Here is a 45,605-nt window from a genome sequence, read left to right as displayed (position 1 = left end):
CGCCTCCAGTACCGGCCAGGCACCCTCGACGGTTTCATAGTGGGCACCGGCCTGGCTCTCGACGAACCGGCGTCACCCTGACAAGCCGAAGTCAGGTAGTGTCCATGGAGGCGATCAGGAGCAGGTGACGGCCCTTGGACCACAGGCCACGCCGGCGCGTGAACGACCGCTCCCCTTCGCATCGCCGGGATTGATGAAAGTCCTCAAGGAAGTGCATAGAGCCGAGAAAGTGGCTGCGGGTAGTGGGAGTTCTCTGGGACTTTCGGCTGCATCAACAGATACGGGCCTGCTGACCGCCCACTGACCCTGTCGGCCCGGCTCGCCGACGTGCAGTCGGCTGCTGCCGTGCTCACGGAAAAGAAGTCGACGCGGATCGTCGATCCGCTCGGTGAGAAGGCTGGGGTCGGTTCGGCCGATCTCTGTGCGCCCTTGGAGGACTGTGAACTGCGGCGGTGCGGTGAACACGGCGGTGAGGTTCATGAAGTGCCGATGTCCGAAGCGCCGCTCGGCCTGCATCCGCCCCCTGAACGGCCGCAACCCCGGCCAGGTCATTGGGCCAGTGCCGGGGCCTGTAGGGCGCTCGAAGGTTCACGCGCGGTGAAAGACGTCGAGTGCGCCGTAAGCAGTCGGCTTGCTGTCGGCCAGCTCAGGGTGGTTGCCCACGCGATGCCGGAGGATGCCGACGGTGTCGGGCCACACGGTGAAGTGCGCTCCGTCACCGATGAGGATGCGGTCCCAGTCCTCGGAAGCCGAAACGCCGGCTCGGTCGATGACGAACCCGCGGCAGTCGGCCGCATCCTGATCGAGCGTGCGCACCAGTGCCGCGACCGCCTCCTCACGGTCGGACACGGGAATGCCGGTGAGGCGCAGCGTGATGCTCTGCGTCGTCTCGTCCGTGCGTCGCACGATGCCGGTCAGGGACTGGTCGTAGCCCTTCCAGCAGGTGAACTCGATCTTCGAGTATCGATCGTCGGCCAAGGCGGCGGCCAGGGCTGCGCCATCACCCGTCAGCGGCTCACGGTTTCCGACCGGCGTCTCACGGAACCCGAAGGAAGCATGGGTCAGCGGGTGCACGGCGGAGAGCCCGGCATCCTCCAGATGCGTGAGGAGTTGATGGGCACGCGCCCTGTCCAGTTTCGGCACGTACCAAGTGAAGAAGCCCGCAGCCTTGGACGGGGCCGCAGCGGGGGCGTGGTCCGGGAACTCCTCCCGGAAAATGCGCCTGGCCCGTTCGTCGGGCACGACAGGGACCGTGTAGTTGTTGGCCCGGATGTGGTCCAGGAACTCCTGCGGCAGAGCGGCGTGGTGACGGCGCACGTAGTGCGTGAGATCGACGGGCCAGAGCCAGGTGCCATCCGTCATCAGGGATCCGGAGCCGACGATCCACTCTTCGCCGGTGAGGACGTCGCGCTCGGCGCCCATCGTGGTGTAGATCTCCAGGGCCGATCCCAGGTAGGCGAGGATACGGTCCTCGTCCCAGGGCCCACTGTCCTGTACGGCGTCTCGCAGCGACGGCGCATCGTCTGCCGCGATGCCCTGGCCGCCGATCTCCCGGTAGAAGCCCGCTCGCTTGATCATTTCCACTCCTGTGAGCCTGCCGCTAGTGGGCCATGGGCAGGTAGGTGCGCCAGTAGCCATTGTTGCCGATGGTGGGGGTCTGGTTGAGTCCGAGTTGGGGGGAGGTTCCCACCTTGCTCGTGGGCGCCGCCACGGGCACGCCGAGCTCGTTGGCTACGGACTGCGCGAGGGGCAGTTCGGGCGGTCTCGCGTCTGCGCCGGAGTGGCAGGAGATGAGGCGCACCGGTTCACCGTGGTAGTTGGGATTGCTGCGGATGGCGTCCGCGATGTGATTGGGGTGCACTTCGAAGTCCATAAGGGTCTTTCCCGCAGCGTTGACGCGGCCGGGCACGAACACCCCCTCGTCCGTGCCATGGACGACCACGTCGTGTACGCCGGGGACACGGGCGACCCGTTGCAGGTTGTTCAGGGTGCGTTCGTCGTAGCCCACCGTGGTGGTGTTCTTGCCGAAGTAGACCGGGTCGCCCGAGACCAGTTCGTAGTCGCCGGCCCGTGCCGGTGCGACGGGGATCTTCGAGTCGGGAGACTGGATCAGCTTCCACGTACGGGACTTGCCCATCTCGTCGAGGGCCGCGCTGTTCAGCCGGAAGCCGTTGAACAGGCTCTCCATGCCGCCGTTCTCGGCGACGATTCGAGCTGTGCCCCCACCTGCCCCGAAGGCGCCACCGAACGCCATGCCGTAGAGGGCGGAATCACTCACCTCGTCGAGGCTGAGGCCCTTGCTCTCGCCGGTGGCCATGGCGACGGGCTGGGTCACGGCGAGGTCGACCGTGATCGATTCGAGTCCCCCGATGGCGGCCGTGGCGAGGGTGGTGCCGGCGATGGTGGCGATCTCGGTGGACACGGTCACGCCGAGCGTGGCGGACAGCTCCAGGATCGAGGCGGTGGCGGCTGCCGCGGCGCCCTCGGAGATGCCGAGCGTGAAGACCGCCAGGGCGGTGCCGGCGACGATGGTGGCGCCGGCGATCTCCAACTCGTGTTCCAGACGCTTGACGGCCTCGTGGACGACATCGGCGTACTGGTCAAGGGCCTTGGCCATGTCTCGGGCGCCATCGATCATGTCCCGGAGCCAGCCGTGGCCGTCGTAGTAGTAGCGTCGCCAGAACGGGTCGTCGAAGGCGGATATCGCCTCGCCCTTGTTGTGCTCGATGATGGCGCGCGCCGATTTGTTCGCCGCGACCGTCACGTCTTCCAGGTCGTCGGCGAAGTCCCGCCAGGCTTTGGCCGCGTCGCGCAGACCCCCTTCGTCGGCATCCGGCCACCACATGCCGGTCAAATCCTGGACGATCTCTTTGGCCTTGTCCGCCGCGCTCACTGCGCGTTCCCCTTGCCGTCGTGCGGGGCGAGCTGGATCTTGCTGAACATCGAGCGGACCAGTAGTTCGTTGTCGATGTGACCGTCGGCCATGTCGGTCATGGCCGCTTCGATGCTGGCCAGGCCGAGCGCGAGAATCCCGGCGGCGGTCTCCATCCTCCTGACGTGCGGGCCGTAGTGCTCGTGGAACTTTTTCCCCTGCTCGTCGTCACCCCACGGCGAACCGGCCGCTGCCAGAGCCGTCTTGAGCTTGGTCAGCGCCTTGGCGAGGTCGGAGCTGTGCGTGTGGAAATGCGGGGCGGTCGCCTTCAGATCAGCGATCTTGATGTCGAGTATCCTGCCGTCGCTGTGGTCGCCCATGGCGTCTTCTGCTCCCCCTGAGTCGGCTGACCGGCACGAAGACGGTAGATCACCGAGCCGATTTGCTCTCGCGATCCTGGTCAAGTAGTGGCAAAGCCCCAGTCGAGGCGCGCAAAGAGGGAGGGGTCTGCTGCCCGCCAAGTGATCACCGAGGACTGGCACGCCCCGGCGAGAACCGGAGAATCATTCCGCCTGCCTTGCCCCGCCCCAGCATCCCGAGGCTCGGGCGCGGCTTCCCGGTACTCGGCGCGTACCGGCGCTCATGCACCTGTGCGGGCGCGCCAACTGGTGGCTGCCCCGCTCACCGGACCGGGCGCTTTCGAGAGGGTGAGCATGCCGAGCAGGGCGACCACGACGGTCAGACCGGCGAGCCCACCGCCGCCGACAAGGCGGCCGAGGCCAGGCTGGCCACCGCGATCGGGCAGGTCTGGCGTCGGCAGGGCCAGCGCGCCCAGGACCACGAGGGCGAGCAGTCCGAACGCCTTCGGCCGCGCCTGGAGCCCGGGACGGCAACGCTGCACATCGCGCACGGCCATGTGGGTCAGCAGGGCGTCGAGGGCGACGGCCACCGCCAGGCTCAGGGCGCGGACCGCGCCGGAGGGCACAGCGGGTCCGTGGGGCCGGTGGGCCGGGCGGATCCGCCTGCGCCTGGGTGCCGCGGACGACGGCAACCTGCCGGTGACCTCGACGAACCGTCAGGCGTACGGCATGATCGCGGAGGGCTTCGGCCCCGGCTCAACGGTCGGTGGCGAGTCGCTTCACCTGGTCGGTCTGGGTGTCGCTGACGTCCTGCTCGAAGGCGACGGTGGCGTAGGCCGTCTTGCCGTCCGCGCTGATCTGGCGCTCGCCCGCCGGTGAGAAGGGACTGCTCACCGAGGCGACACCCGGCGCGGCCCCGATCCGGTGCACGGCGTCGGCCGTCGGCCGCTCGGCGGTGGGGTCGGTGACCCTGCCGTCCTTCACCTGCCACACGATCCGGCCGCTCCTGCCCGCCGCGCTGCTCGCCGCCTCCCGCAACAGGGCCGTGGCCCTGGCGGAGTCGGTGTTCTGCGCGACCGGGCTGTCGCCGAAGTCGCTGCCGCCCACGCCGACCGCGGCCCCGAGAGCGGTCAGCAGGCCCACCCAGGCCAGGACGACGGCGAGCCGGTGCCGGTGGCACCAGCGGGCGAGAGGGGACATCCACGAGCCTTTCGAGGGGTACTCCACACACAGAGCCGGACCAGCGGTTGCGGCCCACCCTCACGCTCGCACTCGGCCGGTCTCTCGCCATTGGCCGTCCGCAGGCACTTGGGCCTGCTGCGATCGCAGCAGACCGGCGCCGAGAGGGCTCCTGCCGCGCCGGCGTCCGCCACCGCCCCGTGACCGGGACCGGATCCCGGCACCGGCCGGGCCCCTGGCCCATGGCGAGCGGACGGTCACAACCTCCCCCGCTAACTAGCCAGTTCGGGCGAAACCTGATCAGCCGTCGCCTCTTTCCCGTACGCTTCCCGACGCACGGAGCATCAGGTGGGGGGATGGCTGGCAGTGGCCGGTGACAGATCTGACGCCCGGTGGGAACAGCCCCAGGAGCCCGAGCACGGGTCCGGTCTCGACGGCCGGACGGGCGACGGGGGCCGGATCTACCAGGCTGCGCGCGACATCAACCGCAGCAGGATCACTCATGTCCTCGTGAGCGGATGGGCCGTCCTCGCCGCCGTGGTCGCCGTCGCCGCCGGGGCGGGGGGCGCGTACGTGCTCACGACCGGGCACGGGAAGAAGGAGCCCGGCGGCCAGGCGCCCCCCGCGGCCGTGAGCTCCCCGGCCCATGGTCCGACGGTGGACCACGCCTCCGCCCCGCCCGGTGCCACGGCCGGTGCGGGCACCCCGAGCGGCACGGACCCGGCGACGGCTTCCCCGGACCACCCCGCGCGGAAGACGCCCGCCGGATCCACCGTGCGCTGGCAGGGCACCCTGGCGATCGGCGCGGGGGACGGCAAGGAACTGGACGGGGACCACCCCGTGTCCGGCTCGACCTCTGCCCTCGGCGGGTTCGACATCTCCACCGGGGAACTGGGGGACGGCCTGCGGGCCTTCGCGGGGAACGGAGCCATCGCGCGGTGGCAGGACCCCACCAGGGAGCCCGGCGAGTCCGACTGCGCCGACACGGTCGACGCCGGCGGCGAAACCTACGGGGTCAAGCTGCGGGAGGGCATCGTGCTGTGTCTGCGCACCGACGAAGGGCACGTGGTCCGGCTGAAGGTGACCAGGGCGCCGCAGGACTACATGTCCGCGGTGGAGTTCGAGACCGTCGTGTGGAACACCACCGACGGCCAGGGTGGCTGAGGGGACGGGGAGGGGACATGGACCCGCTGGTGATGAGCGCGGCGAGCGCTCTGGTCGGTTCGATGGCGACCGACGCGTGGCAGCAGGCGCGTTCGGCGGTGCTGGTGCTGTGGCAGCGGACCCGTCCCGACCGGGTCCCGTCCGTGGCGGGCCGGCTGGCCGAGGTGCGCGAGGACGTGCGAGCGGCCAGGGAGATCGATGACAGGCAGGCCGAGGAGGCCCTGGCTCTGGAGTGGGCGCCGCAGCTCCAGCAGTTGCTGACCGCGGATCCCGCCTTGCGTCAGGAGCTCCAGCGGGTGCTGGACGAGGTGCTGAGGCCCCTCCTGCCGCCGGACGCAGCCGCTCGCCGCGACGGGGTGCGGATGCAGGCGCGAGGCGGCCACCACTCCCGTATCTACCAGGCGAACGGCGACATGACCTTCAACGGCGGCTCAGGAGACTGACAGCCGGACAGCGGCCGGACCGGCCGGTGCGGAGCCGGCCTGCGGAACCCAACCGGAAGTCGGCCGGTTCGGAAGTCGGCCGGTCCGGGGGTCGGCCCGCGGGAGCCGACGGGTCGTCACGCGCCGGGGACGGCCGGGGTGCCCGTACGCAGAGGACGGGCGGGGGTCCGTACATCCGAGCCGGTCGTCGCCCGGCTCCGGCGTCCGACGGCCTCACGCACCTCATGTCTCACGCCTTGGGGCCCGCCCGGTCAGGTCACGTACTCGCGGGCCAGTGCGATCATGGCGCGCGCCGCCGCGCCGGGGCGGTGGCCGCTCGGGGCGGCGAGGGAGAGGGGCCAGGTCAGGTCGGCGTCGCGCACCGTCAGGACGGCGACGTCCTCGGCCTCCCGGAGCGCGAACCTGGGCAGGAGCGCCACCCCCAGGCCGTGCCGTACGTAGTCCACGCCGGTGGCGACATCGGTGTTCTCCACGGTGACGCGGCGGGGTACGGCGGCCGCGGCGAAGGCGCGGTCGGCCACGGCCCGGTTGCCGTAGCCCACCGGGGAGTCGACGAAGTCGAGTCCGGTCAGCTCGGCGATCGACACGCTGCCGCGCCCGGCCAGCGGATGGCCCGCCGGTACGACGAGGTCGAGGACCGAGCTGGTGAGGCCGGTCAGCGAGATGCCCGCCGGGCAGGGACCCGGCAGTGAGACGAACGCCAGGTCGAGCTGCCGGTCGAGGAGGGCGGCCACCAGGCCCTGGGAGCCGGAGGGCTCGGCGCTGGTCCGGAGCAGCACGCCGGGATGGCGGCGGTGGAACTCTCCGAGCAGCGCGGGCAGGTCGAGCAGCCGGACCGAGGTCAGCGTGCCCAGGCGCAGGGTGCCGCGCAGTCCGCCGCTGACCTCGGCGACCGCGTCCGCGGCCTCCTGCGCGGCGAGCAGCGCGGCGCGGGCGCGCGGGAGCAGCGCGGCGCCGGCGTCGGTGAGCAGCACCCGCTTGGAATTGCGGTCGAGCAGCTGCGTGCCCAGCTCGCGTTCCAGGCTCTTGATGGTGCTGGAGACCGCGGACTGGACGATGTGCAGCCGGGCGGCGGCGCGGGTGAAGTTCGCTTCGTCGGCCACGGCGACGAAACAGGAGAGCTGGCGCAGTTCCATCCCCCGATCATCTCACTGAGAGATGGCTATGGTCTGGGACTTTCGTTGGACGAGATGCTTCCGGCGCCGCATTCTGAGGGGTGTTCTACCCACCGTCCCGACCGTCCGTCCGTCCCAGTCTGGAGCTGTTCCCCATGACGCAGTCGATCTCCGCGGCCCGCGAGCGCAGGGCCGCGTCCACCGGTCCGCGGGGTGCCGCCCCGCGCCGCGCCGGCGCCCGGCGCCACGGCGTCGGGTTCTCGCTCGTCGCGTTCGCGTTCCTGACGGCGATGGCGTTCTCCACCGTTCCCACGCCGCTGTACCCGCTGTACATGGCCAAGGACGGCTTCTCCACGTTCGTGGTCACCCTCGTCTTCGCCGCCTACGCGGTGGGCGTCGTGATCAGTCTGGTCCTGGCCGGTCACGTGTCGGACCGGGTCGGCCGCAAGAAGACACTCGTCCCGGCGATCGGCCTGGAGCTGATCGCCGCCGTGCTCTTCCTGACGAGCACGGCGCTGCCCGTCCTCCTGGTCGCCCGGGTCGTCACCGGCCTGGGGGTCGGCATGGTCACCGCCACCGCGACGGCCCACCTGCACGAGCTGCACGCCGCGCACCGGCCCGGTGCCTCCACCCAGCGTTTCGAGCTGGTGTCGACCGCGGCCAACATCGGCGGCCTCGGCGTCGGTCCGCTCGTCTCCGGCGTCCTGGCCCAGTGGGTCACCGGCCCGCTGCGCACCCCCTACCTCGTCTTCGCCGTGCTGCTGCTGGCTGCCATGGCCGCCGTCGCGCTGACGCCCGAGACGGTCGAGGAGCAGTTCGTCAGGCCCGCCTACCGGCCGCAGCGGGTCTCGCTCGACCACGGTGACCGTGCCGGGTTCACCGCGGCCGCGGCGGCCTCCTTCGCCTCCTTCGCCGTCTTCGGACTGTTCACCTCCGTGGCCCCGGGCTTCGTCGCCGGTTCCCTGCACCACCCGTCCCGGGCGCTCGCCGGGCTGATCGTCTTCGCCGTCTTCGGTGCGGCGGCCGCCGCGCAGAGCCTCACCATCCGGCTCGGCACCGCCGCCAGGCGCGGGCTCGGGCTGGCGGCCCAGGCGGTCGGGGTCGCGGCGCTCGTCACCGGGATGCGCACCGCCGGCCTGACCACCTTCCTGGCCGGCGGCATCGTCGCCGGGGTCGGCGCGGGCGTGCTGTTCAAGGCCTCCGTCGGCACGGTCGCCGCGCTGGCGGCGCCCGCCGAGCGCAGCGAGGCGCTCGCCGGGCTGTTCCTCATCGCCTACCTGGGCCTGACCGCGCCCGTCGTCGGCATCGGGCTGGCCGCCCGCTCCTTCCCCGTGACGACCGTGATGACCTGGTTCGCCGGCCTGCTCTGGGTGCTGCTCGGCGCGGTCGCCGTCCTGGCCCGGCGCCGCCCGGCCGACGCCTGACCCGTCCCACCGGTGGGCGCGGCCGGATCCCCGCCCCGCCCGCGCGCCGGCCCACCCGGCCCGCGCCACCAATCCGGCCCGCCCCACTCGTCCGGCCCCCACCCGACCATCCGGCCCGCGCCCACCCGTCCGGCCCGCTCCGCCCGTCCGCCCACTCCCGCTCGCCCCGGCCGCGTGGCCGCGAGCGGAGCGGTCGTACGCCGTCGCAGGGAGCGCGCGCCGGCCGTGCTCGTCGACCCTTTCCGGGCGCGGCGGGGCCCCGGAACCGGGCCGGGCCGCCGGACGGCTCCGGCAGCGGCCCCGGCGGGTGCCTCACCCCGTCCGGCGGGTGTACGCCCAGGTCACGTGCGCGGGGGCCGCGCGAAGGGGTCGCGCGGCCGGGCCGCGGCGGGCCCGCCGCCCGCCGTGGCCCGGGACAGCGCCAGTGCCGCCAGGGCCTCGGGCGCTCCGGGCTGGTCGCGGGCGCCGGGAAAGGCGTTGATGTCGACGATCACCGCGGTGCCCTCGCCGCCGTCGAGGATGTCGACGCCGTAGACGTCCAGGGCGAAGACCGTGCCGACGCGGCGGGCCAGGGCGGCCCAGCCCGGCGGGAGGGCGTCGAGGGCCAGGGACAGCGTCGGGCCCCGCCCCTCGGGGGAGAGTTCGGAACGGCGCAGGGCGGCGAAGAGCCGGTCCCCCACGACCCACAGTTTGTGGTCCCAGCCGCTGTTCGGGGTGAAGTCCTGGACGACGACCGGTTCCCGGGGGTGGGCGGCGGCGAGCCGCGCCAGTTCCGCGGCGCCGTCCACGCGGGCCACCACGTCGTGCCGCCGGCTGTGGCGGCTCTTGACGACCACGGGTCCGGCCGGCGGCGGCGCGGCGGCCAGTGCGGCGAGGCTGGTGAAGGTGCGGGTGGCGGCGAAGGGCAGGCCGGCCCGCCGGGCGTGTGCGGCCATCGCCGTGCGGTCCTGGCACAGCTCCGTCGCGGCGGCCGTGTTCACCACGGGTGCGCCCCGTCGTTCCAGGGCGCGGGCGAGGGCCAGGGCGCGCGGTGTACGGGCCTTGAGGAGGTAGACGTCGGCGAGCGGCCCGGCGGGGTCCGCCGCCGTGGCCGGGTCCAGTGTCTCCACCTGGTGCCCGGGGCTGAGCAGTGCGGTGGCCGCGGCCAGCAGCGGATGGCCGGGGTCGGGTGTGATCAGGCCTATCCTCATGGGTTCTTGCCCGCGGTCACCGGGACCTGTCCGGGGTGGGGCGGCAGGGGCAGGACGAGCGGGGTCCCGTCCTGCGGAGCGGGCCGGACCGCCTCGGGCAGCGGGTCCGCGGCGGCGGGCGGCGGGGTGGCGGGGCGGGCCGCGAGTTCGAGCACGGCGCGTGCCACCCGGGCGACGCCGTCCGGGACCTGACGGAAGCTCGGGAAGTCGTTCACGTCGACGACCACGGGACCGTCGGGTCCGAGCACCACGTCCACCCCGTACAGATCGAGGCCGTAGACCACGCCGACCCGGGCGGCGATCGCGGCCACCTCGGCCGGCAGCGCGACGCGGCGTTCCCGGACGGCGTGGTCGGGGTGGAGCGGGGAGCGGCGCTCGGTGGCGTACAGGTCGCCGCCGACGCTGTAGACCTTGACGTCGAGGCCCGGGTTGGGCACGTACGGCTGGGCGATGAGCATGCCCTCCCCGGCCAGTTCGGGCAGGAGTCCGGCGAGCCGGTCCGGGGCGGGGACCAGGTGCACCGCCCGGCCGGAGCTGCCGTCGGCGGGCTTGACGACGAGCGGGTACTCCGACTCGGGGATCCGGGCGAGCAGTTCGGGGCGGGCCGCCGCGTAGGTCGGCGGCAGCGGCAGCCCGCGGCTGCGGCCGACGGCCGCCGCGAGCGCCTTGTCCCGCACGCCGCGGATGGCCCGGGCGTCGTTGACGGTGGTCATCCCGGCGAGGGCGGCGGCTTCCAGGAGGGTGAGTCCGGGGCCGCCGGAGACCGTCTTGAGCACCCAGGCGTCATGGGCGCCCGCCTGGATCGCCTGCGTCATGTCCAGCAGGGAGCCGCCCGGCCGTACGACGTCCACCTGGTGTCCCCAGGACGCCAGTCGGCGGATCACCTCGACCGGCATGCCGTCGTGGCGGTACTGCTCCTCCACCAGAAAGCAGAGCTTCATCGATCTTCCCCGTAACCGCCGGGCGCCCGCGCTCGTCCGGCACCCTGTGTGACGTCCTGTGGCGTCACAGGATGTCATGGACCGTCCGCCGCAGGGAGGGTGGCTGCCCGCTCGCGGTGGCGGGCGGCGCGGACGCGGGCAGCCGGCCGGTCTCCCGCGGTGCGCCCGGCCGGGGCTCAGGAGGCCCGGGACAGGGTGACGTCCTGCTCGGCGACCGCGTGGAAGCGGGGCATCAGCGGCAGGCCGCCCTGGGTGGTGAGTTCCATGACCGTGGCCTCGACGTGCGCGGCGCCCGGCTCCAGCGGGTTCGCCGGTGTGCCCGTGTTGGCCCAGGTGTGCACGGCTCCGTCGCACACCGCCCGGGTGCCGCCGATGCCGTAGCGGGTGACGGAGCCGGTGCGGCTGATGGCGGAGCTGACGAAGACGGGGCCGCTCGCGCCGGTGCAGCGGTAGGTGCCGGAGATCGTGACGGTGCCGTCGGCCGCCGTCCGGACCGCCGGGTCGACGGTGAGGCTCTCCTCGGCGGCCGTCTGAGCGGCGGAGACGGGCGCGCTCAGCAGCAGCGCGGCGGCGGCCGTGCCGAGCACGCCGAGAAGGGATCGTCCACGGATGCGGGATCGTCCACGGGTGCGGGACGGGGTGAGGGACATCGGGGCCTCCCGGTACGGGTGAGTGGAATGGGGGCCTCCACTGCTACCCGGCGACCGTGGCCCGCGCCGTGACCCTCACCCCTTCGGTGGCGAGTTGGCGGGCGGTCGGCGGTGTCGGCCCACGGCCCGTCAGGCGAGGACCGCCAGACCGTCCAGCTCCACCATCGCCTCCTCGTCCCACAGGCGTACGACCTGCACGACGGCCATTGCCGGATAGTCCCGGCCCGCCAGCCGGTGCCACAGGCGGCCGAGTTCACCCGCGTGGGCGCGGTAGGCGGCGACGTCGGTGGCGTACACGGTGACGCGGGCGAGGTCGGCGGGGGTGCCGCCGCTGGCGCGCAGGGCGGTGAGCAGGTTGGTGAGGGCGCGGGCGAACTGTTCGGGGAGGGTTTTTCCGGCCACCTTTCCGTCCTGGTCGAGCGCGGTCTGGCCGGCCAGGAACACGACGCGGGAGCCGGTGGCGACGACGGCGTGCGAGAAGCCGGTGGGCGGGGACAGCTCGGGCGGGTTGACGCGCTGGACGGTCACGGGGCCTCCCCGGTCCGGTGCTGGGCGTACAGCTCCTTGGCGATGATGGCGCGCTGGACTTCGCTGGCGCCCTCGTAGATCCGGGGGGCGCGCACCTCGCGGTAGAGGTGTTCGAGGAGGTGGCCCCGGCACAGGGCACGGGCGCCGTGCAGCTGGACGGCGGTGTCGACGACGTACTGCGCGGTCTCGGTGGCGAGGAGTTTGGCCATGGCGGAGCGGCGGGGGACCTCCGGACAGCCGTCGTCGTACGCGCTCGCCGCGGCGTGCACCATCAGGCGGGCCGCCTCGGTGCGCAGGGCCATCTCGGCCACCTGGTGGGCGACGGCCTGGAGGTCGCTCAGCCTGCCGCCGAAGGCGTCGCGGCCGGCAGTGTGGGCGACGGTCGCGTCCAGCGCCGCCTGGGCCATGCCGACCGCGAACGCGCCGACGCTGGGGCGGAACAGGTTCAGGGTGCTCATCGCCACCCGGAAGCCGCGGTCCACCTCGCCGAGCACGTCGTCCTCGGTGACGGGGACGCCGTCGAAGTCCAGGGTGCCGATGGGGTGCGGGGAGAGCATCTCCAGGGCGCTGCCGGTGAGGCCGGGGCGGTCGGCGGGGACCAGGAACGCGGTCACGCCGCGGGCGCCGGCGCCGGGCGTGGTGCGCGCGAAGACGGTGTAGAGGTCCGCCTCGGGGGCGTTGGAGATCCAGCACTTCGTGCCGGTGAGCCGCCAGCGCCGGGGGCGGCCGGGCGCCGCCGCGCCGCCCCCGTCCGGCGCGTCGGCGGTGCCGCCCGGCCCGGCGGGCGCCGTGCGGGAAGCCTGCGGTCCGGCTGCGCTCGCCGCCCCGTCCGGTCCCTCGCGGGCGGGCCGGGGGCGCGCGCCGGCCGGGCTGCCGTCCTCCGGTTCCGCGCGGAGCGCCAGGGCCGCCGCGTCCGAGCCCGCGCCCGGCTCGCTCAGCGCGAACGCCGCGACCGCGCTGCCCTCCGCCACGGCCGGCAGCCAGCGGGCGCACTGGGCCGGGGTGCCGTGGGCGTGCACCGGGTGGGCGCCCAGGCCCTGGAGGGCGAGGGCGGTCTCGGCCTCCGTGCAGGCGTACGCCAGGGACTCCCGCATCAGGCACAGGTCCAGGGCGCCGGAGGTGAACAGGCGCTCCAGCAGCCCGAGTCGGCCCAGTTCGGTCAGGAGCGGGCGGTTCACGCGGCCCGGTTCCCCCTGCTGGGCGAGCGGGCGCAGCCGGTCCGCGGCCAGCGAGCGCAGCTCGGCACACCAGGCGGTCTGGGCCGGTTCGAGCGAGAATGCGGACATTCGCCGGTCCTCCCTCCCCCGGGACGACCGGGGTCCACGACCACCGTATCGCGCCCCGTTGACTGTCGTCATCAACACGATACGCTCCCTGTGCGAGCCCACCACGACAAGGGGGCGAACCGCCATGAACCCGACGGATCCCGGCGCGGACGCCACCCGCGCGGACGGTGCCGGCCCGGACGCCGGCCCCACGGACGGAGCCGGCGCGGGCGCCGGCCGCACGAACGGGGCCGGTGCGGGCCCCGGGAGCACCGGGCCGGGCGCCGGGGACACCGTCCGGCCGCCGGTCCGCTCCGCCCACGTGGACACCTTCGCGCGCGACCACCTCCCGCCCGTCGACCAGTGGCCGCGGCTGCGGTTCGACCTGCCGGAGCTGCGCTACCCCGACCGGCTGAACTGCGCCGCCGAACTCCTCGGCCGCCCCGGGCCCACCGACGCGCGCCCCGTGTTCCGCACCCCCGCCGGCGAGACCTGGACCTACGCCGACCTGCGCGCCCGCGTCGACCGCATCGCTCAGGTGCTCACCGCCGACCTCGGTGTGGTGCCCGGCAACCGGGTCCTGCTGCGCGGCCCGACCACACCGTGGCTGGCCGCCTGCTGGCTGGCGGTCCTCAAGGCGGGCGCCGTGGCCGTCACCGTGCTGGCCCAGCAGCGGGCCCACGAGCTGGCCACGATCTGCGAGATCGCCCGCATCCGGCACGCGCTGTGCGACGTGCGGGCCGTCGGGGACCTGGCCAAGGCGGACGTGCCGGGGCTCTCGATCACCCCGTACGGCGGCGACGGCCCCGACGACCTGCTGCGCCGGCCGGTGCCGGAGGTCCCCTTCCGGGCGGTGGACACCGCCGCCGACGACGTGGCGCTCATCGCGTTCACCTCCGGCACCACCGGGCGCCCCAAGGGCTGCGTGCACTTCCACCGGGACGTCCTGGCCATTGCGGACACCTTCTCCCGGCACGTGCTCAGGCCGCGCGCCGAGGACGTCTTCGCGGGCAGTCCGCCGCTCGGCTTCACCTTCGGTCTCGGCGGCCTGGTGGTCTTCCCGATGCGGGCCGGCGCCAGCGCCCTGCTGCTGGAGGAGGCCCACCCCGCGCAGTTGCTGGCGGCGGTCGCCGAACACCGCGTCTCCGTGCTGTTCACCGCGCCCACCGCCTACCGCGCCATGCTCGACCGGCTGGGCGGCCACGACGTCTCCTCGCTCCGGCGCTGCGTGTCGGCCGGGGAGAACCTGCCCGCGGCCACCTGGCACGGCTGGCGCGAGCGCACCGGCCTCGGCATCATCAACGGCATCGGGGCCACCGAACTGCTGCACATCTTCGTCTCGGCCGCGGACGGGGACATCCGGCCGGGCACGACCGGGGTGCCCGTACCGGGATGGCACGCGCGCGTGCAGGACGAGTACGGCCGGCCCGTGCCCGACGGCGAGCCGGGGCTGCTCGCCGTCCAGGGGCCGGTCGGCTGCCGCTACCTGGCCGACGCCCGCCAGCGCGCGTACGTGCGCGACGGCTGGAACATCACCGGCGACACCTACGTCCGCGACTCCGACGGCTACTTCCGCTACGTCGCCCGCGCCGACGACATGATCATCTCGGCCGGGTACAACATCGCCGGTCCGGAGGTGGAGGACGCCCTGCTGCGCCACCCGGACGTGGTGGAGGCGGCGGTGGTGGGGCGGCCCGACGACGCACGCGGCCAGGTCGTGGTGGCCTACGCGGTGCTGCGGCGGGGCGCGGTGCGGGACCCGGAGGCGCTGCGCGCGTTCGTGAAGTCCGAGCTGGCACCGTACAAGTGCCCGCGCGAGGTCGTCTTCCTCGACGCCCTGCCGCGCACGGCCACCGGCAAGCTCCAGCGCTTCCGGCTGCGCACGGCGGCCGGCCCGGACCCGGACGGCGGGCTCGACGGGCGCGATGGGCTCAGTGGGCGTGACGGGCTCGGCGGGGTCGGCGGGCTCAGTGGGCTCGGCGCCGAGGGTGACCAGCGGTGACGGTGACCGGCAGTCGTACCGACGACCTAAAATGATCAACGTGTCCGTCCAGCCCGCGCCCCCCGCACCGACCAGCCCCCGCTCCCTCATCGTCACGCTCTACGGGGCGTACGGCCGCTTCGCGCCCGGCCCGGTGCCCGTCGCCGAGCTGATCCGGCTGCTGGCGGCGGTCGGGGTGGACGCGCCCTCGGTGCGCTCCTCGGTGTCCCGGCTCAAGCGGCGCGGGCTGCTGCTCCCGGCCCGCACCGCGCGGGGCGCCGCGGGCTACGGACTGTCCGCCGAGGCACGCCAGTTGCTGGAGGACGGCGACCGCCGCATCTACGCGGGCACGCCGCCCGGCGACGAGGGCTGGGTGCTGGCGGTGTTCTCCGTGCCGGAGTCGGAGCGGCAGAAGCGGCACGTGCTGCGGTCGCGGCTGGCCGGGCTCGGCTTCGGCACGGCGGCCCCCGGGGTGTGGATCGCGCCGGCCCGGCTGTACGAGGAGACCCGGCACACGCTGCGGCGGCTGCGGCTGGACGCGTACGTGGACTTCTTCCGCGGTGAGCACCTGGGTTTCACGCCGACCGCCGAGGCGGTCGGCCGCTGGTGGGACCTCGCGGCGGTCGCCGAGCAGCACGAGGCGTTCCTCGCCCGGCACGCGGGGGTGCTGGAGGCCTGGGAGCGGCGCGGTGACACCCCGCCCGAGGAGGCGTACCGCGACTACCTGCTCGCCCTGGACTCCTGGCGTCATCTGCCCTACGCCGATCCCGGCCTGCCCGCGCACCTGCTGCCGGCCCACTGGCCCGGACTCCGCTCGGCCGCCGTCTTCCGGGGCCTGCACGAGCGGCTGCGGGACGCGGGAGCCGAGTTCGCGGGTCTGGCCTGATTCCGGGCGGCCGGTCCGGCCGCGTGTCAGCCACCGGGGCGCAGGCGCGGTGCGGGCGCGTCCGTGCGGCCGGTCTGCGGGCGCCTGCTGCCCGCGCGGTAGGGGGCCGGCCACACCGCGCCGGGACCCTGGTACCCCTGTTCGGCGGCGGCGTGCAGGGTCCAGTGCGGGTCGTACAGGTGCGGGCGGGCCAGCGCGCACAGGTCCGTACGCCCGGCCAGGATCAGGGAGTTGACGTCGTCCCAGGAGGAGATCGCGCCGACCGCGAGGACCGGGACGCCGGCCTCGTGGCGGATCCGGTCGGCGAACGGCGTCTGGTACGACCGCCCGAACTCCGGCCGCTCCTCGGCGACCACCTGGCCGGTGGAGACGTCGACGGCGTCGGCGCCGTGCGCGGCGAAGGCGCGGGCGATCTCCACGGCGTCCTCGGCCCCCGTACCGCCCTCGGCCCAGTCGGTGGCGGAGATGCGTACGGTCATGGGGCGTTCCTCGGGCCACACGGCGCGCACGGCGTCGAAGACCTCCAGCGGGAAGCGCAGCCGTTTCTCCGGTGAGCCGCCGTAGGCGTCGGTGCGGTGGTTGGTCAGCGGGGAGAGGAAGCCGGAGAGCAGGTAGCCGTGGGCGCAGTGCAGTTCGAGCAGGTCGAACCCGGCGCGGGCGGCCCGCCAGGCGGCGGAGGTGAACTGTTCGCGGACGTCGGTGAGCTGGGCGCGGGTGAGCTGGCGGGGGACCTGGCTCCCGGGCTTGTACGGCAGCGGGGAGGCGGCCACCAGCGGCCAGTTGCCCTCGGGCAGCGGTTCGTCCATGCCCTCCCACATGAGCCGGGTCGAGCCCTTGCGCCCGCTGTGGCCTAGTTGCACGCCGATGGCGGTGCCCGGTGCCTGCCGGTGCACGAACTCGGTGATCCGCCGCCAGGACTCCGTCTGCCGCCCGGTCCACAGACCGGTGCAGCCCGGGGTGATCCGGCCCTCGGGGCTCACGCACACCATCTCGGTCATCACCAGGCCGGCGCCGCCCAGGGCCCGCGCGCCGAGGTGCACGAGGTGGAAGTCGCCGGGGACGCCGTCGACGGCGGAGTACATGTCCATGGGCGAGACGACGACCCGGTTGCGCAGGGTCAGGCCGCGCAGCCGGAACGGGGTGAACATGGGGGGTGTGCCGGGCGGGCAGCCGAACTCGCGCTCGACGGCGTCGGTGAAGCGGGCGTCGCGCAGGCGCAGGTTGCCGTGGGTGACGCGGCGGCTGCGGGTGAGCAGGTTGAAGGCGAACTGGCGGGGCGGCTGGCCGAGGTACAGGCCGAGGTTCTCGAACCACTCCAGGCTGGCCCGGGCGGCGCGCTGGGTGGAGGCGACGACGGGCTTGCGCTCCGCCTCGTACGTCGTCAGCGCCTCGGCGATCGTGGGCTGTTCGTCCAGGCAGGCGGCGAGGGCGACGGCGTCCTCGACGGCGAGTTTGGTGCCGGAGCCGATGGAGAAGTGGGCGGTGTGCGCGGCGTCGCCGAGGAGCACCAGGTTGCCGTGCGACCAGTGCTCGCCGGTCACCGTGCGGAAGGTGGTCCAGGCGGACTTGTTGGAGCGCAGCGGGCGCCCGCCGAGGGCGTCGGCGAAGATCTTGGCGCAGCGCTCGACGGACTCCCGTTCGTCCAGTTCACCGAACCCGGCGGCCCGCCAGACCTCTTCGCGCATCTCGACGATGACCGTGGAGGAGCCCTCGTCCTGTGCCCCGGAGGCGCTCGTCGGGGGGTGGTGGCCGGGCGCGGGGCGGGACGGGCGGAAGTAGGGATAGGCGTGCAGTTGCATCACGCCGTGCTCGGTCTCGGCGATCTCGAAGCGGAAGGCGTCGAAGGCGAAGTCGGCGGCGAGCCAGATGTAGCGGCAGCGGTGCTCGGTGATCCGGGGCCGGAAGACGTCGGCGTACGCCGCGCGGGTGGCGCTGTGCACACCGTCGGCGGCGATCACCAGGTCGTGCGTCTCCCGCAGCCGGTCCGGGGGCGGGGCGTCGGTGCGAAAGCGCAGGTCGACGCCGAGGGAGCGGCAGCGGGCGTGCAGGATCTGGAGGAGCCTGCGCCGGCCGAGGGCGGCGAAGCCGTGTCCGCCGGAGGTCTGCCGGGTGCCGCGGTGCACGATGTGGATGTCGTCCCAGCGCACGAAGTCCCGTGTGAGGGCCTGGTGGACGACCGGGTCGGCGTGCTCGATCCCGCCGAGGGTCTCGTCGGAGAGGACGACGCCGAAGCCGAAGGTGTCGTCGGGGGCGTTGCGTTCCCAGACGGTGACCTCGCGGGCGGGGCCGAGCCGTTTCAGCAGGGCCGCCGCGTACAGGCCGCCGGGCCCGCCGCCGATGACCGCGACCCGCTGGGCGCCGGTCACCGCCGCCTCACCTCCCCTGCCACTTCGGGGGCCGCTTCTCGGTGAACGCGGCGTGGAACTCGGCGTAGTCCTCGCCGTTCATCAGCAGGGCCTGGGTGGCGGCGTCCATCTCGACGGCGGCGGACAGGGGCATGTCGAGTTCGGCGGTGAGCAGGGCCTTGGTCTGGGCGTGGGCGAGGGCGGGGCCGTCGGCGAGATGGCGGGCGAGGGCCTGGGCGGCCTCGTCGGCGTGGCCCTCGTCGGTGAGCCGGCTGATCAGGCCGATCCGCTCGGCCTCGGGCGCCCGGACGGGCTCGCCCAGCATCAGCAGCCGGGTGGCGTGGCCGAGGCCGACCACGCGGGGCAGCAGGTAGGCGGCGCCCATGTCGCCGCCGGAGAGGCCGACGCGGGTGAAGAGGAAGGCGAAGCGGGCGCTCGGGTCGGCGACGCGGAAGTCGGCGGCCAGCGCCAGGACGGCCCCGGCGCCCGCCGCGACGCCGTGCACCGCCGCGATCACCGGGAACGGGCACTCGCGCACGGCCCTGACGACCTGCCCGGTCATCCGGTTGAAGTCGAGCAGTTCGGCGGTGTCCATGGACAGGGTGGCGCCGATGATCTCGTCGACGTCGCCGCCCGAGCAGAAGCCGCGGCCCTCGCCGGCCAGTACCAGGGCGCGCACCGCGCGTTCCCGGGACAGCTCGGCGAGCAGGTCGCGCAGGTCGGCGTAGGCGCCGAAGGTGAGGGCGTTGAGCTTGTCGGGGCGGGCGAGGGTGACGGTGGCCACCCCGCCGTCCAGCTCGACGCGCAGGTGCCGCCACGCGGAGGTGCGGGTGACGGAGCCGGTGAAGGGACTCATGACGTACGGCCTCCTCGGCGGACTGCCCGTGTCGTCCGGCACGCCGGCGATGCCGTGCCCGGCGCTCCCCCACGAAGCTATCACCTGTCTTTGACTGTCGTCACGAGGGCGCGATAGAGCGGGACCTCGCGGCAGGCGCCGGCCGTGACAATGCGACCGGCGTCCGTCGCTTCGTCACAGGTCGTCCATGGCCCGGTAACGACGGGAGGGGGCGGGGGAGGACGGACGTTCGCAGGGGTAGTCCGTCCGTGCCGGGGCCGGGCCCCGGACGGAGGGCCCCGAGAGCCGCCGCCGACGGCCCCCGTACCATTCCCCTCGTCGAAAGCAGGACAGCCCGATGGTGACCACCGGTTCGCCCTGCGTCATGAACGGACACACGTTGTACGAACCCGCCGCCTCCGCCTGGCGCATCGCGCTGCCGCACACGGCCGCCGCCGTACCGGTGGCCCGCGCCCTGGTCCGCACGGCGCTGGCCGAGCAGGAGCACACGGCCGACAGCGACACCGCGGAACTGCTCACGGCCGAGCTGGTGGCCAACGCCGTGGAGCACACCGCGGGCAGCGGCCCGATAGAGCTGCTGGTGGAGCTGGAGCCGGGCGGCTGTCACGTGGAGGTGCGCGACGCGGACCCGGAGCCGCCGGGCGGGCTGACCCGCCCCGGCCTGATCCCGCCCGACCCGTGGCGGGAGGACGGGCGCGGCCTGCTGCTGATCCGGGCGCTCAGCTCGTCCTGCGGGCACCGGCCGACGGCGTCGGGCAAGGCGGTGTGGTTCCGGCTGTCCGCGCCGCCCGCGGGGCCGGGCGGCGCCTGAGCGGCAGGGCGCGCCCGGTGCGCCGCGGTTCACAGCGGCGCACAGAAGCGGGCCCCGGCGGCCGGAACCCGCTTCTGTTCCGCAGCCCTCAGCCTCGCGCCAGCGTGGCGACCAGGACCGCCTTGATGGTGTGCAGCCGGTTCTCGGCCTCGTCGAAGACGACCGAGTGGGCGGACTCGAAGACCTCGTCGGTCACTTCCAGGGATTGCAGGCCGTACTGCTCGTGGATGTCCCGGGCGACCTTGGTGCCGAGGTCGTGGAAGGCGGGGAGGCAGTGCAGGAACTTCACGTCCGGGTTGCCGGTGGCGCGCAGGACGTCCATGGTCACCGCGTACGGCGCGAGCGACTGGATCCGCTCCTGCCAGACCTCCTTGGGCTCCCCCATGGACACCCACACGTCGGTGGCGACGAAGTCGGCACCGCGCACACCGTCCTCCAGGGACTCGGTGAGGGTGACGCGCGCCCCGCTCGCGGCGGCCAGCTCGTGGGCACGGTCGACGATCTCCTGGGCGGGCCAGTAGGTCTTGGGGGCGACCAGGCGCACGTCCATGCCGAGCAGGGCGCCGGTGACCAGGTAGGAGTTGCCCATGTTGAAGCGGGCGTCGCCGAGGTAGGCGAAGGCCGTCTCGCCCAGCGGCTTGTCGCCGTGCTCGGTCATCGTGAGCACGTCGGCCAGCATCTGGGTGGGGTGCCAGTCGTCGGTGAGACCGTTGTAGACGGGGACGCCGGCGTGCGCGGCCAGCTCCTCGACGTCGCTCTGGCGGTCGCCCCGGAACTCGATCGCGTCGAACATCCGGCCGAGGACGCGGGCGGTGTCCTTCAGGGACTCCTTGTGCCCGATCTGCGAGCCCGACGGGTCGAGGTACGTGGTCGAGGCGCCCTGGTCGGCGGCGGCGACCTCGAACGCGCAGCGGGTGCGCGTCGAGGTCTTCTCGAAGATCAGCGCGATGTTCCTGCCGCTCAGGTACCGCGTCTCCGTCCCGGCCTTCTTGGCGGCCTTGAGTTCGGCGGCCAGCTCGACCAGAGCGCGGAACTCCTCCTGGGTGAAGTCCAGCTCCTTGAGGAAGTGGCGGCCGGCGAGGGCGGTCGGGACTGTCGCCATGGGGGCGCTCCAACGGGTGAGGGACAGGGACTCCTGGAATTCTATACGACTCTCAGAATTTCTATGCGGTCGGAGAGGTGACGGCGTCCCGTTCCACCGGGCAGCTCATGCAGCGCGGCCCGCCCCTGCCCCGCCCCAGCTCGCTGCCGGGGATCTCGATCACCTCGATGCCCTGCTTGCGCAGATGCGTGTTGGTGGTGGCGTTGCGCTCGTAGGCGACGACGACCCCCGGCTCCACGGCCAGCACGTTGCAGCCGTCGTCCCACTGCTCGCGCTCGGCCGCGTGGACGTCCTGCGTGGCGGTGAGGACCCGGATCTCGCTCAGTCCGAGGGCGGCGGCGACGGCCCGGTGCATGTGCTCGGGCGGATGGTCGGTGACCTTGAGTTCCTTGTCGCCCGAGCCCGGTTCGATGGTGTACGAGCGGAGCATGCCGAGCCCCGCGTACTGGGTGAACGTGTCCCCGTCGACCATCGTCATCACGGTGTCCAGGTGCATGAACGCGCGCCGCTTGGGCATGTCGAGCGCCACGATCGTCCGCGCCGACCCGGCGGCGAACAGCTTGTGCGCGAGCATCTCGACGGCCTGCGGGGTGGTCCGCTCGCTCATCCCGATGAGCACGGCGCCGTTGCCAATGACCAGGACGTCCCCGCCCTCGATGGTGGACGGGTAGTCGGCCTGCCCCTCGGACCACACCTGGAACGGCTCGCCGCGGAAGAGCGGGTGGTAGCGGTAGATCGCCTCGAAGTGCACGGTCTCGCGCTGCCGGGCGGGCAGGCGCATCGCGTTGACGCAGACGCCGTCGTAGATCCAGGCGGAGGTGTCGCGGGTGAAGAGGTGGTTGGGCAGCGGACCGAGCAGGAAGTCGTCCAGGTCCATGACGTGGAACCGCACGGAGGCCGGCTCGGCGTGCGCCTGCAGGAACTCCCGCTTGGTCATGCCGCCGACCAGCGCCTCGGCCAGTTCCGGCGCGTCCAGCGTCTCGAACGCGGCCCGGAGATGGTCGGTGGCGAGCGGGCCGTACTCCTTCTCGTCGAAGACGCGGTCCAGGACGAGCGACCGGGCCGACGGGATCTCCATCGTCTCGGTCAGCAGGTCGCCGAAGAGGTGCACGGCGACCCCGCGGTCGCGCAGCACGTCGGCGAACCCGTCGTGCTCGGCGCGCGCCCGGCGCACCCAGAGCACATCGTCGAAGAGCAGCGCGTCCTTGTTGCTGGGGGTGAGCCTCTTGAGCTCGAGATCGGGCCGGTGCAGGATGACGCGGCGCAGCCGCCCGGCCTCGGAGTCGACATGGAATCCCATGGCTCCATCCTGACCACCCGGCCCCGCCTTCACCCCCCCCCTGGCCGGTTTCCGTGCGCTTCTGTCGCCGCGCGCGGTCCGGCCGCGGCGGAGGAGGACTCCGCCGCGGCCGGCCGGCGGCCGTCACAGCCGGGGGTCCACCGGCTCCGACTCCAGGGCGAGGACGCCGAACACCGCCTCGTGCACCCGCCACAGCGGTTCACCGCCGGCGAGGCGGTCCAGGGCCTCCAGACCGAGGGCGTACTCGCGGGTCGCCAGTGACCGCTTGTGGTTCAGGAACCGCTGCCGCAGCCGGGCGAGGTTGTCCGGGCGGGTGTACTCGGGACCGTAGACGATCCGCAGGTACTCCCGGCCGCGGCACTTGATGCCGGGCTGGACCAGCCGCCCCGCCCCGGTGCGCACCCGCGCCTCCAGCGGCTTGACCACCATGCCCTCGCCGCCGCGGCCGGTCATCTCCAGCCACCAGTCGACGCCGGCCCGGACCGACTCCGGGTCGCCGGTGTCGACGTACAGGCGGCGGGTGACCTGGAGCAGGCCGGTGCCGTCGTGGTCCACCAGCCGGTCGATCAGCGCGAGCTGTTCGTCGTGCGGCAGCGCGGCGAGACTGCGGCCGCGGACGGCGAGGATCTGGAACGGCGCCAGGCGGACGCCGTCCAGGCCCTCCGTGGGCCAGCAGTAGCGGCGGTAGGCGGCCGTGAACGCGGCGGCGTCCGACGCCCGCTCCCGCTGGCGGGCCAGCAGGCCGCCGACGTCCACGCCCCGCGCGGCGGCGCCCTCCAGGGCCCCCAGCACACCGGGGAACACCGCGGCGGCGGCCGCACCGACCGCCGCGTACTGCGAGCGCAGCAGCCCGGCCGCCTTCAGCGACCACGGCATCAGCTCGGCGTCGAGCAGCAGCCAGTCCGTGTCCAGTTCCGTCCACAGCCCGGCCCCGGTCACCGCCGTGCGCAGCCGCCCGAGGACCTCCTCGGTGACCGCGGGGTCGTCGAAGAAGGGCCGGCCGGTGCGGGTGTAGAGCGCGCCCGTGGGGCCGTCCACGCCGAACCGCTCGCGCGCCGCGCCCGCGTCCCGGCACACCAGGGCCACGGCCCGCGAGCCCATGTGCTTCTCCTCGCACACCACCCGCGCGACCCCGTCCCCGCGGTACTGGGCGAACGCCTCCTGCGGGTGCTCCAGGTAGCCCTCGGCCCGCGAGGTGGCGGTCGGTGCCATCGTCGGCGGCAGGTAGGGCAGCAGCCGCGGGTCGACGGCGAAGCGGCTCATGACCTCCAGGGCCGCCGCCGCGTTCTCCTCGCGGACGGCGACACGGCCCGCGTGCCGGGTCTCCACGGCCCGCCGCCCCCGCACGTCGCCGAGGTCCAGCGGACGCCCGTCGTGCCCGCCGGGCGCCTCGGCGCGCAGCGGCTTCACCGGCTCGTACCAGACCCGCTCGGCCGGTACGTCGGCCAGCTCGCGCTCCGGCCAGCGCAGCGCGGTCAGCTTGCCGCCGAACACCGCGCCGGTGTCCAGGCAGAGGGTGTTGTTGAGCCAGGTGGCCTCCGGGACGGGGGTGTGACCGTAGACCACGGCCGCCCGGCCCCGGTAGTCCTCCGCCCACGGGTAGCGCACCGGCAGGCCGAACTCGTCGGTCTCGCCGGTGGTGTCGCCGTACAGCGCGTGCGAGCGGACGCGGCCGGAGGTGCGGCCGTGGTACTTCTCGGGCAGCCCGGCGTGGCAGACCACCAGCCGGCCGCCGTCGAGGACGTAGTGGCTGACGAGTCCGTCGATGAACTCCCGCACCTCGGCCCGGAACTCCTCGCTCTCGCCCTCCATCTGCGCGATGGTCTCGGCCAGTCCGTGCGTGGGCCGGACCGTGCGGCCCTTGAGGTGGCGGCCGTACTTGTTCTCGTGGTTGCCGGGCACGCACAGGGCGTTGCCCGACTTCACCATCGCCATCACCCGGCGCAGCACGCCGGGGCTGTCCGGGCCGCGGTCGACGAGGTCGCCGACGAAGACGGCCGTGCGGCCCTCGGGGTGCACACCGTCGATGTAGCCCAACTTGCCGAGCAGGGCCTCCAGTTCGGCGGAGCAGCCGTGGACGTCGCCGATGATGTCGAAGGGGCCGGTGAGGTGGGTGAGGTCGTTGAAGCGCTTCTCGGTGACGACGGTGGCCCGCTCGGCCTCCTCGGCGCCGCGCAGCACGTGCACCTTGCGGAATCCCTCGCGCTCCAGGTGGCGCAGGGAGCGGCGCAGTTCGCGGACGTGCCGCCGGATGACCCGGCGGGGCAGCCCGGCCCGGTCGGTGCGGGTCGCGTTGCGCTCGGCGCACACTTCCTCTGGCACGTCGAGGACGATGGCGATGGGCAGCACGTCGTACTGCCTGGCCAGGTCGATCAGCTGCCGGCGGGCGTCGGGCTGGACGCTGGTGGCGTCGACGACGGTGCGCCGGCCGGCCGCGAGCCGCTTGCCCGCGATGTAGTGCAGCACGTCGAAGGCGTCCCGGCTGGCGCCCTGGTCGTTCTCGTCGTCGCTGACCAGACCGCGGCAGAAGTCGGAGGAGATGACCTCGGTGGGCTTGAAGTGGCGCCGGGCGAAGGTGGACTTGCCCGAGCCGGTGGCGCCGACGAGGACGACGAGCGAGAGGTCGGTGACGGGCAGGACGCGTCCCTGCGGGGTGGTGGTGGTCGTCCCGGATGTGCCGGTCATGCTGCCTTCGCCTCCTTCTCGCGGGTGGCCGGTTCGTGGGTGGCCGGCTCGTGTGCCGGGGTCCGGTGGGCCGGCTCGTGCGGGGGTGTGCGGGTGAACACGGCCATCTGGGTGGGCGGGCCCACCTCGGGGTCCTCGGGGCCGACGGGCCGGAGGACGACGGTGTAGCCGTGCCGGGCGGCCACCGCGTCCGCCCAGGCGCAAAACTGCTCGCGGGTCCACTCGAAGCGGTGGTCGCCGTGCCTGGCGTGCCCGGCGGGCAGGGTCTCCCAGCGGACGTTGTACTCGACGTTCGGTGTGGTGACGACGACGGTCCGGGGGCGGGCCGCGCCGAACACCGCGTACTCCAGGGCGGGCAGCCGGGGCAGGTCGAGGTGTTCGATCACCTCGCTGAGCACGGCGGCGTCGTATCCCTCGAGCTGCTTGTCGGTGTAGACGAGGGAGCCCTGGCGCAGGGTGACGCGCGCGGCCTGCCGCTCCCCCATCCGGTCCAGCTTCAGCCGCCGTGCGGCGATGGTGAGCGCCCGCACCGACACGTCGATGCCGACGATCTCCGTGAACCGCGCGTCCTTCAGCAGCTCCTGCACCAACTGGCCCTGACCGCAGCCGAGGTCGAGGACGCGGGCGGCGCCGGCGGACGTCAGTTCCGCGAGGATCGCCTCGCGGCGCCGGACGGCGAGGGGGGTGGGCCTCTCGTCGGTCTCGGTGCCGGCCCCGGCCGCCACCGCGTTGTCGATCTCCTCGACGTCGCTGTCGTCCGTCTCGGCCAGCCGCAGCAGCTCCAAGCGCTCCGTCGCCTGCCGGGCCAGCGACCAGCGGCGGCTCAGGTAGCGGCTGGTGATCAGCTTCTGCTCCGGGTGCGCGGGCAGCCAGCCCTCGCCGGCCCGCAGCAGTTTGTCGACCTCGTCGGAGGAGACCCAGTAGTGCTTGGCGTCGTCGAGGACGGGCAGCAGGACGTAGAGGTGGCGCAGGGCCTGGGCCAGGGTGACGGTGTCCGACTCCAGGACCAGGCGTACGTAGCGGGAGTCGCCCCACTGCGGGAACCGGGTGTCCAGCGGTACGGCGTCGGCGGTGACCGCCCAGCCGAGCGGTTCGAACAGCCGCCGCACCAGGGCGGGGCCGCCACGGGCCGGCAGAGCCGGTATCTCGATGCGCAACGGGCGGGCCAGGCCCGGCAGTTCGGGCCTGGCGCGGCACACGCCGCGCATGGCGCTGGAGAACACCGCGCTCAGCGCCACGGCGAGCAGCGAGGACGCGGCGTAGGGCCGGTCGTTGACGTACTGCGCGAGCGCCGCGTCGGGTGCGCCGCCGCGTCCCTTGCCCTTGCCCCGCCGCACCAGCGCCACCGCGTCGACCTCCAGCAGCAGCGCCGCCGTGCAGCGGTCGGTGTCCGCCTCGGGGTAGAGGACGTGCGCCGTGCCGAGGGAGGTGGAGAACGCCTGCGCCCTGCCGGGGTGCTTGTGCAGCAGGTGACCCAGGTCGGTCGCGGGGTGTTCGGGGGTGCCGGTGGTGGTGATGGTCAGGAACATGCGCAGGCCTCTCCGGGCCGGACGGACGGGTGGGGTGGCGGGCGTGCGCGGGCCCCCGGGACGACGGTCCCGGGGGCCCGGCAGGACGACTCCTCCACCTTGGCACAGGGCCGGGGAGCGGCGCCTGCCTTTATCTTCCGCCGTCTTCGCCGGGCGTCCGGCGCGCTACGACAGCTGCGACTGCACCTGGGAGGAGATCAGCTCCAGGTGGTCCAGGTCGGACAGGTCGAGGATCTGGAGGTAGACGCGGCTGGAGCCGATCCCGGCGTAGCGGCCGAGCTTGTCGACCACCTCGGCCGGGGAGCCCGCCAGGCCGTTGGCCTTCAGCTCGTCGACCTCGCGGCCGATCGCGGCGGCGCGGCGGGCGACCTCCTGGTCGTCCCGGCCGACGCAGACGACCAGGGCGTTGGAGTACGTGATGTCACCGGCGTCCCGGCCGGCCTCCTGCGCGGCGGCGCGGACCCGGCCGAACTGCCGCTCGCTGTCCTCCAGGGAGGCGAAGGGGACGTTGAACTCGTCGGCGTACCGCGCGGCCAGCCGCGGGGTGCGGGTCGCGCCGAGGCCGCCGATGAGCACCGGGATCTTCGCCTGCGCGGGCTTGGGCAGCGCGGGCGACTCGCTCAGCCGGTAGTACTCGCCCTGGAAGTCGAAGGTCTTGCCGGTCTCGGTCGCCCACAGGCCGGTGACGATCGCCAGTTGCTCCTCCAGGCGCGCGAACTTCTCCTTGGGGAACGGGATGCCGTACGCCTTGTGCTCCTCCTCGAACCAGCCCGCGCCCAGGCCCAGCTCCACCCGGCCGCCGGACATCTGGTCGACCTGCGCGACCTGGATGGCGAGGACGCCGGGGAGCCGGAAGGTGCCCGCGGTCATCAGGGTGCCGAGCCGGATCCGCTCGGTCTCGCGGGCGAGGCCGGCGAGGGTGATCCAGGCGTCCGTGGGGCCGGGCAGGCCGTCCCCGCCGCCCATGCGGAGATAGTGGTCGGAACGGAAGAAGGCGTCGAAGCCGAGGTCCTCGGTGGCCTTGGCGACGGTGAGCAGGGTGTCGTAGGAGGCCCCCTGCTGGGGCTCGGTGAAGATACGCAGATCCATGCTCCCATCCTGCACGCCACCCCACCGCCCGCCCCGCCGACCCCACCGGCCCCGGCCCCGCCGGTCGCCGGACGGGTGAACACGGAGGGCGGGGGCGGGGGCGGGGGGCCGCCGGGCCGGGGCGGGTGAGCGGGAGCGGGTCGTGTCCTGCCGCCGGGTGGTGGGGGCCGCTGCCGCCCGCGGCAGCGTGCGGGTGCGCAGGGGGGGCCGCGGGCCCTGGGGGGGTCAGCCTGCTTCGCGTTCCGGCAGTACGGTCTCCTCGCGGACCGCCAGCTTGCGCAGCATCTCGCGGATGCGGTCCCTGGACTCGTCGGCCGCGTCGATGGCCTCCATGCACTGCCAGTACGTGCGCTCGTCGGCGGCCGAGCTGGCGATGCCGACCAGGGCGATGCCGACCTCGCCCAGCAGCCCGCCCAGGCACAGCAACGCCCGGTGCGCGTCGGCCAGTTCGGTGAGCTGGGCGGCGCGTAAGGATCCCGGGTCGAGGTCGGGGGCGTCCAGGACGCCGCAGCCGCGGCCCGCCAGTTCGGTCAGCCCCAGGGCCTCGCCGCGCAGTTCGGGCGGCCCGGAGACCGCGAGGCGGCTGCCGACCGCCTGCGCCAGGGCCTGCGCCTGCCACACCTCCGCCAGGATGGCGGGGGCCTCGCCGCTGCCCGCCAGTGCACGCCTGCTCGCCAGGATGAGCCGCACCGCGTCCATGCGCTGCCCCCGTCATCTCCCGACGTGCTCGTCGCACGTCTGCCCGAACCCCCTTGTTCACTACCCAGAGTGAAGGCGCCCAAGGCAAAAAGCCAGAGGAAGACGGAAATCTCTGGACAACAAATCGATTTCGACCGAGTGAACGACTGCGGAGAGTGATAGCGGAGTCGTCAGCTCCCCTCGGTCGCCGTCCCCGGGTCCGGCCCGTCCGGGCCCGCCGGGGCGTCCGGGCCCGCTCCCCGCGCCGGGAACCGCTCTTCGTTCCGGTCGATCTTCGCGGCCAGTGCCGCCAGCGGATCGACACCGAGCACCTCGCAGAGCTGCAGCAGGTACGCGAGGACGTCGGCGATCTCGTCCCGGACGCGGTACGCGGACCGGGGGTCGGACATGACGCGCGCCGACTCCTCCGGGGTCAGCCACTGGAAGATCTCGACCAGCTCGGAGGCCTCGACGCTGAGGGCGGCGACCAGATTCTTCGGGGTGTGGTACGGCTGCCAGTCGCGCGCCGCGGCGAACTCGGCGAGGCGGCGCTGCAACCCGGCCAGGTCGCGGGGCGGTTCGGACCGCGGGGCGCGGGGTCCGGCGGGATCGGGGTGCTCGGTCACGTCACCAGATCTATCACCCGCGGCCCGGACACGGCGCGGGCCGGTCCGCCACCGCTCCCCCGCCGGCCCGGCCAGCGCGGCTCCGTCCGGCTCCGCTCGGGCGCGGTCACGCCCGGACCGCGGAACCCGCCGGTCCGCACGAGCCGTTCCGCCCTGGCCGCCTTCCCGCGGTCGGCGGGCTCACGCGCCGGGGACCGCCGCCCCTTCCATCAGGCCGCTCACCTCGGTGCCGGGTGGCGTGAGGAGGAACACGTTGCGGTCGACGCGGTGCATCCCGCTGGCCAGACCGAAGACGACGCCGGTGCTGAAGTCCAGGACCCGCTTGGCCACCTCGGTCTCGGCCCCGGTGAGGTCGAGCAGGACCGGCACGCCCGCCATCAGCGTCTCGGCCACGTCGCGGGCGTCCGCGAACACGTTGACCCGCAGGACGACGAAGCGGCGGCGCAGCTCCGTGTCCGCCTCCGGTAGGGAGCGGTGGTTCACCGCGGACGGCCAGGAGTCCCGTCCGCGCAACGGAACGACCTGGGCGAGCCCCTCCCACTGTTCATCGGTGACGTCGTGGCTGTTCACCGGCTCCCCCCGACCTGACTCGCACTCATCGCCTGCACCAGCCAATTCTTACGCCATGTCACCTGTTCGGCCCAACTGCGACACGGTCGGCGACGGAGACGGACCGTTCCGGCACCACGGGCCGGCCGGCCGGGCGCCGGTTCGCCCGCCCCCCCGTCAGGAGCTGGTGAGGACGACGAGCTGCCGGGTCGCCCGGGTCATCGCGACGTAGCGGTCGACCGCCCCCTCGACGCCCGTGCCGAACTCCTGCGGATCGACGAGGACGACCAGGTCGAACTCCAGTCCCTTCGACAGCTCGGGTGTCAGCGACCGGACGCGGGCCGTCCCGGGGAAGCCGGGAGCGCCGATGACGCAGGCGGTCCCCTCGGCGTGCGCGGTCGCCCAGGCGTCGAGGACCGCGTCGAGGTCCGCGACGGAGCCGTGGACGACGGGGACGCCGTTGCTGCGGATGGAGGCGGGCACGTTGGCGTCCGGCAGCGCGGCCCGGATGACCGGTTCGGCCTCCGTCATGATCTCCTGGGGCGTGCGGTAGTTGATGCTCAGGGAGGCCAGGGTGATCCGGTCGAACCCGACCCGCTCCAGCCGCTCCCGCCACGTCTGCGTGAAACCGTGTCTGGCCTGTGCGCGGTCCCCGACGATGGTGAAGCTCCGGGAGGGGCAGCGCAGCAGCAGCATCTGCCACTCCGCGTCGGTCAGTTCCTGCGCCTCGTCCACGACGACGTGCGCGAACGGTCCGGCGAGCCGGTCCGGTTCGGCGCGGGGCAGGGCGTCCTCGTCGACGAGGGCGTCCCGCAGGTCCCGTCCGCGCAGCATCGTCACCGCGCCCTCGCCGTCGTCGTCGGCCGCGAGCACGTTGTCGATGACACGGGCCATGCGTTCGCGCTCGGCGGCCAGGGTGGCCTTCTGGCGGCGCTTGCGGCGGGCGGTCTGCGGGTCGCCCAGGCGCTGCCGTGCCGCGTCGAGGAGCGGCAGGTCGGACACCGTCCAGGCCCGCGGGTCCGCGCGCTGCAGCCGGCGTACGTCCTGCGGGCCGAGCCACGGCGCGCACATCCGCAGGTAGGCGGGGACCGACCAGAGGTCCGAGACGAGGTCGGCCGCTTCGAGCAGCGGCCATGCGCGGTGGAAGGCGGTGACCAGTTCCCGGTTCCGCGTCAGCGACCTGCGCAGCAGTTCGGGCGGGGCGTCGCCGTCGTGCTTGTCCGCCAGGAGGGTGAGCAGTTCCTCCCAGACCTGCTCGCGGGCCTCGTTGTGCGGGGTGCCGGGCTCCGCCGCATCGAACGCCGTGGCCCAGTCCTCGGCGTCCAGCCGGATGTCGGACCAGTGGGTGGTGACCGTCATGCCCTCCGTGGGCGGTTCCTCGTAGAACCTGACGGCCTTCTCGATCGCCTTCACCAGGTCCGCGGACGCCTTCAGGCGGGCCGCCTCCGGGTCGCTCTCGGTCCCGGCCGCGGCCCCCTCGGCGACGAGGTCCCGCAGCGTGCAGGTCTGCACGCCCTCCTCGCCGAGGCTGGGCAGCACGTCGGCGACGTAGCCCAGGTAGGGCTCGTGCGGGCCGACGAACAGCACGCCGCCGCGGCGGTGCCCGAGGCGGGGGTCGGCGTAGAGGAGGTAGGCGGAGCGGTGCAGGGCGACGACGGTCTTGCCGGTGCCCGGGCCGCCGTCGACGACGAGGGCGCCGCGCGAGCTCGCGCGGATGACGGCGTCCTGGTCGGCCTGGATCGTGCCGAGCACGTCCCTCATCCGCGGCGACCGGCTGCCGCCGAGCGAGGCGATGAAGGCGGACTGGTCGTCGAGCGCGGCGTGCCCGGCGAAGGCGTCCGCGGTGAACACCTCGTCCCAGTAGTCGCTGATCCGGCCGCCGGTCCAGCGGTACCTGCGGCGGCTCGCCAGCCCCATGGGGTCGGCGTGGGTGGCTCCGAAGAACGGCTCGGCCGCGGGTGAGCGCCAGTCGAGCAGCAGCCGGTGCCCCGTGCTGTCGGTGAGGCCGAGCCGGCCGACGTAGACGGGTTCGGTGCCGTCCGCGCCGACCATGCGCCCCAGGCACAGGTCCAGGCCGAAACGGCGCAGGGTGCGCAGCCGGGCGGTCAGGCGGTGGACCTCCGCGTCGCGGTCCATGGCCTGCCGGCCGAGGCCCCCGGGTGCCCTGCGGGCGGCGTCGAGGTGTTCGGACAGTTCGGCGATCGACTGCTCCAGACACCGCGCGACGGCCGCGAAGTGCCGCTCGTCGGCAGCGGTCAGCGCCGGGTCGGCCTTGGCGGACAGGCGCTCGGGAAGGTCGAAGACGCCGGTGGTCAGGGGGGTCACGTCCGTGATGCTCCGCATCTGTGTCTGGGGGCTGGGGGCTGGGGGCTGGGGGCTGAGGTCTCAGGACCGGCCGTGCGTCACGGCCGTACGGCGGCCCCGGCCCCGTACCGCCGGCCGCGCCGCGAGTCCGGCCGGCGAGCCGACAGCACCGCGTGACCCGTGGGCCGACACCGTCATACGCACTTCGCGACTCCCGTTCCCGCAGGTCCTGGCCATAGGCCGGTCATTCTGCGGGACGACGGGGGCCTTGCCGCAAGCCCCCCGGTGCGCTATACGTTGAGAGTGGAAAGGAGTGGGTCACCTCCTTTCCTTCTTCATTTCCGCCTTCTGTCCCCCGTGCTTCCCTGCCTTCCCTTCCGGCGCCGCACGGGCCGGCAAGGCCGGGCGGCGCCGGGTCAGCGCGGCGGGGCCGTCGACGCCCGCGGCACCAGCGACGGCGTCGCCACCGGCCGGGACGGGACGTCCTGGCCGGCGATCACGTCGAACAGCACCCTCGCCACCTGCGCACCGAAGCCGTGCACGTCATGGCTCATCGCGGACAGCGTCGGATGGGTCAGCCGGCACAACTGGGAGTCGTCCCAGGCCAGCAGGGAGAGTTCGTCGGGCACCGAGATGCCCATCTCGGCGGCCACGCCCAGCCCCGCGACCGCCATCAGGTCGTTGTCGTAGACGATCGCGGTGGGCCGCCGCGCGGACAGCAGCAGCGAGCGTGTCGCGCGGGCGCCCTCCTCGCCGGAGAAGCCGGTCTCCGCGTGCAGGGAGCCGTCCAGGCCGAGGCCTTCCATCGTCTCGCGGAAGGCGGCCCAGCGGATGGCGCTGTGGCCGAGCCCGGCCGGTCCGCCCACCCGGGCGATCCGCCGGTGGCCGAGGGCCGCCAGGTAGCGGACCGCCTCGGCGGTGGCGGTCGCGTCGTCGGTCCACAGGGAGGGCAGCCCGCCGGTGAGCGTGGGGTGCCCGACCGCCACCGCCGGCAGCCCGAGCGCCTTGAGGGGACCCAGGCGGGGGTCGTCGCGGTGGAAGTCGACCAGGACGGACCCGCCGACCTGACGCTCGCGCCACCAGGTCTCCTGGAGGGCGATCTCCTCCTCCAAGCTGCTGACCAGGCGCAGCAGCAGGGAGCAGTGGCGTTCGGCGAGGACGCTCTCGATGCCGGAGATGAACTCCATGTAGAAGGGTTCGAGGCCCAGCAGCCGGGCCGGCCGGCAGATGGCGAGTCCGATGGTGTCCACCGACTGCCTCGACAGGCTGCGCGCCGAGGAGTTCGGCGCCCAGCCCAGTTGCCGGGCGGCGGCGAAGATGCGTTCCCGGGTGGCATCCGAGACGCCCGGCTTGTGGTTGAACGCCAGGGACACCGCGCCCTTGGAGACGCCGGCCGCCGCCGCCACGTCCTTGATGGTCACCCGTTCCGTGGGTGCGCTCACGCCGGTTCCCCGCAGAAGAGCGCCGCCCGCACCGCGTTGGCCCCGGTCTCGCTCGCGCCGCGCAGGCGCAGCCGGACGCGCTCACCGGGCAGCAGCGTCCGCAGTCCGGTGTCGCAGGCGGCGTCGGGGCCCAGCCGGTCGGCCTGCAGCAGGAGGTCTCGTACCAGGGTGTGTGCTGTCACCACGACGTCGACACTACCGCTGTCGCCCAGGTCGTGGACCGTGACGTCGAAGCGGGGCGCCGGGCAGGAGAAGTCCTTGTCCGGGACGGGGAAGTGCAGGGCGCGCAGCCCGTCGGCGTCGGCCACCAGGAACTCCTCGGCCGACGCCGCGTCGGGCGCCAGGTCCGCGGGCAGGGCGGGCCGGCCCACGGAGCGCGCGGGGACCGTGACGTCGACCACGGCCTGTGCCACGGTGCCGCCGTCGGCCCGCAGCCGCCGCAGCGTGACCGTGGTGTGCCAGGGCTCGGCGGACTGGTTGACCAGCGCGAGGACCGGTGCCCCGCCTCCCCCGGCCTCGGACCCGGCTTCCCCGGCCCGGCTCGCGCTTTCCCCGGCCGGGGGCAGCAGGGTCAGCAGCCGGTCGGCGTAGACGCGGCGCAGTTCGTGGTAGAGCGGCTTGGGGCGGCCGTCGCCGTCGATCGCGGACCAGGAGCTGACCGGCCAGCAGTCGTTGAGCTGCCAGACGACGGTTCCGGCGCAGCGGGGCCAGTGGGCGCGCCAGTGCTCGATGCCGGCGGCCACGGCGCGGGCCTGCACGACCTGGGCGAGGTAGTGCCAGCGGTCGAAGTCGCCCTGGGGCAGCGGGAAGTGGCGGGCGATGCCGCGGTCCAGTTTGCCGTTCCCGTCCTCGGCCTTCTGGTGGTGCAGCATGCCCGGGGAGCCGGGGGCGAGCTGTTCGCCGGGCAGGGCGCGGCGCAGGGTGGCCAGGGCGGCCGGTGCCTGCCAGCCGAACTCGGCGACGAAACGGGGCACCGAGGCGCGGTAGTCGGCGTAGTCCCGGCGGTTCCACACCTCCCAGGAGTGGTGGGTGCCGTGGTCGGGGTCGTTGGGGTGGTGGTCCCAGGAGCCGGACCAGGGGCTGCCGGCGGTGTAGGGGCGGGTGGGGTCGAGTTCGGCGACGAGGCGGGGCAGCAGGTCGAGGTAGTAGCCGCCGCCCCAGGAGTCGCCCGCCAGCTCCGGCTCCCAGTCCCAGTCCCTGAAGCCCCACAGGTTCTCGTTGTTGCCGTTCCAGAGCACCAGGCTGGGGTGCGGCATCAGCCGGACAACGTTGTCGCGGGCCTCCGCCTCGACCTCACCGCGCAGCGGCTGCTCCTCGGGGTAGGCGGCGCAGGCGAAGAGGAAGTCCTGCCAGACCATGAGGCCCATCTCGTCACAGGCGTCGTAGAAGGCGTGGTCCTCGTAGATGCCGCCGCCCCAGATCCGCACGAGGTCGACGCCCGCCGCGGCGGCCTGCCGCAGCCGGGTCCGGTAGCGCTCGGGAGTGATGCGGGAGGGGAAGACGTCGTCGGGGATCCAGTTCACGCCGCGCGCGAAGATCCGTACGCCGTTGACGACGAAGGTGAAGCCGGTGCCGTGCTCGTCGCGGGAGCGGTCGAGCGTGACGGTGCGGAAGCCGATCCGCCGGCTCCAGGAGTCCAGGGTCCGGCCGCCCTGCGCCGCGCCCTCGTCCTCGTCCTCATCCACGAGGGTCAACTCAAGGTCGTACAGGGGCTGTTCGCCGTACCCGCGCGGCCACCACAGGTCCGGGTCCGGCACGTCGAGGGTCAGCACCGCCCGGTCGCCGTCGACGTCCGTGCGGGCCCGCACGCCCGCCGTCCCGGCCCGCAGGGAAAGCCTCCGGTCCGCGCCGCGCGCGGTGCGTTCGAGGTCGACGTGGATCTCCACCCGGCCCCTGCCGTCGGCGACCGTCACCAGCGGGCGCACCCCGGCCAGCCGGGCCGTCGACCAGCGCTCCAGCCGGACCGGCCGCCACATTCCGGCGGTGACCAGCGTCGGGCCCCAGTCCCAGCCGAAGGCGCAGGCCATCTTGCGGATGTACTGGAACGGCTCGGGATAGACGTTGGGCCGCTCGCCGGTCACGGCCCGCACGGCCTCGGCCTCGTCGTAGGCGGAGGCGAACTCCACGGCCAGCCGGCCGCTCACGCCGGTGACGTCGAAGCGGTGGCGGCGGTGCATGTTGCGCGTGCGGCCCATCTCCCGCCCGTCCACGCTGATCACGGCGGCGGTGTCCAGGCCGTCGAAGACGAGGTCGGTGCGCTCGTGGGCGCCGGGGGCGGTGTCGTCCGCGCCGAGGGCGCGGGTGTACGTCCACGCCCGGCGGCCGACCCAGGCGACCTCCCGCTCGTTCAGGCCGAGATACGGGTCGGGGATCACCCCGGCGGCCAGCAGGTCGGTGTGCACGCAGCCGGGGACCCGGGCGGGCAGCGGGGTCCCGTCGTGGTGGAGGCTCCAGCCCTCGGCGAGCTGGATGACGTCCTTCATGTGCGGCTCCTATCGGGAGGTGCGGGCAGGCGCCAGACGGTGCGGGCGGAGTCCGGGCAGCGGCCGGTTCCGGCCGCCGCACGACGGCACGACGCGACCAACCTAACCCCCGTTCATGAACCGGTCTAGTCCCCTTCCCTCGCTCCCCGGAGCGACAACGAGTCTGATGAACAGGCATGTCGCGCGGTGGCCGACCGGCAGGACGTAACGATTGGATATCGCGGTGAACTCGCGAGCTTTACCGGTTCACCAACGACTGTCATAGTTCCGTCAACCGCCGCAGCCCGAGCCGTAACCCTTGGAAGGAGTTGGGCACATGGGGAGGAAGACGACACTGAGCACCGCTCTGCTCACCACCGCGATGCTGACCGTCGCGGGGTGCAGCGGAGCGGGCGCGCCGTCGAACGAGACCGCCACCGCGCCGTCGGACCCGGGGGCCGTCTCGGGCACCATCACGGTCCTGACCCACCGCACCGACCTCGTGCAGAACGGCACGATGAAGAGGTACGCGGCCGAGTTCAGCAGGACCTACCCGAAGGTCAAGGTGAAGTTCGAGGGCATCACCGACTACGAGGGTGAGGTCAAGATCCGCATGAACACCGAGAACTACGGTGACGTCCTGATGATCCCCGCGGCGATCTCCAAGGGCGACTACCCGAAGTTCTTCGCGCCGCTGGGTCCCACGGCGTCCCTGCGGAGCAAGTACCGCTTCACCGACAAGACCGACGTGAACGGCAAGACCTACGGCATCGCCACCTTCGGCACCGCCGACGGCTTCGTCTACAACAAGGCCCTGTGGAAGAAGGCGGGCGTCACGACGTGGCCCACCACCCCGCAGCAGTTCCTCACCGACCTGCGGGCCGTCGGGACGAAGACCGGCGCGACCCCTTACTACACCAACTTCAAGGACGGCTGGCCGCTCAGCAGCCCCTGGACCAACAGCGTCGGCTCGGTCAGCTGCGACGCCAAGGCCTCCGACGCCCTGGCCGCCGCCGACAAGCCGTGGGCCGCGGGCAGCGACCTGAACGTGATCGACACGCTCCTCTACGACATCGTCCACGGCGGGCTCGCGGAGAAGGACCCGACCACCACCAACTGGGAGAACTCCAAGACACTCCTGGCCAAGGGGAAGATCGGCAGCATGCTGCTCGGTTCGTGGGCGATCACGCAGATGCGGGACGCCGCGAAGAAGGCCGGCACGAACCCCGAGGACATCGGCTTCATGCCGTTCCCGGTCCAGAAGGACGGCCACTTCTGCGCCACCCTGCTCTCCGACTACCAGCAGGCCGTCAACGTCCACTCGTCCCACAAGGCCGCCGCGCGCGCCTGGATCGACTGGTTCACCGAGAAGTCCGGCTACTCCGCCTCCGAGGGCGCCGTCTCACCCGTGAAGGCCGTCAAGCTGCCGAGCACGCTGCAAGGGTTTGTTGACAACGATGTCACGATGATCGAGCGCTCCGAGGCGAAGACCGCCGACGTCAACGCGATCGACAACGCCTCGGAGATCGGGCTGAGCAAGCCGGACTACCGGCAAAAGCTCGTCGACCTGGCGCGCGGCGCGCAGAAGGGCTCGCTGGAGGACTACTTCTCCGACCTGGACAAGCGCTGGGCCGAGGCCAGGCGGAGCGCCGGTTCCTGAACCGGCCGGCACACCGGGCCCCGCCCCGGCCCGGCCCCGCCGCCCACGGGCCGGGGCCCGGTGTGCCGACCCCCCGCTCGCTCACCGCGGACGACGAAAGGCCCCGCCGACATGACCGACCTCACCCGCACCGCACCACCGCCGCCCGACCCGCCCGGCCCGCTCGCCGGCCCCGGCCCGTTCCCCCTCCGGCGCGGACGCCGCTCCCCGGCGGGCACCGCCCGGGGCGCCGGCTCCGTGCGGACCTGGCGCGACCACCCGCTGCGCCGCGCCACACCGTGGCTTTTCCTGCTGGTCCCGCTGGCCCTGCTGATCACGTTCACGTACGTGCCGGTGGGCAACATGATCTACTACAGCTTCACCGACTGGGACGGCGTCAGCCCCGACCGGAACTTCGTCGGCGCGGACAACTACAAGGAGCTGTTCACCCGGCCGGAGTTCTTCCGGGTGTTCGCGGTGAGCCTGTACTACCTGGCCGCGTCCGTCGTGCAGATCGCCGCCGCGCTGTACTTCGCGACGATCCTCAGCTTCGACCTGCGGCTGCGCAGCCTGTTCAAGGGGATCCTGTTCTTCCCCTACCTCATCAACGGCGTCGCGATCGGCTTCGTCTTCCTGTACTTCTTCCAGGACGGCGGCACCCTCGACTCGGTCCTGTCCCTCTTCGGCGCCGGCGGCGACCATGCCTGGCTCGGCGACCCGCAGTCGGCCAACACCTCGCTGGCCGGGGTCTCGGTGTGGCGCTTCACCGGCCTGAACTTCGTGCTGTTCCTCGGCGCGATCCAGTCCGTACCCGGCGAGCTGTACGAGGCCGCCCAGCTCGACGGCGCGAACCGGCGGCAGCAGTTTTGGCACCTGATCATGCCGAGCATCCGTCCGGTGCTCAGCCTCAGTGTCATCCTGGCGGTCTCCGGCTCGCTGTCCGTCTTCGAGATCCCGTGGATCATGACCGGCGGCGCGACCGGCACGTCGACCTTCGTCATCCAGACGGTCAAGCTCGCCTTCCAGTTCAACAAGACCGGCCTGGCCTCGGCCTGCGCCGTGGTGCTGCTCCTGGTGGTCCTGCTGATCACGTGGATCCAGCGGCGCCTGGTGCCCGACGAGAAGGTGGACCTCGCATGACCGCCCCCGCCCCCGCCCCCGCCCTCGAGCCCGTCTCCCGGCGCAGGCGCTACGGCGTCGCGACGACGCTGACGTACCTGTCGCTGGTCGTCGCCTCGCTGGTGGTGCTCGCCCCGCTCGCCGCGCTCTTCCTGACGTCGCTGAAGACGTCCCAGGAGGTCTCCGACGGCGGTGCGCTGAGTCTGCCGCACGACTGGCTGAACTTCTCCAACTACGCGACCGCGTTCACCGACGGGCACATGCTCCAGGCGTTCGGGAACACGGCGTTCATCCTGCTGTTCTCGGTCACCGGCACGGTGCTGATCGGTTCCATGACGGCGTACGCCATCGACCGCTTCGAGTTCCGCTTCAAGAAGCTGGTGATGGCACTGTTCCTGGTAGCCACCCTGGTGCCGGGCGTGACGACGCAGGTGGCGACCTTCCAGGTCGTGAACAGCTTCGGGCTCTTCGACAGCCGGTGGGCGCCGGTCCTGCTGTACATGGGCACCGACATCGTCTCCATCTACATCTTCCTGCAGTTCATCCGGGGGATCCCGACCTCCCTGGACGAGGCGGCACGGCTGGACGGGGCGAACGCGTTCACCATCTACCGCAAGATCATCTTCCCGATGCTGAAGCCGGCGATCGCCACGGTGGTGATCATCAAGGGGATCACCACGTACAACGACTTCTACATCCCCTTCCTCTACATGCCCTCGGAGGACAAGGGCACGATCTCCACGGCCCTGTTCCGCTTCAAGGGCCCCTTCGGGGCGCACTGGGAGGACATCTCGGCCGGTGCCGTCCTGGTCATCCTGCCGACGCTGATCATCTTCCTGTTCCTCCAGCGCTACATCTACAACGGGTTCAGCCAGGGGGCGACGAAGTAGCGGAGGCCTGGGCCGGGGGGGGGAAGCGAGTGCCCCGCGGCCTGCGGGTCCGGCAGGCAGGCGTCCGGGGCGGGCAGCAGGCCGGCGGGGGATGCGAGCGCGGCCGGGGGGACGCGGGGCCGGCCGGGGAAGGGCGGGGGGCCGCGTGGATAATCCGTGGGTGACTCCCCCGCGAAACCGCGTCCGCCGGCCGTCCTGGGCCGGGCGCGACTACACACTGCTGACCGCTGCCGCCGTCGTGTCGGGGCTCGGCAGCTCCGGGGCGCTGGTCGCCGGGGCGTTCGCGGTGCTCGCGGCCGGTGGTTCGGCCACCGACGTGGGCCTGGTCGCGGCGGCACGGACCGTACCGCTGGTGCTGTTCGTGCTGATCGGCGGGGCCGTGGCGGACCGGCTGCCCCGGCACCGGGTGATGGTCGCGGCGAACGCGCTCAACTGCCTCTCGCAGGGCCTGTTCGCCGCCCTCGTCCTCACCGGCACCGCACGGGTGTGGCAGATGGCGCTGCTGGCCGCGCTCGGCGGGACCGGGCAGGCGTTCTTCTCCCCCGCCGCCGAGGGCATGGTGATGGCCAGCGTCTCGGGCAGCGAGTCCGGGCGCGCCTTCGCCGCCTTCCGCACCGGGGTGAACGGCGCGAACATCCTGGGCACCGGGCTCGGCGGTGTGCTGGTGGCGGCGGCCGGGCCGGGGTGGGTGCTGGCCGTCGACGCGGTGGCGTTCGCCGTCGCGGGGTCGCTGCGCGCCTTCCTGGACGTGCGCGGCGTCCCCGCGCGGCGGGGCGGTACGAACCTCCTGGCGGACCTGCGGGAGGGGTGGCGCGAGGTGGCCGGCCGGCCCTGGCTGTGGTCGATCGTGGTGCAGTTCGCCGTGGTGAACGCGGTGGTCGCGGCGGCCGAGACGGTGTACGGGCCGCTGGTCGCGCGCGAACGGCTCGGCGGACCGCAGCCGTGGGGGCTGGCGCTGGCCGCCTTCGGCGTGGGTACGGTCCTCGGCGGGCTGGTGATGACGCGGTGGGCGCCGCGGCGACTGCTGCTCGTGGGCGCACTCGGCGTGCTGCCGCTCGCGCTGCCCTCCGCGGCGCTGGCCGTGCCGGTGCCGACGCCCGCGCTGGTCGCGGTGATGTTCGCGACGGGCGTGAGTGTCGAGGTGTTCGCGGTGGCGTGGATGTCCGCACTGCACCAGGAGATACCGGAGGAGAAGTTCTCGCGGGTGTCGTCGTACGACTGGCTGGGGTCACTGGCGCTGGTGCCGGTGGCGACGGCGGTGGCCGGCCCGGTCCAGGACGCGGTGGGCCGGCCGGCCGCGCTGTGGGGGTGTTCGGCGCTGGTGCTGGTACTGACCCTGGCGGTGCTGTGCGTGCCGGACGTACGCCGCCTGACCCGCCGAACGGACCTGATCACCGCGGGGCCGGCCGGGCAGCCCCCGGCGGCCACCGCCGAGCAGGACGCGGAGGGCGCGGTGGGCCGGTGAGTCCAGATGGTCCGCCCGCGCCGGCCGGCCTGATCGACCTGATCGACCTGATCGGATCGGCCGGATCGGCCAGGTCGGTCGGCTGGCCGGCTGGCCGGTCCAACGGGTCCGCCGGTCCAACGGGTCCGCCGGACCAACGGGTCGGCCGGGCCATCGGGTCGCCGGCCAGGCCCGAACGCTCACACGCCGTGCGGGCTCCTGCGGTCCATGCGGTGCGGGTCCGCCGGCTCCCCGCCGTCCGTTCCGTCCGCGCGGTCCGTGCCCCGCGCGCCGCCCGCTCCCTCCGTACGGTCCCCGCCGTTCCTTCCGCCCGTACGGTCCCCGCCGTCCGTTTCCTCCGTGCGGTGCGCGCCGGCCGTCCCGTCCGGACGGGTCTCGTGCGCGGGGTGGGACCGCTCGGCCGTCCCGGTGGCGGTGTCGCCGGGCGGGATGACGCCCTTCGGCGGGGCCGCGGCGAACACCGAGGCGTCCTCGCGGTTCCAGCGGGTCTCGTTGAACAGCAGGTTGAGGAGGACGGCGACCACGCTGGCGGCGCTGATGCCGGACGACATGATCAGCGCGAACCAGTGCGGGAACTCGTCCCAGAAGTGCGGCGCGGCGACCGGGATCAGGCCGAAGCCGACGGCGGTGGCGACGATGACGAGGTTGAGGTTGTTGTCGAACCGCACGGTGGACAGGGTCCGCACGCCGCTGGCCGCGACGGACCCGAACAGCACCAGTCCGGCCCCGCCGAGCACCGGCAGCGGCACGGCGGCCACGACGCGCCCGAGGACCGGGAACAGACCGAGCACGACCATGATCCCGCCGCCCGCGGCGACGGCGTAACGGCTCTTGATCCTCGTCAGGGCGACGAGTCCGACGTTCTGGGCGAAGGCCGTGCAGGCGAAGCCGCCGAAGAGCGGGGAGACGCTGGTGGAGATCATGTCGGCGCGCAGGCCGTCGCCGATCCGGCGGGCGTCGACCTCGGTGCCGACGATCTCGCCGACGGCGATGATGTCGGCGGTGGTCTCGGTCAGGACGACGACCACGACGACGACCATGGAGATGACGGCGGCGGCGTCGAACCGGGGTGCTCCGAAGGCGAGGGGTTCGGGGAGGGCGAAGACCGCTCCCTTCGTCACGCCGGAGAAGTCGGTCCTGCCGAGTGCGGCGGCGAGGACGGTGCCCAGGACGATGCCGAGCAGGATCGACAGGCGCGAGACAGCGGGCTTCCCGGCCCGGGACAGCACGAGGATGATCAGCAGCGTGGCACCGGCCAGGCCGATGTCCGCCATGCTGCCGCCCTTGGCGGCCCCCTCCCCGCCGCCGGAGGCCCAGCCGAAGGCGACCGGGAGCAGGGTGAGCCCGATGACGGCGATCACCGTGCCGGTCACCACGGGCGGGAAGAACCGTACGACCCGGCCGAAGAACATGCTCGCCACGAGGCCTACCAGGCCCGCGGCGATGGTCGCGCCGAAGACGGCGGGCAGGCCGTGGCTGCGGGTCGCGATGGCCGTCATGGTGGACACGGCGGCGAACGTGGCGCCCTGCACGAGCGGGAGCCGGGCGCCGACCATCGGCACGCCGAGGGTCTGGAGCAGGGTGGCGAGGCCGCTGACGAAGATGGTGGCCGTCACCAGCAGGCCCAGTTCGGTGCCGCTGAGTCCGGCGGCCCCGCCCACGATGAGCGGCGGGGCGATGATGCCGCCGTACATGGTGAGGATGTGCTGGAAGCCGTAGGCGACGAGCTGGCGGGCGGGGAGCCGTTCGTCCTCGGGGCGGGGAGCTGTCTCCGCGTCCGGTGTCTCCGCGCCCGGGGATGCCGCGGCGGAGGAAGTTGATCTTGACCTGAACACGACCCCAACCTTCCGTATGATGGAATCAACATTTCGTTGAGGGGCGGGGGCGACGTTAACTACGTCACAGAAGAACGTCAACAGTTCCCACGATGCGCTCCCATCCGTCCGGAAGAGTTCGTGGATACCCACAAAGTGATCGCGGAGCGGGTCCGCGCGGAGGAGGGACCCAGGGGCCGCTTTCGGTCACCCTCCGTGGGAGGCGGTCAGGGCACGGCCGGGCCGCTGAGGTAGTTCCCGCGGGAGTCGTAGGGCCAGGCGTTGGCGACGCACCCGCGGAGCCCGTCGATCTGCTGCATCATCGCGGGAGCGGGCCGTCCGGGACCGGGGCACGTCTCGTGGCCGTGGCCGATGCGGTGGCCGACCTCGTGGTTGATGATCAGGGCGCGGTAGTCGTGCAGGGACCCGGAGAACTGGGGTGAACCCTGGTTCCAGCGTTTGAGGTTGACGACGACCTGGCTGCCGACGTCGCAGTTGACCTCGCCGTGGGTGTGCAGTCCGGCCGCGCCGCAGATGCGGTCCACGGTGGCGGGCGTGGCGATCTTCACCACGAAGTCGACGGCGCCCCGGGAGACGAGCTGGAAGGCGTCGTGCCCGTCGGCGGTCCAGCCCCGCCGGTCGGCGAGGACGCCCTCGATCTCGCGGGCCGCCTCGTCGGGCGTGACGCCCGTCCCCTCCTCGACCTGGACCTCGTAGCGCCGCACCGTCCCGTGCCCGGCCACCTTCCCGGAGGCCCGCGCGGTGTGGAAGACGCCGTTGCCGGCCGCGCCGCCGCCCTTCCGGGCGTCCGGCCGGCCGCCCCCGCTCTTTCCCGGGCCGTGCTTCGCGCCCTTCCCCGCCGCCGTCCCGGACACCTCCGGCTCCGGCGTCGTGCGGCCCCCGGCGCGCCGGACGGAGTCCGCCGCCTGCGTCGGGCTCTGTGCCGCGCTCCGGCCTGCCGCGGCGGACGGGCCGCCGCCCTTGCCGTCGCCGCCGCCCGCCCCCGCGAGCAGGGCCGCGGCGCCGAGCGAGCCGGCCGCCGCCAGGGCGCAGAGGGCGATGAGGGGGCGACGGCTGCGGGCACGGCGCCGGGAGGCGCGGCGGACGGTGCCGGCACGGCGGGAGGCGCGGCGGCTCGGCGGACGGTCCGCGCCGGTCGCGGCGTCCGGACGGGGTGTGGTTCCTGGCATGGCGCCCAGGCTGATGACCGTATGTGATGCCCTGTGGACCGAAAGGTCACAGGACTGTAACGGTGATCGTCCGCGGGTTTGAGCGCGGCGCCCATATGATCCTTCCGTAACAGTTCCCCGCGCGGAGCGGCCCTCGCGGCCGGCGCCGTTCGCGGCCCGCACATACTGAGCGACATGCCCCGGATCCTGCTCATCGAAGACGACGCCGCCGTGCGCCAGGGAGTCCAGCTCGCCCTGCGCCACCAGGGGCACGACGTCTGCGCCGCCGCCACCGGCGAGGAGGGCCTGGACCGGCTCGGCCCCTTCCGCCCCGACGTGGTCGTCCTGGACCTCATGCTGCCCGGCCTGCCCGGCCTCGACGTGTGCCGGCGGATCAGGGCGCGCGAGCAGGTCGGGATCATCATGATGACCGCCAAGGGCGACAGCGTCGACATGATCGTCGGCCTGGAGGCGGGGGCCGACGACTACGTCGTGAAACCCGTGCAGGCCAGGGTGCTCGACGCCCGGATCCGCGCCCTGCTGCGCAGACTGGACGCCCCCTCCCCGGCCGCCGCCCGCCCCCGGCCCGAGACGCACGGGGACCTCGGCATCGACCGGGCCGGCCTGCGGGTCACCCACCGGGGGCAGCAGGTGGACCTCGCCCCGTCCGAACTGCGGCTGCTGCTCGCGCTGTCCGCCTCGCCCGGTCAGGTCCTCAGCCGCCAGCAGCTCCTGGAAGCGGTCTGGGAACACAGCTACCACGGGGACATACGCCTGGTGGACGCCTGCGTGAAGCGCCTGCGCGGCAAGCTCGGCGAACTGGGCGGCGCCGCCCGCTACGTCCACACCGTGCGCGGTTTCGGCTACTGCTTCCGCTCGCCGTGAGACTGCGCCCTCCCGCCCTGCGCGGCGGCCTTCGCCTCCGGCTCGTCGCGGGCTTCACCGTCGTCGCCGTCGTCAGCTGCCTGAGCACCGGCGTGCTCACCTTCCGCGAGGCGCGCACCGGCGTGCTCCAGCAGAGCCAGGACGCGGTGGTCCGGCAGCTCCGGGACAGCGTCGACGCGCGGGCGCCCGGCTACCCCGAGACGCCCGACCGCTCCGACCTGAACCACATCGTCGCCGACCTCGCCTACACGCACCGCTCCCAGCAGTGGCGGTTCCTCGCCACCTACGGCGGGCTGAGCGCCGTCTACGGACCGCAGGACAGCTTCGACGTGCTCACCCCCGAGCTGCGGCGCTCCGTGAGGACCCGGCCGGCCGCGGTCTTCCAGCGGGTCCACCACGACGGCCGGGCCTACCTCGTCGTCGGGCTGCCCGTCACCTACGCCTCCTCGGCCGGCGTCAGCTCCACCCCCACCGGTCTGGTGCTCTACCTGGTGGTCCCGCAGGAGAGCGAACAGCTCTACGTCGAGGCCCTGATCACCGCCATCGAGCGGGCCACCCTGCCCGCGCTCGGCCTGGCCGTCCTGATCGCGCTGCTCGTCGCCCGCGGTGTGCTGCGCCCCGTGCGGGCCCTGGGACGGGCCACCCGGCGGATGGCCGCCGGACACCTCGACACCCGGCTGGCCGTCAGCGGCTCCGACGAACTGGCCGAACTGTCCCGGACGTTCAACGACACCGCCGCCGCGCTGGAGGAGTCGGTGGCGGAGCTGCGCCGCATGGAGGCGCGGGCCCGCCGCTTCGCCGCCGACGTCTCGCACGAACTGCGCACCCCGCTCGCCGCGATGACGGCGG

38 protein-coding genes (1 of these 38 running past the window's edge) are annotated in these 45,605 nt (G+C 73.4%); 12 read left to right on the top strand and 26 right to left on the bottom strand.

The window, feature by feature from the left end; all coding sequences use genetic code 11:
* Positions 1–588: 588 nt before the first annotated feature.
* The 5 genes from ABZ719_RS22350 to ABZ719_RS22330 all read right to left on the bottom strand — a co-directional run bounded on the left by ABZ719_RS22350 (position 589) and on the right by ABZ719_RS22330 (position 4,431).
* Entirely contained in the window at positions 589–1,578 is a 990-nt protein-coding gene (locus ABZ719_RS22350; protein ID WP_366726930.1) for a hypothetical protein, read from the bottom strand.
* Positions 1,579–1,600: 22 nt separating this feature from the next.
* Positions 1,601–2,845: a hypothetical protein gene (locus ABZ719_RS22345; RefSeq protein ID WP_366726929.1), complete on the bottom strand. Its 1,245-nt coding sequence runs from the start codon at positions 2,843–2,845 to the stop codon at positions 1,601–1,603.
* A 44-nt stretch (positions 2,846–2,889) separates the two neighbouring features.
* On the bottom strand, positions 2,890–3,252 hold the full coding sequence (locus ABZ719_RS22340; protein WP_366726928.1) for a hypothetical protein: 363 nt from the start codon (positions 3,250–3,252) through the stop codon (positions 2,890–2,892).
* 260 nt (positions 3,253–3,512) lie between these two features.
* Positions 3,513–3,857 (bottom strand): hypothetical protein, encoded by a 345-nt coding sequence (locus ABZ719_RS22335; protein ID WP_366726927.1) that lies wholly within the window; start codon positions 3,855–3,857, stop codon positions 3,513–3,515.
* 130 nt (positions 3,858–3,987) lie between these two features.
* Positions 3,988–4,431: an MMPL family transporter gene (locus ABZ719_RS22330; protein WP_366726926.1), complete on the bottom strand. Its 444-nt coding sequence runs from the start codon at positions 4,429–4,431 to the stop codon at positions 3,988–3,990.
* Positions 4,432–4,758: 327 nt separating this feature from the next.
* Between ABZ719_RS22330 and ABZ719_RS22325 the strand changes: the two genes are divergently transcribed.
* Together ABZ719_RS22325 and ABZ719_RS22320 are read left to right on the top strand one after the other, a co-directional pair.
* Positions 4,759–5,574: a hypothetical protein gene (locus tag ABZ719_RS22325; RefSeq protein ID WP_366726925.1), complete on the top strand. Its 816-nt coding sequence runs from the start codon at positions 4,759–4,761 to the stop codon at positions 5,572–5,574.
* A 17-nt stretch (positions 5,575–5,591) separates the two neighbouring features.
* Positions 5,592–6,017, top strand: coding sequence for a hypothetical protein (locus ABZ719_RS22320; protein WP_366726924.1), 426 nt, complete (start codon positions 5,592–5,594; stop codon positions 6,015–6,017).
* A 251-nt stretch (positions 6,018–6,268) separates the two neighbouring features.
* Here ABZ719_RS22320 and ABZ719_RS22315 read toward each other — a convergent pair whose 3' ends face one another.
* Positions 6,269–7,153 (bottom strand): LysR family transcriptional regulator, encoded by an 885-nt coding sequence (locus ABZ719_RS22315; RefSeq protein WP_366726923.1) that lies wholly within the window; start codon positions 7,151–7,153, stop codon positions 6,269–6,271.
* Positions 7,154–7,287: 134 nt separating this feature from the next.
* Here ABZ719_RS22315 and ABZ719_RS22310 point away from each other — a divergent pair, with 134 nt between their 5' ends.
* Positions 7,288–8,556, top strand: coding sequence for an MFS transporter (locus ABZ719_RS22310; RefSeq protein WP_366726922.1), 1,269 nt, complete (start codon positions 7,288–7,290; stop codon positions 8,554–8,556).
* 341 nt (positions 8,557–8,897) lie between these two features.
* On the opposite strand, the gene ABZ719_RS22305 is transcribed toward ABZ719_RS22310, so the two are convergent.
* From ABZ719_RS22305 to ABZ719_RS22285, 5 genes are all read right to left on the bottom strand, one after another.
* Entirely contained in the window at positions 8,898–9,746 is an 849-nt protein-coding gene (locus tag ABZ719_RS22305) for an alpha-L-glutamate ligase (RefSeq protein WP_366726921.1), read from the bottom strand.
* The gene (locus tag ABZ719_RS22300; RefSeq protein WP_366726920.1) at positions 9,743–10,687 is read right to left on the bottom strand and encodes a hypothetical protein; all 945 of its coding nucleotides are present in this window, start codon (positions 10,685–10,687) and stop codon (positions 9,743–9,745) included. The genes ABZ719_RS22305 and ABZ719_RS22300 overlap by 4 nt, the downstream gene beginning before the upstream one ends.
* A 176-nt stretch (positions 10,688–10,863) precedes the next feature.
* Entirely contained in the window at positions 10,864–11,274 is a 411-nt protein-coding gene (locus ABZ719_RS22295; RefSeq protein ID WP_366726919.1) for a DUF6299 family protein, read from the bottom strand.
* A 192-nt stretch (positions 11,275–11,466) separates the two neighbouring features.
* The gene (locus tag ABZ719_RS22290; protein ID WP_366726918.1) at positions 11,467–11,865 is read right to left on the bottom strand and encodes a RidA family protein; all 399 of its coding nucleotides are present in this window, start codon (positions 11,863–11,865) and stop codon (positions 11,467–11,469) included.
* Positions 11,862–13,151, bottom strand: a complete 1,290-nt coding sequence (locus ABZ719_RS22285) for an acyl-CoA dehydrogenase (protein WP_366726917.1) — start codon at positions 13,149–13,151, stop codon at positions 11,862–11,864. Before ABZ719_RS22285 ends, ABZ719_RS22290 begins: the two co-directional genes overlap by 4 nt.
* A 301-nt stretch (positions 13,152–13,452) precedes the next feature.
* On the opposite strand from ABZ719_RS22285, the gene ABZ719_RS22280 reads away from it, so the two are divergent.
* Positions 13,453–15,132 carry an AMP-binding protein gene (locus tag ABZ719_RS22280; RefSeq protein WP_366726934.1) on the top strand — a complete coding sequence of 560 codons (1,680 nt, stop codon included), beginning with the start codon at positions 13,453–13,455 and terminating at the stop codon, positions 15,130–15,132.
* A 31-nt stretch (positions 15,133–15,163) separates the two neighbouring features.
* Positions 15,164–15,997, top strand: a complete 834-nt coding sequence (locus ABZ719_RS22275) for a PaaX family transcriptional regulator C-terminal domain-containing protein (RefSeq protein ID WP_366726916.1) — start codon at positions 15,164–15,166, stop codon at positions 15,995–15,997.
* Between the two features lie 26 nt (positions 15,998–16,023).
* Here ABZ719_RS22275 and ABZ719_RS22270 read toward each other — a convergent pair whose 3' ends face one another.
* Together ABZ719_RS22270 and ABZ719_RS22265 are read right to left on the bottom strand one after the other, a co-directional pair.
* Positions 16,024–18,363, bottom strand: coding sequence for a bifunctional salicylyl-CoA 5-hydroxylase/oxidoreductase (locus ABZ719_RS22270; protein ID WP_366726915.1), 2,340 nt, complete (start codon positions 18,361–18,363; stop codon positions 16,024–16,026).
* Between the two features lie 7 nt (positions 18,364–18,370).
* Positions 18,371–19,198: an enoyl-CoA hydratase family protein gene (locus tag ABZ719_RS22265; protein WP_366726914.1), complete on the bottom strand. Its 828-nt coding sequence runs from the start codon at positions 19,196–19,198 to the stop codon at positions 18,371–18,373.
* 364 nt (positions 19,199–19,562) lie between these two features.
* Here ABZ719_RS22265 and ABZ719_RS22260 point away from each other — a divergent pair, with 364 nt between their 5' ends.
* A complete protein-coding gene (locus tag ABZ719_RS22260; RefSeq protein WP_366726913.1) occupies positions 19,563–20,009 on the top strand; it encodes an ATP-binding protein in 447 nt (148 codons plus the stop codon).
* An 88-nt stretch (positions 20,010–20,097) separates the two neighbouring features.
* Here the strand turns inward: ABZ719_RS22260 and argF are convergent, their stop codons facing one another.
* The 11 genes from argF to ABZ719_RS22205 all read right to left on the bottom strand — a co-directional run bounded on the left by argF (position 20,098) and on the right by ABZ719_RS22205 (position 35,796).
* A complete protein-coding gene (gene argF, locus ABZ719_RS22255; RefSeq protein ID WP_366726912.1) occupies positions 20,098–21,111 on the bottom strand; it encodes an ornithine carbamoyltransferase in 1,014 nt (337 codons plus the stop codon).
* A 61-nt stretch (positions 21,112–21,172) separates the two neighbouring features.
* Entirely contained in the window at positions 21,173–22,411 is a 1,239-nt protein-coding gene (locus ABZ719_RS22250; RefSeq protein ID WP_366726911.1) for an arginine deiminase, read from the bottom strand.
* Between the two features lie 123 nt (positions 22,412–22,534).
* Positions 22,535–25,096: a polynucleotide kinase-phosphatase gene (locus tag ABZ719_RS22245; RefSeq protein WP_366726910.1), complete on the bottom strand. Its 2,562-nt coding sequence runs from the start codon at positions 25,094–25,096 to the stop codon at positions 22,535–22,537.
* Positions 25,093–26,625 (bottom strand): 3' terminal RNA ribose 2'-O-methyltransferase Hen1, encoded by a 1,533-nt coding sequence (locus ABZ719_RS22240; RefSeq protein ID WP_366726909.1) that lies wholly within the window; start codon positions 26,623–26,625, stop codon positions 25,093–25,095. The genes ABZ719_RS22245 and ABZ719_RS22240 overlap by 4 nt, the downstream gene beginning before the upstream one ends.
* A 165-nt stretch (positions 26,626–26,790) precedes the next feature.
* Entirely contained in the window at positions 26,791–27,714 is a 924-nt protein-coding gene (locus tag ABZ719_RS22235; protein WP_366726908.1) for an LLM class F420-dependent oxidoreductase, read from the bottom strand.
* Between the two features lie 225 nt (positions 27,715–27,939).
* A complete protein-coding gene (locus ABZ719_RS22230; protein WP_366726907.1) occupies positions 27,940–28,413 on the bottom strand; it encodes a DUF6099 family protein in 474 nt (157 codons plus the stop codon).
* 170 nt (positions 28,414–28,583) lie between these two features.
* Positions 28,584–29,018 carry a nucleotide pyrophosphohydrolase gene (locus ABZ719_RS22225; RefSeq protein WP_366726906.1) on the bottom strand — a complete coding sequence of 145 codons (435 nt, stop codon included), beginning with the start codon at positions 29,016–29,018 and terminating at the stop codon, positions 28,584–28,586.
* Positions 29,019–29,198: 180 nt separating this feature from the next.
* The gene (locus ABZ719_RS22220) at positions 29,199–29,588 is read right to left on the bottom strand and encodes a cell division protein SepF (RefSeq protein WP_366726905.1); all 390 of its coding nucleotides are present in this window, start codon (positions 29,586–29,588) and stop codon (positions 29,199–29,201) included.
* 156 nt (positions 29,589–29,744) lie between these two features.
* Positions 29,745–31,892 carry an RNA polymerase recycling motor ATPase HelR gene (gene helR / locus ABZ719_RS22215; RefSeq protein WP_366726904.1) on the bottom strand — a complete coding sequence of 716 codons (2,148 nt, stop codon included), beginning with the start codon at positions 31,890–31,892 and terminating at the stop codon, positions 29,745–29,747.
* 395 nt (positions 31,893–32,287) lie between these two features.
* Positions 32,288–33,313: a LacI family DNA-binding transcriptional regulator gene (locus tag ABZ719_RS22210; RefSeq protein WP_366726903.1), complete on the bottom strand. Its 1,026-nt coding sequence runs from the start codon at positions 33,311–33,313 to the stop codon at positions 32,288–32,290.
* Entirely contained in the window at positions 33,310–35,796 is a 2,487-nt protein-coding gene (locus ABZ719_RS22205) for a glycoside hydrolase family 2 protein (protein WP_366726902.1), read from the bottom strand. Before ABZ719_RS22205 ends, ABZ719_RS22210 begins: the two co-directional genes overlap by 4 nt.
* 316 nt (positions 35,797–36,112) lie before the next feature.
* On the opposite strand from ABZ719_RS22205, the gene ABZ719_RS22200 reads away from it, so the two are divergent.
* From ABZ719_RS22200 to ABZ719_RS22185, 4 genes are all read left to right on the top strand, one after another.
* On the top strand, positions 36,113–37,435 hold the full coding sequence (locus ABZ719_RS22200; protein ID WP_366726901.1) for an extracellular solute-binding protein: 1,323 nt from the start codon (positions 36,113–36,115) through the stop codon (positions 37,433–37,435).
* A gap of 111 nt (positions 37,436–37,546) precedes the next feature.
* Entirely contained in the window at positions 37,547–38,554 is a 1,008-nt protein-coding gene (locus ABZ719_RS22195) for a sugar ABC transporter permease (RefSeq protein ID WP_366726900.1), read from the top strand.
* Positions 38,551–39,423, top strand: coding sequence for a carbohydrate ABC transporter permease (locus tag ABZ719_RS22190; RefSeq protein ID WP_366726899.1), 873 nt, complete (start codon positions 38,551–38,553; stop codon positions 39,421–39,423). Before ABZ719_RS22195 ends, ABZ719_RS22190 begins: the two co-directional genes overlap by 4 nt.
* 160 nt (positions 39,424–39,583) lie before the next feature.
* Positions 39,584–40,888 carry an MFS transporter gene (locus tag ABZ719_RS22185; protein WP_366726898.1) on the top strand — a complete coding sequence of 435 codons (1,305 nt, stop codon included), beginning with the start codon at positions 39,584–39,586 and terminating at the stop codon, positions 40,886–40,888.
* Between the two features lie 179 nt (positions 40,889–41,067).
* Here ABZ719_RS22185 and ABZ719_RS22180 read toward each other — a convergent pair whose 3' ends face one another.
* Positions 41,068–42,723 carry a nucleobase:cation symporter-2 family protein gene (locus ABZ719_RS22180; protein ID WP_366726897.1) on the bottom strand — a complete coding sequence of 552 codons (1,656 nt, stop codon included), beginning with the start codon at positions 42,721–42,723 and terminating at the stop codon, positions 41,068–41,070.
* Between the two features lie 206 nt (positions 42,724–42,929).
* Entirely contained in the window at positions 42,930–43,892 is a 963-nt protein-coding gene (locus ABZ719_RS22175) for a DUF3152 domain-containing protein (protein WP_366726896.1), read from the bottom strand.
* Between the two features lie 174 nt (positions 43,893–44,066).
* On the opposite strand from ABZ719_RS22175, the gene ABZ719_RS22170 reads away from it, so the two are divergent.
* A complete protein-coding gene (locus ABZ719_RS22170; RefSeq protein ID WP_366726895.1) occupies positions 44,067–44,756 on the top strand; it encodes a response regulator transcription factor in 690 nt (229 codons plus the stop codon).
* Positions 44,753–45,605, top strand: the 5' portion of a protein-coding gene (locus ABZ719_RS22165) for a HAMP domain-containing sensor histidine kinase (protein ID WP_366726894.1). The gene runs 656 nt beyond the window's last position; the window shows 853 of its 1,509 coding nt (coding positions 1–853); its start codon is at positions 44,753–44,755; its stop codon lies off the right edge, out of view. Before ABZ719_RS22170 ends, ABZ719_RS22165 begins: the two co-directional genes overlap by 4 nt.

The sequence above is a fragment of the Streptomyces sp. NPDC006743 genome, assembly GCF_040703815.1.
Classification (GTDB): Bacteria; Actinomycetota; Actinomycetes; order Streptomycetales; family Streptomycetaceae; genus Streptomyces.
The sequence above is the reverse complement of the archived record's forward strand: the minus strand, read 5'-3'. Positions and strand labels throughout refer to the sequence as shown.

Excerpts from the sequence above, each read along its gene's own strand:
- ABZ719_RS22330 (WP_366726926.1), bottom strand. The coding sequence starts at position 4,431 with ATGTCCCCTCTCGCCCGCTGGTGCCACCGGCACCGGCTCGCCGTCGTC.
- ABZ719_RS22190 (WP_366726899.1), top strand. The coding sequence starts at position 38,551 with ATGACCGCCCCCGCCCCCGCCCCCGCCCTCGAGCCCGTCTCCCGGCGC.
- ABZ719_RS22275 (WP_366726916.1), top strand. The coding sequence starts at position 15,164 with ATGATCAACGTGTCCGTCCAGCCCGCGCCCCCCGCACCGACCAGCCCC.
- ABZ719_RS22245 (WP_366726910.1), bottom strand. The coding sequence starts at position 25,096 with ATGACCGGCACATCCGGGACGACCACCACCACCCCGCAGGGACGCGTC.
- ABZ719_RS22205 (WP_366726902.1), bottom strand. The coding sequence starts at position 35,796 with ATGAAGGACGTCATCCAGCTCGCCGAGGGCTGGAGCCTCCACCACGAC.
- ABZ719_RS22265 (WP_366726914.1), bottom strand. The coding sequence starts at position 19,198 with ATGAGTCCCTTCACCGGCTCCGTCACCCGCACCTCCGCGTGGCGGCAC.
- ABZ719_RS22250 (WP_366726911.1), bottom strand. The coding sequence starts at position 22,411 with ATGGGATTCCATGTCGACTCCGAGGCCGGGCGGCTGCGCCGCGTCATC.
- ABZ719_RS22310 (WP_366726922.1), top strand. The coding sequence starts at position 7,288 with ATGACGCAGTCGATCTCCGCGGCCCGCGAGCGCAGGGCCGCGTCCACC.
- ABZ719_RS22175 (WP_366726896.1), bottom strand. The coding sequence starts at position 43,892 with ATGCCAGGAACCACACCCCGTCCGGACGCCGCGACCGGCGCGGACCGT.
- ABZ719_RS22230 (WP_366726907.1), bottom strand. The coding sequence starts at position 28,413 with ATGGACGCGGTGCGGCTCATCCTGGCGAGCAGGCGTGCACTGGCGGGC.
- ABZ719_RS22195 (WP_366726900.1), top strand. The coding sequence starts at position 37,547 with ATGACCGACCTCACCCGCACCGCACCACCGCCGCCCGACCCGCCCGGC.
- ABZ719_RS22320 (WP_366726924.1), top strand. The coding sequence starts at position 5,592 with ATGGACCCGCTGGTGATGAGCGCGGCGAGCGCTCTGGTCGGTTCGATG.
- ABZ719_RS22350 (WP_366726930.1), bottom strand. The coding sequence starts at position 1,578 with ATGATCAAGCGAGCGGGCTTCTACCGGGAGATCGGCGGCCAGGGCATC.
- ABZ719_RS22170 (WP_366726895.1), top strand. The coding sequence starts at position 44,067 with ATGCCCCGGATCCTGCTCATCGAAGACGACGCCGCCGTGCGCCAGGGA.
- argF (WP_366726912.1), bottom strand. The coding sequence starts at position 21,111 with ATGGCGACAGTCCCGACCGCCCTCGCCGGCCGCCACTTCCTCAAGGAG.
- ABZ719_RS22285 (WP_366726917.1), bottom strand. The coding sequence starts at position 13,151 with ATGTCCGCATTCTCGCTCGAACCGGCCCAGACCGCCTGGTGTGCCGAG.
- ABZ719_RS22260 (WP_366726913.1), top strand. The coding sequence starts at position 19,563 with ATGAACGGACACACGTTGTACGAACCCGCCGCCTCCGCCTGGCGCATC.
- ABZ719_RS22305 (WP_366726921.1), bottom strand. The coding sequence starts at position 9,746 with ATGAGGATAGGCCTGATCACACCCGACCCCGGCCATCCGCTGCTGGCC.
- ABZ719_RS22240 (WP_366726909.1), bottom strand. The coding sequence starts at position 26,625 with ATGTTCCTGACCATCACCACCACCGGCACCCCCGAACACCCCGCGACC.
- ABZ719_RS22345 (WP_366726929.1), bottom strand. The coding sequence starts at position 2,845 with ATGTGGTGGCCGGATGCCGACGAAGGGGGTCTGCGCGACGCGGCCAAA.
- ABZ719_RS22300 (WP_366726920.1), bottom strand. The coding sequence starts at position 10,687 with ATGAAGCTCTGCTTTCTGGTGGAGGAGCAGTACCGCCACGACGGCATG.
- ABZ719_RS22315 (WP_366726923.1), bottom strand. The coding sequence starts at position 7,153 with ATGGAACTGCGCCAGCTCTCCTGTTTCGTCGCCGTGGCCGACGAAGCG.
- ABZ719_RS22340 (WP_366726928.1), bottom strand. The coding sequence starts at position 3,252 with ATGGGCGACCACAGCGACGGCAGGATACTCGACATCAAGATCGCTGAT.
- ABZ719_RS22235 (WP_366726908.1), bottom strand. The coding sequence starts at position 27,714 with ATGGATCTGCGTATCTTCACCGAGCCCCAGCAGGGGGCCTCCTACGAC.
- ABZ719_RS22200 (WP_366726901.1), top strand. The coding sequence starts at position 36,113 with ATGGGGAGGAAGACGACACTGAGCACCGCTCTGCTCACCACCGCGATG.